At 61.6% G+C, this 54654-nt stretch carries 58 protein-coding genes, 4 tRNA genes and 1 pseudogene (2 of these 63 only partly in view); 32 read left to right on the top strand and 31 right to left on the bottom strand.

What is annotated here, in order from left to right:
* From rpoB to MTP16_RS02385, 13 genes are all read right to left on the bottom strand, one after another.
* Positions 1-1206: the 5' portion of a DNA-directed RNA polymerase subunit beta gene (gene rpoB / locus MTP16_RS02325; protein WP_380286996.1), read on the bottom strand. Its footprint begins 2640 nt before the window's first position; 1206 of the gene's 3846 nt are visible here — the first part of the coding sequence; its start codon is at positions 1204-1206; the stop codon falls past the left edge of the window.
* A gap of 291 nt (positions 1207-1497) precedes the next feature.
* Positions 1498-1878: a 50S ribosomal protein L7/L12 gene (rplL, locus tag MTP16_RS02330; RefSeq protein ID WP_243515626.1), complete on the bottom strand. Its 381-nt coding sequence runs from the start codon at positions 1876-1878 to the stop codon at positions 1498-1500.
* A 61-nt stretch (positions 1879-1939) separates the two neighbouring features.
* A complete protein-coding gene (gene rplJ, locus MTP16_RS02335) occupies positions 1940-2488 on the bottom strand; it encodes a 50S ribosomal protein L10 (RefSeq protein ID WP_243515630.1) in 549 nt (182 codons plus the stop codon).
* A 15-nt stretch (positions 2489-2503) separates the two neighbouring features.
* Positions 2504-3202, bottom strand: a complete 699-nt coding sequence (rplA, locus tag MTP16_RS02340; protein WP_046245264.1) for a 50S ribosomal protein L1 — start codon at positions 3200-3202, stop codon at positions 2504-2506.
* A gap of 19 nt (positions 3203-3221) precedes the next feature.
* Positions 3222-3665 (bottom strand): 50S ribosomal protein L11, encoded by a 444-nt coding sequence (gene rplK / locus MTP16_RS02345; RefSeq protein ID WP_198067444.1) that lies wholly within the window; start codon positions 3663-3665, stop codon positions 3222-3224.
* 159 nt (positions 3666-3824) lie between these two features.
* The gene (gene nusG / locus MTP16_RS02350; RefSeq protein ID WP_196286002.1) at positions 3825-4391 is read right to left on the bottom strand and encodes a transcription termination/antitermination protein NusG; all 567 of its coding nucleotides are present in this window, start codon (positions 4389-4391) and stop codon (positions 3825-3827) included.
* 12 nt (positions 4392-4403) lie between these two features.
* Positions 4404-4598 carry a preprotein translocase subunit SecE gene (gene secE, locus MTP16_RS02355; RefSeq protein WP_243515633.1) on the bottom strand — a complete coding sequence of 65 codons (195 nt, stop codon included), beginning with the start codon at positions 4596-4598 and terminating at the stop codon, positions 4404-4406.
* 62 nt (positions 4599-4660) lie between these two features.
* A tRNA-Trp gene (locus tag MTP16_RS02360) sits at positions 4661-4731 on the bottom strand.
* A gap of 149 nt (positions 4732-4880) precedes the next feature.
* On the bottom strand, positions 4881-6071 hold the full coding sequence (gene tuf, locus MTP16_RS02365; protein ID WP_196286000.1) for an elongation factor Tu: 1191 nt from the start codon (positions 6069-6071) through the stop codon (positions 4881-4883).
* A gap of 169 nt (positions 6072-6240) precedes the next feature.
* Positions 6241-6312, bottom strand: a tRNA-Thr gene (locus MTP16_RS02370).
* Positions 6313-6328: 16 nt separating this feature from the next.
* Positions 6329-6401, bottom strand: a tRNA-Gly gene (locus MTP16_RS02375).
* Positions 6402-6421: 20 nt separating this feature from the next.
* Positions 6422-6501: transfer RNA gene (locus MTP16_RS02380), tRNA-Tyr, on the bottom strand.
* 171 nt (positions 6502-6672) lie between these two features.
* Positions 6673-9261, bottom strand: a complete 2589-nt coding sequence (locus tag MTP16_RS02385; RefSeq protein WP_243515636.1) for a M1 family aminopeptidase — start codon at positions 9259-9261, stop codon at positions 6673-6675.
* Between the two features lie 97 nt (positions 9262-9358).
* On the opposite strand from MTP16_RS02385, the gene MTP16_RS02390 reads away from it, so the two are divergent.
* From MTP16_RS02390 to frr, 3 genes are all read left to right on the top strand, one after another.
* A complete protein-coding gene (locus tag MTP16_RS02390; protein WP_243515639.1) occupies positions 9359-9862 on the top strand; it encodes a biotin/lipoyl-containing protein in 504 nt (167 codons plus the stop codon).
* A 37-nt stretch (positions 9863-9899) separates the two neighbouring features.
* A complete protein-coding gene (pyrH, locus tag MTP16_RS02395; protein ID WP_243515644.1) occupies positions 9900-10694 on the top strand; it encodes a UMP kinase in 795 nt (264 codons plus the stop codon).
* Between the two features lie 97 nt (positions 10695-10791).
* Positions 10792-11355, top strand: coding sequence for a ribosome recycling factor (gene frr / locus MTP16_RS02400; RefSeq protein WP_243515646.1), 564 nt, complete (start codon positions 10792-10794; stop codon positions 11353-11355).
* An 88-nt stretch (positions 11356-11443) separates the two neighbouring features.
* On the opposite strand, the gene nadD is transcribed toward frr, so the two are convergent.
* The 6 genes from nadD to MTP16_RS02430 all read right to left on the bottom strand — a co-directional run bounded on the left by nadD (position 11444) and on the right by MTP16_RS02430 (position 15855).
* The gene (gene nadD / locus MTP16_RS02405) at positions 11444-12031 is read right to left on the bottom strand and encodes a nicotinate (nicotinamide) nucleotide adenylyltransferase (protein ID WP_243515648.1); all 588 of its coding nucleotides are present in this window, start codon (positions 12029-12031) and stop codon (positions 11444-11446) included.
* A complete protein-coding gene (gene gmk / locus MTP16_RS02410; protein WP_243515650.1) occupies positions 12028-12612 on the bottom strand; it encodes a guanylate kinase in 585 nt (194 codons plus the stop codon). Before gmk ends, nadD begins: the two co-directional genes overlap by 4 nt.
* A gap of 29 nt (positions 12613-12641) precedes the next feature.
* Entirely contained in the window at positions 12642-12941 is a 300-nt protein-coding gene (locus MTP16_RS02415) for a hypothetical protein (RefSeq protein WP_243515653.1), read from the bottom strand.
* Between the two features lie 77 nt (positions 12942-13018).
* Entirely contained in the window at positions 13019-13663 is a 645-nt protein-coding gene (locus MTP16_RS02420) for a sigma-70 family RNA polymerase sigma factor (RefSeq protein WP_243515655.1), read from the bottom strand.
* Positions 13664-13954: 291 nt separating this feature from the next.
* On the bottom strand, positions 13955-14524 hold the full coding sequence (locus MTP16_RS02425; RefSeq protein WP_243515658.1) for a glycosyltransferase family 9 protein: 570 nt from the start codon (positions 14522-14524) through the stop codon (positions 13955-13957).
* Positions 14525-15087: 563 nt separating this feature from the next.
* Positions 15088-15855 (bottom strand): glycosyltransferase family 2 protein, encoded by a 768-nt coding sequence (locus MTP16_RS02430; protein ID WP_243515660.1) that lies wholly within the window; start codon positions 15853-15855, stop codon positions 15088-15090.
* Between the two features lie 82 nt (positions 15856-15937).
* Here MTP16_RS02430 and MTP16_RS02435 point away from each other — a divergent pair, with 82 nt between their 5' ends.
* The 3 genes from MTP16_RS02435 to MTP16_RS02445 all read left to right on the top strand — a co-directional run bounded on the left by MTP16_RS02435 (position 15938) and on the right by MTP16_RS02445 (position 18101).
* Positions 15938-17137, top strand: a complete 1200-nt coding sequence (locus MTP16_RS02435; protein WP_243515661.1) for a hypothetical protein — start codon at positions 15938-15940, stop codon at positions 17135-17137.
* A gap of 104 nt (positions 17138-17241) precedes the next feature.
* Positions 17242-17472: a hypothetical protein gene (locus MTP16_RS02440; protein WP_196285988.1), complete on the top strand. Its 231-nt coding sequence runs from the start codon at positions 17242-17244 to the stop codon at positions 17470-17472.
* Between the two features lie 110 nt (positions 17473-17582).
* Entirely contained in the window at positions 17583-18101 is a 519-nt protein-coding gene (locus MTP16_RS02445; protein ID WP_243515663.1) for a GNAT family N-acetyltransferase, read from the top strand.
* Positions 18102-18193: 92 nt separating this feature from the next.
* Here MTP16_RS02445 and MTP16_RS02450 read toward each other — a convergent pair whose 3' ends face one another.
* From MTP16_RS02450 to MTP16_RS02460, 3 genes are all read right to left on the bottom strand, one after another.
* On the bottom strand, positions 18194-20290 hold the full coding sequence (locus MTP16_RS02450; RefSeq protein ID WP_243515666.1) for an IPT/TIG domain-containing protein: 2097 nt from the start codon (positions 20288-20290) through the stop codon (positions 18194-18196).
* 113 nt (positions 20291-20403) lie between these two features.
* On the bottom strand, positions 20404-21381 hold the full coding sequence (locus MTP16_RS02455; RefSeq protein WP_243515668.1) for a glycoside hydrolase family 43 protein: 978 nt from the start codon (positions 21379-21381) through the stop codon (positions 20404-20406).
* Positions 21382-21521: 140 nt separating this feature from the next.
* Positions 21522-21935, bottom strand: coding sequence for a hypothetical protein (locus MTP16_RS02460; protein ID WP_243515669.1), 414 nt, complete (start codon positions 21933-21935; stop codon positions 21522-21524).
* Positions 21936-22121: 186 nt separating this feature from the next.
* Between MTP16_RS02460 and MTP16_RS02465 the strand changes: the two genes are divergently transcribed.
* The 3 genes from MTP16_RS02465 (at position 22122) to MTP16_RS02475 (ending at position 24135) form a co-directional block, all read left to right on the top strand.
* The gene (locus MTP16_RS02465; RefSeq protein ID WP_243515670.1) at positions 22122-22925 is read left to right on the top strand and encodes a S1/P1 nuclease; all 804 of its coding nucleotides are present in this window, start codon (positions 22122-22124) and stop codon (positions 22923-22925) included.
* Between the two features lie 165 nt (positions 22926-23090).
* Positions 23091-23627, top strand: coding sequence for an inorganic diphosphatase (locus tag MTP16_RS02470; protein ID WP_243515671.1), 537 nt, complete (start codon positions 23091-23093; stop codon positions 23625-23627).
* 4 nt (positions 23628-23631) lie between these two features.
* Complete coding sequence (locus MTP16_RS02475; protein ID WP_243515672.1) at positions 23632-24135, top strand: DUF421 domain-containing protein; 504 nt, start codon at positions 23632-23634, stop codon at positions 24133-24135.
* 85 nt (positions 24136-24220) lie between these two features.
* On the opposite strand, the gene MTP16_RS02480 is transcribed toward MTP16_RS02475, so the two are convergent.
* On the bottom strand, positions 24221-24634 hold the full coding sequence (locus tag MTP16_RS02480; RefSeq protein WP_243515673.1) for a hypothetical protein: 414 nt from the start codon (positions 24632-24634) through the stop codon (positions 24221-24223).
* 349 nt (positions 24635-24983) lie between these two features.
* Between MTP16_RS02480 and MTP16_RS02485 the strand changes: the two genes are divergently transcribed.
* Complete coding sequence (locus MTP16_RS02485) at positions 24984-25364, top strand: glyoxalase superfamily protein (RefSeq protein ID WP_243515674.1); 381 nt, start codon at positions 24984-24986, stop codon at positions 25362-25364.
* A 72-nt stretch (positions 25365-25436) separates the two neighbouring features.
* Here MTP16_RS02485 and MTP16_RS02490 read toward each other — a convergent pair whose 3' ends face one another.
* On the bottom strand, positions 25437-27011 hold the full coding sequence (locus MTP16_RS02490; RefSeq protein WP_243515676.1) for a pectate lyase family protein: 1575 nt from the start codon (positions 27009-27011) through the stop codon (positions 25437-25439).
* A gap of 214 nt (positions 27012-27225) precedes the next feature.
* On the opposite strand from MTP16_RS02490, the gene MTP16_RS02495 reads away from it, so the two are divergent.
* The 4 genes from MTP16_RS02495 to MTP16_RS02510 all read left to right on the top strand — a co-directional run bounded on the left by MTP16_RS02495 (position 27226) and on the right by MTP16_RS02510 (position 32270).
* A complete protein-coding gene (locus MTP16_RS02495; RefSeq protein ID WP_243515677.1) occupies positions 27226-27702 on the top strand; it encodes a carboxypeptidase-like regulatory domain-containing protein in 477 nt (158 codons plus the stop codon).
* Between the two features lie 190 nt (positions 27703-27892).
* Positions 27893-29569 carry a glycoside hydrolase family 43 protein gene (locus MTP16_RS02500; RefSeq protein ID WP_243515679.1) on the top strand — a complete coding sequence of 559 codons (1677 nt, stop codon included), beginning with the start codon at positions 27893-27895 and terminating at the stop codon, positions 29567-29569.
* 63 nt (positions 29570-29632) lie between these two features.
* Positions 29633-31246, top strand: coding sequence for a sensor histidine kinase (locus MTP16_RS02505; protein ID WP_243515681.1), 1614 nt, complete (start codon positions 29633-29635; stop codon positions 31244-31246).
* A complete protein-coding gene (locus MTP16_RS02510) occupies positions 31224-32270 on the top strand; it encodes a response regulator (RefSeq protein ID WP_243515682.1) in 1047 nt (348 codons plus the stop codon). Before MTP16_RS02505 ends, MTP16_RS02510 begins: the two co-directional genes overlap by 23 nt.
* Positions 32271-32297: 27 nt before the next feature.
* On the opposite strand, the gene MTP16_RS02515 is transcribed toward MTP16_RS02510, so the two are convergent.
* Both MTP16_RS02515 and MTP16_RS02520 read right to left on the bottom strand, forming a co-directional pair.
* A complete protein-coding gene (locus MTP16_RS02515) occupies positions 32298-32687 on the bottom strand; it encodes a group III truncated hemoglobin (protein ID WP_243515684.1) in 390 nt (129 codons plus the stop codon).
* A gap of 26 nt (positions 32688-32713) precedes the next feature.
* Positions 32714-33208 carry a hypothetical protein gene (locus MTP16_RS02520; RefSeq protein ID WP_243515686.1) on the bottom strand — a complete coding sequence of 165 codons (495 nt, stop codon included), beginning with the start codon at positions 33206-33208 and terminating at the stop codon, positions 32714-32716.
* Positions 33209-33390: 182 nt separating this feature from the next.
* On the opposite strand from MTP16_RS02520, the gene MTP16_RS02525 reads away from it, so the two are divergent.
* From MTP16_RS02525 to hemF, 12 genes are all read left to right on the top strand, one after another.
* Positions 33391-35820, top strand: a complete 2430-nt coding sequence (locus MTP16_RS02525; RefSeq protein WP_243515688.1) for a heavy metal translocating P-type ATPase — start codon at positions 33391-33393, stop codon at positions 35818-35820.
* Between the two features lie 28 nt (positions 35821-35848).
* Positions 35849-36007: a cbb3-type cytochrome oxidase assembly protein CcoS gene (gene ccoS, locus MTP16_RS02530; protein ID WP_243515690.1), complete on the top strand. Its 159-nt coding sequence runs from the start codon at positions 35849-35851 to the stop codon at positions 36005-36007.
* A 57-nt stretch (positions 36008-36064) separates the two neighbouring features.
* Positions 36065-36574 (top strand): DUF2199 domain-containing protein, encoded by a 510-nt coding sequence (locus MTP16_RS02535; protein ID WP_243515692.1) that lies wholly within the window; start codon positions 36065-36067, stop codon positions 36572-36574.
* A 91-nt stretch (positions 36575-36665) separates the two neighbouring features.
* Positions 36666-38888 (top strand): cytochrome-c oxidase, cbb3-type subunit I, encoded by a 2223-nt coding sequence (gene ccoN, locus MTP16_RS02540; RefSeq protein ID WP_243515694.1) that lies wholly within the window; start codon positions 36666-36668, stop codon positions 38886-38888.
* A 93-nt stretch (positions 38889-38981) separates the two neighbouring features.
* Entirely contained in the window at positions 38982-39185 is a 204-nt protein-coding gene (locus MTP16_RS02545; RefSeq protein WP_243515695.1) for a cbb3-type cytochrome c oxidase subunit 3, read from the top strand.
* Complete coding sequence (locus MTP16_RS02550) at positions 39179-39499, top strand: hypothetical protein (RefSeq protein ID WP_243515697.1); 321 nt, start codon at positions 39179-39181, stop codon at positions 39497-39499. Before MTP16_RS02545 ends, MTP16_RS02550 begins: the two co-directional genes overlap by 7 nt.
* Positions 39496-40356 (top strand): cbb3-type cytochrome c oxidase N-terminal domain-containing protein, encoded by an 861-nt coding sequence (locus MTP16_RS02555; RefSeq protein WP_243515698.1) that lies wholly within the window; start codon positions 39496-39498, stop codon positions 40354-40356. The genes MTP16_RS02550 and MTP16_RS02555 overlap by 4 nt, the downstream gene beginning before the upstream one ends.
* A 237-nt stretch (positions 40357-40593) precedes the next feature.
* Positions 40594-42003 (top strand): cytochrome c oxidase accessory protein CcoG, encoded by a 1410-nt coding sequence (ccoG, locus tag MTP16_RS02560; RefSeq protein WP_243515700.1) that lies wholly within the window; start codon positions 40594-40596, stop codon positions 42001-42003.
* A 125-nt stretch (positions 42004-42128) separates the two neighbouring features.
* A complete protein-coding gene (locus tag MTP16_RS02565; protein ID WP_243515702.1) occupies positions 42129-42593 on the top strand; it encodes a FixH family protein in 465 nt (154 codons plus the stop codon).
* Positions 42594-42691: 98 nt separating this feature from the next.
* Positions 42692-43414, top strand: a complete 723-nt coding sequence (locus MTP16_RS02570; protein ID WP_243515704.1) for a sulfite exporter TauE/SafE family protein — start codon at positions 42692-42694, stop codon at positions 43412-43414.
* A 115-nt stretch (positions 43415-43529) separates the two neighbouring features.
* Positions 43530-44459 carry a universal stress protein gene (locus MTP16_RS02575; RefSeq protein ID WP_243515706.1) on the top strand — a complete coding sequence of 310 codons (930 nt, stop codon included), beginning with the start codon at positions 43530-43532 and terminating at the stop codon, positions 44457-44459.
* Between the two features lie 37 nt (positions 44460-44496).
* Complete coding sequence (hemF, locus tag MTP16_RS02580; RefSeq protein ID WP_243515708.1) at positions 44497-45426, top strand: oxygen-dependent coproporphyrinogen oxidase; 930 nt, start codon at positions 44497-44499, stop codon at positions 45424-45426.
* A 35-nt stretch (positions 45427-45461) separates the two neighbouring features.
* On the opposite strand, the gene MTP16_RS02585 is transcribed toward hemF, so the two are convergent.
* Positions 45462-45629, bottom strand: coding sequence for a hypothetical protein (locus MTP16_RS02585; protein ID WP_243515710.1), 168 nt, complete (start codon positions 45627-45629; stop codon positions 45462-45464).
* A gap of 298 nt (positions 45630-45927) precedes the next feature.
* Between MTP16_RS02585 and MTP16_RS02590 the strand changes: the two genes are divergently transcribed.
* The 4 genes from MTP16_RS02590 (at position 45928) to MTP16_RS02605 (ending at position 49093) form a co-directional block, all read left to right on the top strand.
* Positions 45928-46338, top strand: a complete 411-nt coding sequence (locus MTP16_RS02590) for a hypothetical protein (RefSeq protein ID WP_243515712.1) — start codon at positions 45928-45930, stop codon at positions 46336-46338.
* 57 nt (positions 46339-46395) lie between these two features.
* Entirely contained in the window at positions 46396-46968 is a 573-nt protein-coding gene (locus MTP16_RS02595; RefSeq protein ID WP_243515714.1) for a DUF389 domain-containing protein, read from the top strand.
* A gap of 36 nt (positions 46969-47004) precedes the next feature.
* Positions 47005-47739 (top strand): hypothetical protein, encoded by a 735-nt coding sequence (locus MTP16_RS02600; RefSeq protein WP_243515716.1) that lies wholly within the window; start codon positions 47005-47007, stop codon positions 47737-47739.
* An 85-nt stretch (positions 47740-47824) separates the two neighbouring features.
* Positions 47825-49093: a cation:proton antiporter gene (locus tag MTP16_RS02605; protein WP_243515718.1), complete on the top strand. Its 1269-nt coding sequence runs from the start codon at positions 47825-47827 to the stop codon at positions 49091-49093.
* Positions 49094-49327: 234 nt separating this feature from the next.
* Here the strand turns inward: MTP16_RS02605 and MTP16_RS26065 are convergent.
* The 4 genes and pseudogenes from MTP16_RS26065 to MTP16_RS02625 all read right to left on the bottom strand — a co-directional run.
* Positions 49328-49465, bottom strand: a pseudogene (locus MTP16_RS26065) (mechanosensitive ion channel family protein); the annotation flags it as partial.
* Positions 49466-49568: 103 nt separating this feature from the next.
* Positions 49569-50258, bottom strand: a complete 690-nt coding sequence (locus MTP16_RS02615; protein ID WP_243515722.1) for a mechanosensitive ion channel family protein — start codon at positions 50256-50258, stop codon at positions 49569-49571.
* A complete protein-coding gene (locus tag MTP16_RS02620) occupies positions 50259-50510 on the bottom strand; it encodes a mechanosensitive ion channel family protein (RefSeq protein ID WP_243515724.1) in 252 nt (83 codons plus the stop codon). It abuts the gene before it with no gap.
* A gap of 153 nt (positions 50511-50663) precedes the next feature.
* Entirely contained in the window at positions 50664-51338 is a 675-nt protein-coding gene (locus MTP16_RS02625) for a hypothetical protein (RefSeq protein ID WP_243515726.1), read from the bottom strand.
* A gap of 368 nt (positions 51339-51706) precedes the next feature.
* Between MTP16_RS02625 and MTP16_RS02630 the strand changes: the two genes are divergently transcribed.
* Both MTP16_RS02630 and MTP16_RS02635 read left to right on the top strand, forming a co-directional pair.
* Positions 51707-53113 (top strand): chloride channel protein, encoded by a 1407-nt coding sequence (locus tag MTP16_RS02630; RefSeq protein WP_243515728.1) that lies wholly within the window; start codon positions 51707-51709, stop codon positions 53111-53113.
* 85 nt (positions 53114-53198) lie between these two features.
* Positions 53199-54654, top strand: partial view of a glycoside hydrolase family 15 protein gene (locus tag MTP16_RS02635; protein ID WP_243515730.1) — the 5' portion only. It continues 329 nt past the right edge of the window; the window shows 1456 of its 1785 coding nt (coding positions 1-1456); it begins with the start codon at positions 53199-53201; its stop codon lies off the right edge, out of view.

Here is a 54654-nt window from a genome sequence, read left to right on the forward strand (position 1 = left end):
GTTGCTCAAGTGGTCAATGTCATCGACAATGGCCTTCGAGTTAATCAAGCCAATCAGGTATTTCACGATGAGAACAATGTCCTCATTGGTCAGCACCCGCGACTCCTGCGCCATGTCAATCTGCAGCTTCTTATTAATCCGGTAGCGGCCCACTTCCCCGAGGTCGTAGCGCTTATCCGAGAAGAACAGCTTCTGGATGATGTCACGAGCGGTTTCTTCGTCCGGAGCTTCCGTGTTACGGAGCTGGCGGTAAATCTGCTCAACGGCTTCTTTCTCCGAGTTGGAGTTATCCTTTTGCAGCGTGTTGTAAATAATTGCGAAGTCCGCAATGTTCACATTCTCACGGTGCAGGATTACCGACTTGGCGCCGGCCTCCAGAATCACGTCGATGTCAGCATCCTCAATCGTGGCATCGCGCTCCAGCAACACTTCGTTGCGGTCGATGGATACCACTTCGCCGGTGTCCTCGTCCACGAAGTCTTCCGTCCAGGTGCGCAGCACCCGGGCAGCCAGCTTGCGGCCCACCACTTTCTTGAGGTTTTTCTTGTCGGCCTTCACCTCTTCCGACAGTCCGAACAGGTCGAGAATGTCTTTATCGGTGCCGTAGCCGATGGCGCGAAGCAGCGTCGTCACCGGGAATTTCTTCTTCCGGTCGATGTACGCGTACATCACGTTGTTCACGTCCGTGGCGAATTCAATCCACGAGCCCTTAAACGGAATAATACGGGCCGAATAAAGCTTCGTGCCGTTGGTGTGCTTGCTCTGGGCGAAGAACACGCCCGGCGAACGGTGCAGCTGCGATACGATAACGCGCTCGGCACCGTTGATAACGAACGAGCCCTTCACGGTCATGTAAGGGATGTTCCCGAGGAACACCTCCTGCTCAATCGTCTCGAAGTCTTCGTTGTCCTTATCATTGCAAATCAAACGCAGCTTGGCTTTCAGCGGAACCGAATAAGTCAAGCCACGGTCGATGCACTCGTCAACCGAATATTTCGGCGGGTCGACGTGGTAATCGATAAAGTTGAGCACGAAGTTTTCGCGCGAATCCGAAATCGGAAAGTTCTCGGCGAACACTTTGAACAATCCTTCGTTAGAACGACGCTCAGCAGCGGTTTCCAACTGAAAGAATTCCTGGAACGAGCGCACTTGCACGTCCAGGAAGTCCGGGTACTCGATAACCTTCTTAATCTTGGCGAAATTGATTCGCTCGGCGGCCGTTTTCTTGAGGGCGGCCGTCTGTGCTTTCGGTGTAGCCAATGCGATGGGGATTATAAGATGGACACAGAAGCGTAAAGTGGGAAGCCGGGGTGGCGGCTCATCAGCGGCGCGATGCGCTCCCTAACCACCTGTGCAACAAGATGGTTAGCTGACATAGCAAAAGCGCGAACCGGGTAGCTCGCGCGGTTGACACGCTACAAACAGGAAAAGACCTGGCTAAGTTGCCAGGTCTAATCCTTATTCGAAGCGGGTCCGGAGATGCTTCAGGAGCAGAAATTACTTAACTTCTACTTCAGCACCGGCTTCCTCGAGTTGCTTCTTCAGCGACTCAGCCTCGTCTTTGGTTACGCCTTCTTTCAGGGGCTTGGGAGCACCGTCAACCAGTTCTTTGGCTTCTTTCAGGCCCAGACCGGTCAGGTCTTTCACCAGTTTCACCACAGCCAGTTTCTGGCCACCGGCAGCTTTCAGGATTACGTCGAAAGCAGTCTTTTCTTCGGGAGCCTCTTCAGCAGCGCCACCGCCACCACCAGCTACCATTACGGGAGCAGCAGCAGCCGGCTCGATGCCGTACTCGTCCTTCAGGATGCCTGCCAATTCGTTTACTTCTTTCACCGTCAGGTTTACAAGCTGCTCAGCGAATGCTTTCAAATCTGCCATTTCTGTAGATTGTTAAAAAATGTGTTGTTGAAAATTTAAAGAGGGGCGAAAAAGCTGCGGATTAAGCGGCCTCTTTTTCGCTGAGGGTTTTGAGGATGCCGGCCAGTTTGTTGCCGCCGCTCGACAGAGCAGAGATAACGTTCTTGGCGGGCGATTGGAGCAGGCCGATGAGTTCACCGAGCAGTTCCTGTTTGCCTTTGATGGTGGTCAGGCCTTCGAGCTGGTTGGCACCGATGTAGATGCTGGCATCTACGTAAGCGCCTTTCAGCACGGGCTTGGGCTCAACACCACGGCCGTAGTTTTGGGCTTTGTAGAAGTCGCGCAGCATCTTGGCAGGGGCCGAGCCGCTCTCCGTGGAGAACAGCACGCCCGACTGGCCTTTCAGTGCGGCATCCATTTCCGACGTGTCGTGGCCGAGGGTGTCCAGTGCTTTCCGGATGAAGGTGTTTTTGTACACCTTGTACTCCAGGCCGCGGGTGAACGCCAGGCGACGGAAGTCGTTGATTTTCGCTACCGACATTACCGAAGCATCGACAATGTAGAACGAGTTGTGCGATTGCATCTTTCCGCTCAACTCATCCACGAGGGCTTGTTTTTCTTCCCGGGTCATGTTTGGTTGGTTTAATTAGCTAGCGGAATTTACTTGGCTGTCCACCGGAACGGCGGGCGACATCGTGCTCGAGAGCGTGATACTCTTAATGTAGGTGCCTTTCGACGAAGAAGGCTTCAGGCGACCCAGCGTCTGAATTACCTCAAGAGCGTTTTCGGCCAGCATCTTCTCATCGAACGATACTTTACCAACCGAGCAGTGAATGATACCGGTTTTGTCAACTTTGAAGTCGATTTTACCAGCTTTCACTTCCTGTACAGCCTTGGCTACGTCGGTCGTTACGGTGCCCGACTTCGGGTTCGGCATCAGACCACGGGGACCGAGCACACGGCCCAGACGACCCACTTTGGCCATCACGGCCGGCATGGTGATGATTACGTCGATGTCGGTCCAGCCTTTCTCGATTTTCGAGATATAGTCGTCCAGACCCACGAAGTCGGCGCCGGCAGCAGTGGCTTCGGCCTCCTTGTCGGGAGTAACTAGGGCCAGAACGCGAACGGTTTTGCCGGTGCCGTGGGGCAGGGTGGCCACGCCACGAACCATCTGGTCCGCTTTGCGGGGGTCCACGCCGAGGCGTACGTCGATATCTACGGATGCGTCAAACTTGGTGTAGGTAATGTCCTTCACCACTTTGGCGGCTTCCACGAGGCTGCGCACTTGCGTCAGGTCGTGTTTGGCAAGAGCTTCCTTGCGCTTTTTGCTTACTTGTGCCATCTGTCTTTTCTCCGTTTAATTATTCAGCAAAAGGAGAATCGCCCTTGATGGTAATGCCCATGCTGCGAGCCGTGCCGGCCACCTGTTTCATGGCAGCTTCCACTTGGAAAGCGTTCAAGTCAGGCATTTTGGTTTCGGCAATGGTACGCACCTGGTCCCACGTCACGGAACCCACTTTGTTACGGTTCGGCTCTTTCGAGCCGCTCTGCAACTTGGCAGCTTCCATGAGCAGCACCGGAGCCGGTGCCGTCTTCACCACGAAGTCGAACGACTTGTCGGTGTACATGGTGATGAGTACAGGACAAACTTGGCCGGCTTTATCTTGGGTGCGAGCATTAAACTGCTTGCAAAACTCCATGATGTTCAAGCCTTTGCTACCAAGTGCAGGTCCTACCGGCGGCGAAGGGTTCGCGGCGCCTCCCTTTATCTGCAGACGCAGATAACCTCTGATTTCTTTGGCCATTGGATTGATTAGGCTGCGGCTCCTGCGTCGTAACTCGCGCTTGCCTCAGTATTTAAAACTCCTATTTGGAAGCCCCACCGACCCGGAGCGAATAATCGGTGTGGATATTTTTAATACACTAAAACGTCATGCTTCGCAGTGCTCGGCATGACGTTTCTGCTATGCTTCTTTTTCTACTTGCGTATAGCTCAGTTCTACCGGCTGCGAACGACCGAAAATCTTCACGACTACATTGAGCTTCTTGCGCTCTTCGAATACTTCGTCCACGTTGCCGGAGAAGCCGTTGAAGGGGCCATCCACCACTTTCACGAGTTCGCCCACTACGTAGGGCTTGTCGAGGGTAGCATCGGCTTGTTGCTCGGCCTCATCCACGATACCGAGGATGCGGTTCACTTCGGTGATGTGCAGCGGAACGGGCTTGTTGTTGGCCGCGTCCTTCTTGTCTTTGTCGCCGAGGAAACCAATTACGCCGGGCGTACTGGTGATGATGTGGTCGACCTCGCCGTGGCCCAGCTCGGCCTCAATGAGGATGTAGCCAGGATACAGGTTACGCTCGCGCACGCGCTTCTTGCCGTTGCGCATCTCAAACACCTTCTCTACCGGAATCAATACCTGGGGCACGTAGGTAGTCAGGTTGTGGCGCGCCAGCTCGGTTTCGAGGTAGTTCTTCGCTTTCTTCTCCTGGCCGCTCACCGAGCGCACCACGTACCATTTCAATTCGCTCATCTTCTTACCTGATTAGCGAAACGAGTTATAGAAAGCTTCCAACGACTCCTTGAAAGCCACGTCCATGAGACCTACCACTACGGCAAACACAATCGAGCCCACCAGCACGAGGCCGGCGCTTTTCTGCAGCTCGGTCGTGGAAGGCCACGTTACGTTGTAGCGCATTTCCTCGATGGTGGCGCGGAAATAATTGCTCAGTTTGTCCATTGTGATAAAGAACACAGCGTTGCCGCTGAAATAACATGGAGCGGACCAACCGGCCCAGATTGCACGAGTGGAGAGATTCGAACTCCCATCAAAGGTTTTGGAGACCTCTATTCTACCCTTGAACTACACTCGTGTAAAGACACTTCCCGCTAACGCATTTCGCTAAAGGGAGTGCAAAGGTAAGAGAAACAGTACACAAAACAAATACTTGCTTCTGTTTCAGTGTAAAAAAAGCCGCCCCCGAAGTTTCGAGAGCGGCTTTTTTACTGATTAAGCCGGAGCTTAGTCGAGAACTTCGGTTACCTGACCGGCACCTACCGTACGGCCACCCTCACGGATAGCGAAGCGGAGGCCTTTCTCCATTGCCACCTTGTTGATGAGCTCAACGGTGATGGTGATGTTGTCGCCGGGCATTACCATTTCAACGCCCTCGGGGAGGGTGATGATGCCGGTAACGTCGGTGGTACGCAGGTAGAACTGCGGACGGTAGTTGTTGAAGAACGGGGTGTGGCGGCCGCCTTCCTCTTTCGAGAGAACGTACACCTCAGCCTTGAACTTCTGGTGAGGAGTTACCGAGCCGGGCTTGCAGATAACCATGCCGCGACGGATGGCTTCTTTTTCAATACCGCGGAGCAGCAGACCTACGTTGTCACCAGCTTCGCCACGGTCGAGGATTTTGCGGAACATTTCCACACCCGTAACCGTCGACTTCAGGCCGGCAGCAGCGCCCATGCCGAGGATGTCAACCTGGTCGCCCGAGTTGATAACGCCGCGCTCGATACGACCGGTAGCCACGGTGCCGCGGCCGGTAATCGAGAACACGTCTTCAACTGGCATCAGGAAGGGCAGGTCGGTCAGACGAGCAGGAATCGGAATGAACGAGTCAACCGCGTCCATCAGCTCGTTGATTTTGGGAACCCAGTTGGCATCGCCGTTCAGGCCGCCGAGGGCCGAACCCTGGATAACCGGAATGTTGTCGCCGTCGAAGTCATAGAACGAGAGGAGTTCGCGGATTTCCATTTCCACCAGCTCGAGGAGCTCGGGGTCATCCACCATGTCCACTTTGTTCATGAACACCACCAGCTGGGGAACACCTACCTGACGGGCGAGCAGGATGTGCTCACGGGTCTGGGGCATCGGGCCGTCGGTAGCAGCTACCACGAGGATAGCGCCGTCCATCTGGGCAGCACCCGTTACCATGTTCTTCACGTAGTCGGCGTGACCGGGGCAGTCAACGTGGGCGTAGTGACGGTTTTTGGTGGAGTACTCTACGTGAGCGGTGTTGATGGTGATACCACGCTCTTTTTCTTCGGGAGCATTGTCAATCGAAGAGAAGTCACGCTTTTCGGCCAGGCCCTGGTTTGCCAGCACCATGGTGATAGCAGCGGTCAGGGTCGTTTTGCCGTGGTCAACGTGGCCGATGGTGCCGATGTTAACGTGCGGCTTGGACCGGTCGAAATTTTCTTTAGCCATTGTAAAGAGTAAAAAAAGAGGTGGTGAAGTGAATTTGAAGGTAAAAACCGGACCTACACGAAGAAAGCGAGACTCAGCCCCTACTGTAATAGAAAACTGTGCGTCGCTTGCCTGAGAGAACCGTGCCGGCGGCCGGAATAACTCCGACCGCTGGACTTGAATTAATCTGAGCCATTTATGGGATTTGAACCCATGACCTCTTCCTTACCAAGGAAGTGCTCTACCACTGAGCTAAAACGGCTTATTCTGAAAACGTGAGCGGGAGACGAGGTTCGAACCCGCGACCTGCAGCTTGGAAGGCTGCCGCTCTACCAACTGAGCTACTCCCGCAGATGGCATCATGTAAAAAGTGGGGGTAACAGGACTCGAACCTATGAACCCGAAGGAGGTGAGTTACAGTCACCCGCAATTGCCGCTATGCGATACCCCCATTTTTGGTGCTCCTCGGCCGATTGCCGAGAGGCGCTTTCCCTTTGATTCGCTGGCTGCCGAGGCAGTAGTGTTTCGTAAGGAGCTGCAAAATTAGAGGTTTTTCGACACAAGGCAAGTGCTGCAGCAAAAAAAGGTTGTTCTTTTTTTGCTGCTTTTGCGGAAGTCGCTTTTACATAAGGTTATAAAATGCTTTGAGTCGGTCATCAGTTTCCTTCTCGCGGATGTTTTGCAGCGTGGCTTTCATACCGGGCATGGAGGGAAGCAGCAAAGCGAGGCTCTTGTAGGCACCCAAGCGGATTTCGTAGCGCGGCGCATTGCGGGCGTAGTCTTCCAGGATTTTGATGCCGTTATCGCGCTCTACCGCGGGAATGTGGGTCATGAGCGTGCCGAAGGACTGGAAGTAGCTGTACAAGTCCATTTCGGTGACATCGGGCAGGCGGCGCAGGAACCAGGGGTACTGGTCGAGGCCGCCGTTGAGGGCATAGTAGTCGGCAATGGCGAGGATGAGCGGGCCGCTGCTGGTGTTCTCGATAGCAGCTACCTGCTGGCGGGTGTTGGGCTCGGGCTTTTTGGCCAGTACCTGGATGGCGGCGGCGGCAACCAGGGCAGAGCTGTCGGCGACGGCGGCGCCGTAGATGGGGCCGTAGTTGCCGTCGGGGAAGGTGGCGAGGGTGGCAATGGCCTGGGCGCGGACGCGGGAGTTGCGGTCGGAGGCGGCGAGGCGCTGGATGTCTTTGCGCATACCTTCGGGCTCGGGGCCGCGGTAGCGGCGGAGGTGGTCGAGGGCGAGGCGGCGCACTTGCCAGAACTTGTCGTTTAGGGCATTGCGGAGCATGCTACTCACGGCTAGGTCGGCGGTTTTGTTTTGCAGCAGTTCCATTACCTCGGATTTCTGCTGGTAGGTTTTGGCGTGGTAGAACTGGAAGACTAATTCATCCTGGCTGCGGTCTTCGTCGATTTGGGCCAGAAGCTGGTTTTCGCTGTCGAATTTGACCAGGACCGGCTTCTGGCCGGCGGGCAGCGTGAACGTCTGGTCGGCTTTGGTGACGGTGATGCGGTGCTCGGTGGGCTGGTTGCCGTTGGTCCAGACGGCCACGCTGACGGGCAGGCGGTAGACGGGCTGGAACAGCGTGTCTTGGGTTTGTTGCACGTGCAGACTTACCTGGCCATTGGCGTAGTTGTGCGAAATGCGCAGTTCCGGGTGGCCGCGCTGCATGAACCACTGGTTGAAAAACCAGGTAAGGTCCTCGCCGGTGGTTTCCTCGAAAGCGGTGCGCAGCTTCGATACTTCAACTGCTGACAGCTTATTTTGGGTGAGGTAGCGGTTCAAGGCCGTGAAGAAGGCGTCGTCGCCCACGTACTTGCGGAGCATGTGAAGCACGCGGCCGCCCTTGTCGTAGGAGTGGCGGTCGAACATATCCTCACGGTTGACATAGCGGTAGCGGATAAGAGGCTCGCGCTTGGCGGTGGCTTCTTCGAGGTAGTTGTTGAGCTTAATTTCCTGCACCAAGCTGGCCTCGTCGGGTCCGTATTTGTATTCGGCCCAGAGGTATTCGGAGTAGTCGGCGAAGGACTCGTTCAGGGGCAGGTTACTCCAGCTTTCGCAGGTCACGTAGTCGCCGAACCAGTGATGGAACAACTCGTGGGCGATGACCGATTCGGCGGTTTGGTAGTTGGCGTCGAGCAAGTCTCGCTTCGTGGCTTGGATGGTGCTGCCGTGGGTGGTGGCGGTGGTGTTTTCCATGGCGCCGCTCACGTAGTCACGCACGGCCACCTGGGCGTATTTCTCCCAGGGGTACTCCACGCCGAGCTTTTTAGAGAAGAAATCCAGCATTTCGGGCGTGTGGCCGAAGATGGCGCGGGCGGTGCCAGCGTACTGGGGCTCTACGTAGTAGTCGACGGGCTTGCCGTGCCAGGAGTCGTTCACCACGGCGAAGTCGCCCACCACCATCGTGGCGAGGTAGGGCGCATGGGGCTGGGTGAGCTTCCAGGTATCGGTGCGGGTGCCGTCGGCGTTGGCACGAGAGGAAGTCAGGGTGCCGTTGGAAAGCGTTTTGAACTGCTTTTCCACCGTCAGGCTGATTTCCTGCGTCATGCGCTGGTTGGGCTTGTCGATGGTGGGGAACCAGCAGGAGCTGGCTTCGGTCTCGCCTTGCGTCCAGATTTGACGCGGCTTGTTTTTCTCGGTGCCCAGCGGGTTGATGAAGTACAGGCCCTTGTCGGAAGTGATGGCGGCGGAGCCGCCTTGGGGCAGCTCGTTGGGCTTGGCCACGTACACAATGCGCAGCTGGTAGGGCGTAGTGCGTGGGTAGGGCTGGCCGAGGGCGATGACGAGCTTGCGGCGGTTGTAATTGTAGTTGAGGCTGCGGTTTTTCTTCTCTCCTACCAACTCAATCTTCTGGATATCGAAGCCTTTGGCATCGAGCACCACTTCCGACTGCGGGTAGAAATGCGAACGTAGCGTGAGCACGGCCGTGCCCAGCAGGTACTGCTTTTTGTAGTCGAAGCGCACGTCGAGCTTCGTGTCCAGTACATCGGTGAGGATGGTGGCGGCGGGCTGCAAGGGGGCCTCGGCGGGCAGCCAGGAGGGCACTACCAGGCCGGCCGGGGCGGGCGCGGGCGTAGCGGTGGGGGCCGCTTTCTTGTGCACCGGCGCCTTCGGTAGGGGCTTGCTGCTGCGCGGCTTAGTGACTTGGGCAGCAGCCACTAACTGCACCAATAATAGCAGACTGGTGAGGCCTGGAACCAGATACTTCATGCCAACAAGAACGGGCGAAAAACGCGTCAATTTCTGAATTAATTTGAGATTTGGGCTACCTTTAACCCCAGCTTTCCTCCCACCCTATTCACTGCAGATGCTTCAAATCAGCACCGGCCCCGGTCAACTCTGGGAAGTTGACTACCGCGCCGCCGACACTGTCACGCTCAACGGGGAGCCTTTTGCCTGGGATTTAGTCGATTTAGGCGAAGGCCGCTTCCACGTGCTCCACGAAGGTCGCTCCTACAAGGCCGAAGTTGTATCGGCTGACTTCGCCACGAAAAACATCGTACTCAAAATCAACGGCCAGCGCGTCGAGCTTAACGCCAAAGACCGGTTTGACCTGTTGCTCGAACGCCTTGGCATGAGCAACGCCACCGCCGCGAAAGTGAACGAGCTGAAAGCTCCCATGCCCGGGCTTATCGTTGACATTCGGGTTGCACCCGGCCAAGCCGTGCACAAGGGCGACCCGCTGCTAGTGCTCGAAGCCATGAAAATGGAGAATATCTTGAAAGCTCCGGCCGATGGCACCGTAGGTAGCATCAAGGTGAACCTGCGCGACAACGTGCAGAAGGGCCAAGTGCTGGTGCAGTTCTCGTAACTGTCTTTATCATTCCGACATTCTTATTCACTACGACTTGAAATACAACCGCATTCTTCTTAAGCTCAGCGGCGAAGCGCTGATGGGCCAGCAGCAGTACGGCATCGACGCCGAGCGGCTGATGCAGTACGCCTCCGAAATTAAGGCTGTGGCCGCCACTGGCGTGCAAGTGGCCGTGGTGATTGGCGGTGGCAACATCTACCGCGGTGTGGAGGCCGAAGCATTCGGCCTTGACCGCGTGCAGGGCGACTACATGGGCATGCTGGCCACGGTCATCAACTCCATGGCCCTGCAAAGCGCCCTTGAGAAGCTGGAGGTGAGCACGCGCCTGTTGTCGGGCCTCACCATTCAGCGGGTGTGCGAGCCCTACATCCGTCGGCGCGCGGTGCGACACCTGGAGAAGGGCCGCGTGGTGATTTTCGGGGCCGGCATTGGCTCGCCTTACTTCACCACTGACTCGGCCGCGTCGCTGCGAGCCATTGAGATTGAAGCCGACGTGGTGTTGAAAGGCACCCGCGTGGACGGCATCTACACCGCCGACCCGGAGAAGGACCCCACGGCTACGCGCTTCACCGAAATTACTTTTGATGACGTGCTCAGCAAGAAGCTGAATGTGATGGACATGACGGCGTTTACGCTGTGCAAGGAGAATAACCTGCCCATCATCGTATTCGACATGAACACGGCCGGCAACCTGGAGCGTCTGCTCAACGGCGAGCCCATGGGCACGCTGGTGCACGACGGCGGCAAGGGCGACGGCCGTAAGCACTCGCTCGACCCCATCAACAGCTTATTGCAGCCGCTGGTGGGCAAGCTGCCGGAACAAGCGTAAGAAATTTTGAATGTTGGGTTTTGAGGGTTGAGTTATTCTCTCGGCCCCGACTCAACATCATTCAACAGTCAACCCTCAAAATTCAACACTTCCAAAAATGGACGAAGAAATTCAGTTTTACCTTGATGAACTGGTAGAGTCGATGGGCAAGGCTTTGGCCCACGTGAACGTGGAAATGAGTCGCATCCGGGCCGGCAAGGCCTCCCCGGCCATGCTCGACGGCATTCGGGTGGACTATTATGGTACCCCGACGCCCATTGGTCAGATTGCGAACATCTCGACTCCTGACGCCCGCTCGCTGTTCATCAAGCCTTGGGAAAAGAACATGATTGCTGAGGTAACCAAGGCCATTCGCAACAGCGACCTAGGCTTGAGCCCGGTGTCGGATGCGGAAGGCGTGCGTCTCAACATCCCCGCCATGACTGAGGAGCGCCGCCGCGACCTCGTGAAACAAGCTAAAAACGAGGGCGAAGCCGGCAAGGTGCGCGTGCGTGGCATCCGCAAGGATGTGAACGAGGCGTTGCGCAAGCTGCTGAAGGAGGGCGCTTCGGAAGATGCGGTGAAGTCGGCGGAGGAGAAGGTGCAGAAAACGACCGATAGCTACATCGCGGAAGTTGAAAAGGTCCTCAGCAAAAAGGAATCGGAGATTATGACCATCTGATTTGGTCGTTTTTCGGATGCAAAAAAGCCCGGCGATTACTCGTCGGGCTTTTTTGGTGGGTATTGTTTCCCGTAGCGTTTGCAAGGGTTTACGCAGGGGGCGCAGTGCTGTCTTGCTTCAGCAATTCTGCTTCGACGGCGGCGGGCACCAAGTAGCGGATGCTACGGCCGGCACGCAGGCTTTCGCGGACGTAGGTCGCGGATATGTCAAGCAGAGGAGCAGATATAACCTGCACGCGCGGGAATGTGCTTAGGTCGGAAATTTCAGTGCCGGGACGCGGGTACACGTAGATGTCGACCTCGGCCAACAGGCGCGGCGCTTCCTGCCAGCGCGGCAGGCCGGGCAGGTTGTCGGAACCCATGAGGAGCACGAAATCGTGCGCGGGGTAGCGCTGACGTAAAGCGTCGAGGGTGGCAATGGTGTAGCTGGGACGCGGCAGGCCGAACTCGATGGGCTCGGCGCGCAGGCGCGGGTTGCCGGCAATGGCCAGTTCAACCAAGCGCAGACGCTCGGCTTCGGGCCGGAGGTCGGCGGCTTGCTTGAAGGGGTTGTGGGGCGTGACAACGAGCCAGACTTCGGCTAGGTCGGTGCGCGTGGCGAAGTGCTCGGCCAGGATGAGGTGGCCGATGTGTACGGGGTTGAACGAGCCGAAGAGCAGGCCGATGCGCCGGCTCATACCACGGCCGGCTCGGCGCTGATGAAGTCGCGCACGAGCTTCTCGGCGTGGGCGCTGGCTTCGTCGAGGTCGTCGTTGACAACGGTTACGTCGAACCGGTCTTCAAACGCCAACTCAAACTTGGCCTTGTACACCCGCGAAGAGATGCTGGATTGCGAATCGGTGGCGCGGGCTTGCAGGCGCTGTTCCAGGACTTCAATAGACGGCGGGCGGACGAAAATGGCCAGCGCACGGTCCTTGTAGAAGTCCTTGATGCTGAGGCCACCTTTCACGTCCACGTCGAGGATGGCGTGCTTGCCGCTGTCCCAGATGCGTTCGATTTCCGACTTGAGCGTGCCGTAGAAAGCACCCTCGTAGACTTCCTCCCATTCCACAAATTCGTCGTGACGAATCTTGTCCTGGAATTCATCAGCCGTGATGAAATAGTAGTCCTTGCCGTTCTCCTCGGCCCGGCCGCGACGGTCGCGGGTGCAGGCCGAAATGGAAAAGCTCAGCTCCGGCACCCGTTCCATGAGCCGGTGCACAATGGTGGTTTTGCCCGCGCCCGAAGGCGCCGAAAACACAATGATTTTGCCTTGCATCACGCAAAGCTAAGCCGCCGAACCCGGTATTAGGCCATTACGGCACCTACACGGGCCAAAATGGAGCTGTGGAGGGTGGCGGGCGTCGACGGGGAGGACACGCGCTGCTTCAGGAAAGAGATGAAGATGCGCTGCTTCTCGATGTCGTCGAAGCAAGGCGAGCAGTCGTTGGCGTGGTCGATGAGGTAATCCTCTTCTTCCATGGTCAGGGGCTGGCCTTCGATGAATTGGTCAAGTACAGTATTCACGCGTTCACAGTCGGGGCCGTTGTCGGGGGTAGCAGCAACGGGGGCCGACGTATTGGTTTTAGTAGTAGCAGCTGGGGTCATAATTGAAAATGCCGGGAAAGAAGTGAACGCCAATGGGATGCGACCTAGGTACCGACTAGATGCGCTTGTCGGGAGGGTTAATTATTTTCGGGGTCGGTTAGTTCCGTTTCGTCGTCAATAGCGTCATTGCCATATCCCATTGATTGGGCGTATTTCTCCAGCTTATCCTTGAGGAAATTGCGGGCCCGGTGCAGGCGCGAACGCACGGTACCAATCGGAATATCAAGCACTTTGGCCATTTCCTCGTAGGTAAATCCTTCCAGGTCGCAGAGAATGATGACGGTGCGAAAATCGACCGGCAAAGAATTTAGTGCGCTGGCCACTTCGTCGCCAATGAGGTCGCGGGCCGACTGCTGGCGCATGTCAGACGATGAGGCGCCTACTTCGCCCTCGGCCTCCACGTCGTCGGGGTTGTAATAGCCCTCAATCTCGCTGTAATCGACCTTGGCGGGCTGCTTGCTCTTCTTGCGGAAGTCGTTGATGAACGAATTCTTCAGGATGCGGAAAAGCCACGCCTTGGCGTTGGTGCCGGGCTCGAAGTACTCGAAAAAGCGGTACGCCTTGAGGTAGGTTTCCTGCACGAGGTCGTTGGCATCGTCCTCGTCGAGGGTGAGCCGGTAGGCAAAGTTGTAGAGCGGGTCGAGCACGGGCATGAGCTCGGCCTGGAAGCGGCGGTCTTTTTCCTCTTTGCTCAGTTTAACCCGTTCGGGAGAATCGCTCATACAGGTGGGCGGGGGAAATTGCAGGTTGAAACCTACGAAGGAATAGGGAATTAGGAAAAAAATCGGCAGAATTAACAACTCGTGAAAGCGGGTGGCCAGGTTGCTTTCTGCCGGCGCGAAGCTACCCAGCAAAGCGCGTTTCAAGGCATTAAAAACACCTAAAAACGCACTGCCGACGGGCCAGGCGCAGCCCGATGTACGCAGGGCAACGCCCGCTAGGTTGCGTAACGGCCGTTAACTAACAAACCAAGTAGTCGAATTGGCCGGAATATGTTTAGCAGAGCCCGGCTTTTATCCCACAGACAAGGGTTGCCAAGCCGCTACCTGCGCTGCCACGGCCGCCGCCTCAATGGCCCGGATGCAGGTGCAGGCGGCGGGCTGCTGGCGGCAGTCCTCGCAGTTAGGCTTGTCGAACACCATAAACTTGGCGTGCGGACCTAGCGGGGCCCAGCGGCCGGGGTGCATGGGCCGGATAGGCGGGTAAAGACCCAGCGCGTGGCGGCCCAGTGCGGCAGCCAGGTGCAGCGGGCCGGTGCTGCCGGCCACGAGGCCATCGGCGGCGGCGATGAAGGCCATGAACTGCGGCAGGCTGAGTTGGCCGGTGAGGTCGGCGGCGAGGAAGGCGGCATTTTGCTTGAGCCAATCAGCAAGCTCCTCCCCTTCTGCCGCCGTACCGGTGACAAAAACGCGGTGGCCGGCCTGGTGCAGCAGACGGGCGAGCTGGCCGAAATTATCGAGGCCCCACTCGCGGGCGCTGCCGCGGCTGCGTGGGTGCAGGATGACGTTGAGCTGACCAGGCTGGCGCTGCTGAAGCAGTAGTTGCCACTGCCCCGCCAGCGGCTCGGTGGCTTGCAGGCGCACCAATTTGGCTATTTCGGACAGTGGCGGGGGTACAGGCTGCCAATCCGGTTCTGCAATGGAAGAATTACCCCACGAAAAGATGCTCTGCTTGAAGTTCGATTTCCATTGACCTCGTTGTTCTTCTACATCTAAAGGCAGCACTAGCAGCATATTGAGTTGTGCTTCGTGGTAAGAAGAATTACGCCGGCTTAAGCTCACTAGCCGGTTACAAGTGAACCAATGAAACCAACGGTTGCGCGTACCAATGCTTCGCCACATGCCGGCTTTAGAAGCCAGCCTGGCAAGTTTGCGGTTAGGAAAAACGTGCAGAATAGCACTTGCATTCCACGCTTGAATAGAGGCTATCTGATAATCCTTGGAGTGCTGCTCTAACTCGTCGTAATTGATAAAATCATCGACCCACGGGCAGGCGGCGGCCACGGGCGCAGTATAGGTGCGACCAATGAGCACCACCCGGCAGCCTGGAAACAATTGTTTCAGCCGGCCACACACCGGTAGAGTCAATACTACGTCGCCGATGGCATCGGTGCGGGAGACGAGGAAGGTACGGAGCGTTACGGGGCTCATGCTTCGGCGCTTTCGGTGCGGGTTTTCAGCTTGGCAAATTTCAGGAACACGCCCCAGGCTGAGATGCCGGCGATGCACAGCCCAGCGAAGCCATCGAGCAAACCCAGCCGGAAAAAGTAGCCGTGCACAAATTTCCAGAGCGGCTTGAGCAGCAGGTGAAACAGACCCACGTTGGTTTTGCCGCGCAAGGCCAGCTCTTGGGCCGTGATGCTGGTGAACTTGTTGAGCTGGCTGACGTGCTGGGCAATGCTGTGGTAGCTGTAGTGCAGGGCGTGGCCAGCGAGCGGGCCGGTGGTCTGGCCGGCATCGGCCTCGAATTTCTCGTGCAGGAGCAGCCCAGTCCAGCGGCCCAGGCGGCGGTCGTAGAGGCGCAGCTTGCGGTCGGGGTACCAGCCGCCGTGGCGCACCCAGTGGCCGCAGTAGTTGGTGAGGCGGGCGAGGCTATAGGCGGCGTGCTGCCAGTTTTGCTTGGCCGCGCGGATGGACTGGCGCAGCTCCTCGGTCAGCACCTCGTCGGCGTCGAGCTGGAGGACATGGTCGAACCGGGCTTGGCTGGTGGCGTAGTTTTTCTGCTCCACGTAGCCGGCAAAGGCGTGCTGGATGACGCGGGCACCGTGCTGCCGGCAGAGGTCCACGGTGGCGTCGGTGGAGAAGGAATCGACCACCAGCACATCGTCGGCCACGTCGCCCAGCGCTTCTAGGCAACGGACGATGTTGGCTTCTTCGTTAAAAGTGATGATGACGACGGAAAGCGGGACGGGCATGGGCGGGCAAAGGTAAGCGGAGGCCGAATGCGGGGCGACGGCCATCTTTAACGACAGCAAGCGCTCTATCTCTTCAGATTTCATGGATTTTGACCCCAATGGCCATCACGTATACCGCATCGAGCGGGGCTGGCGCGTGTTTTTCTACGTTTTGGTGCCTCCGTTGCTCTTGTTGCTGGTTGGCATGCCGGTGTGGGAATGGCAACGGCATACGGGACGTCTGCTGGCTTGGCTGGCTTATTCAGCCATGCCGTTGGGCTTTGCAGCTTTCTTCCTCTACGGTCTAGCTGAAATCATCAAAAGCCGCACTGTAATTGCCAATGGCGTCATTACCCAAGCTGGCGCACTGAGCACAACCAGCCTGCAGCTCGTGGAAATCAGAGGCTTTCAGGTTGACAGAAACTACTTGCGATTTATTCCGACGGATAAGCGTAAGCGTCCAGTTAAAATCAGTTTGCTGACGGAGCATGTAGGTGAAATAATAGCGTGGGCCAACGACTATTATCCCAGCTTAAACCGTGAAAATAAAAAGACCGCCGCAGCATCTCCGGTGCAAGAAGCCCTTGTGCCAGCGCCTTTTGCCGAGCTGTCCGGCTCGGGTCGCAAACTGGCCGAAGCACAACAGACGGCCCGGCTGTTAAATTGGTGTAGCTGGCTGACCGTCCCTTGGCTTCTTTTCTACCCCGAACCTTACACGCTGGCTATTTCGGCAGGGTTGCTGCTACCCCTGGCGGCCATTGCCGCACAGTGGCTTTACCCGGGTATGTTGAGGGCCGATGAACCGGATGCCGCGCCCGCTCCGTCATTGGGTGTAAGCCTGTCAATTCCCAGTATTGGCTTGTTTGTCCGGATGCTGTTAGATGCGGAGCTGGTTAGCACTGCAACCATTCAGACGTGGGCATACCCGGCAGGAGGTGGCTTTGCCTTGCTCTTACTGGCCGGAGGTTGGAAGCAATTGTTTGGTAAAAACGGAAACGGCGGCCCGATTATCATCATTCTCATAGCGGCGGTGCTGTACGGCTACAGTGCCCCGGTGGCTTATAACGTGGCCTTCGATACCGGCCGGCCGGCTGACTACCGGCCTGTCCTGCTGCGGAAGTACATCAACGACGACGAACTACCCGGCTTCAGCGCGGTAGTGGAGCCGTGGGGGCCTTTCTCCGACTCAACCACGGTGCACGTGAGCAAGGCTTATTACCACCGGTTGCGGCCCGGCAACCGCTTGCGGGTGCGCCTCATGCCGGGCGCGTTGGGCATTCCGTGGTTTAAGGTGCAAGAGTAGGGACCGCACCGCTTGAATGGGTATACGCAGCCCCGTACTATGTTTTTCCGTATGGCAAGCCGCACTCCGTGCGTAACTTGCGCCCGCATTCGTTTTCCCCTACAATGAAAAAAACGCTCCTCCCCGGCCTGCTGGCCGCTGCCCTGCTGTCGTTCACGCTGCCGTCCTGCGGTCCTTCGGCCACGGAGGGTGACGACGATATCGCCACCGCCACGCTGCCGCCCCTGCCCGCCGCGCCCGACACCACCAAGGGTGCCAAGCAAGCCGAGCAGTTCCGCGAGCTGAACGCCGTGAACGCCACCGAAGACATCAAAAAAATGCAGCCCCAGATGTAATCTGGCTCTTGGCCGCTACGTAATGAGCAATGAATAATGCCGGCTTCGGCGTTTTTCATTGCTCATTTTTGTTGCCGGATATTTCCCTATTCCCCTTTGCCCCACATCCCTTGGCTACTGACACTTACACCATCCGCCGCGGCGTCGAAGCCGATTTGCCCCAGGTACTGGGCCTGATTCATGAGTTGGCGCTATACGAGCGCGCGCCGGAGGCCGTGACCAACACGCTGACGGCCATGCAGCGCGATGGCTTTGGCCCGGCGCCCATTTTCGGATTTTTCGTGCTTGAAAACGAGACGGCCGAGATTATCGGCCTCGCCCTGTTCTACACCGCTTATTCGACCTGGAAGGGCCGAATGCTTTACCTGGAAGACTTAGTGGTGACGGAAGCGGCGCGGCGCGGCGGCTTGGGCCGGCTGCTCTTCGATGCCGTGGTGGCCGAGGCCCGCGCTACCGGCGCCGTGCGCCTGAAGTGGCAGGTGCTGAACTGGAACGAGCCCGCCATTGCCTTCTACCAGAAGCTGGGCGCTACCATCGAGAGCGAGTGGTTTAATGGCAACCTCGACGAGGCGCAGCTTGCCAGCTACGCCGTAGCGCCAGCGGCTTCGGTGGCAGTGGCTGCTAAATAGGTCGGAGCCAAATTCTGAGGGCCTTCGAAACAAAAAGCCCGTTGTGCATCACAGCACGACGGGCTTTTCTACGTTTAATCCCAGCCAGAAAATCAGTACCGCATAAACTTGCGGTTGCCGGTTTTCCCTTGCGCATCTTGCCAGCGCAAGATGTAGAAACCCGGAATGAGACTGGCAATGCTGAAGGGCACCACGTTCAGGCCGGCAGAAAGGGTGACGGAGCTGGTGCTCAGACGGCGGCCCAGCCGGTCGTAGATGCGGAAGATGACCGTGCCATCGGCGGCGGTGGGGTATTGCAGGCGCAGCACATCGCCCGTCACCGGATTGGGGAAAATGGAAACCGCCACGCTGGCTCCTTCGGTGGTGACGAGGGCGGGCGCCGCGTTGTCGAGCGAGCCGTTGGGGCGCAGCAGGCGCAGGCGGTAGTAGTGTAGGCCGCCGGGCGTTTGCGCGTCCAGGTACTGGTACTGGGCCGCGGGCGGGCGGGTAGTCACGGTGGCCAGGCGCGTCCAGGCAGTGGTGTCGCCGCCGAGGCTGCGTTCCACCACGAAGCTGCTCAGGAAACATTCATCGCGGGTGGCCCAGGTGAGGGTGGTGCCCGTGCCGGCGGCGTACTGCGCCCCAAAACCGGTGAGTGGTGCCGGCAGCAGGGCCGGGCCGCCGCAGCCCAGTAGAAGGAAGCTACGCCCCCGCAGCACCTGGCGGCCACCGGCCACGTCGCTGTTGGCGTTGAGGGCCCGGGTGTTTTGGCCGCGGGCCACGGCGTAGTGCATCACGGCCCCGGGCAGGATGAGGTGGGTGAGCTGCTGGGCATGCCCCAACTCGTGCACGGCCACGGATTCAAAATCAATCTGTCCCAGCGAACCAATAGCCGGCGCGGGTCCAAACTGGAAGTTGGCCCCGTCATCAAACTGCATGTCGATTTCCTTCACCCAAAACACCACCTCGCCGCTGGGCGCGTAGCAGCCGCGGTAGTAGCTGGTGGTGCGGCCCAGCACCTGGGCCGGCAGTTCGTTGCCGGCGTCGAAGGCCACCACGTTCTGGCCGTCTTCGGCGATGACGTTGCTGGGGTTGGCGGCGGCCACGTCCCAGTTCATGCCCGTTTGGCAGCGCCAGGTGGCCAGGGCCCGCTGCCAGGCTGCCGCGGCGCCGGCCGCGAAACCAGGCCCAAACCGGAAGCTGATGCCGCCGGTGGCATTGAGCGCAATGTGGTTGGGGCGTTGCAGAATGGTGCCGTCGGTGTTTTCCACGTTGGTGAGGGCGTAGATGACGGTAACGGCGCTGGCGCTTTCCACCACCGACTGGTCTGAGGTGGTGACGCGGACGGTGCCTGAGCCGGCCGGGTGGCCGTTGCTGGCGGGCGAGCCGCCGTTGGCGGCCGACGGCACCCGCACTTCAATGCGGTTATTGGTCCAGCGGAGGTAGTCGGCATCGCGGGCCTTGACGCGGGTGCTGCCGCCGTCGTCGGCGTTACGAAAGTCGACGAAGCCCGTGCCCCGGCTGTTGCCAAACCCGTCGCCGGTGATGGTAAGCACCGCGCCGGTGCCGGCGGGCAGGGTTTGGGGCGAGAAGCTGCTGATGGTGGGGGCCATGTTGCGCCGGCTGGGCGTGGCCGCGGGCACTAGCGCCGTATTCGCTTGCAAGAGCTGGCGGGGCTGGCCGGTCAGGCTGCTTATGCCTTTGAAAAAAGACGCGTCCAGGGCCGCATAAGTGCGGAATGGCTCGGCGGCAGTACGCTCGGTTGGGTTGAATTCGATGAAGCCCTGCTGGCTGGCGTAGGGCGTGTAGGCATTGGCGCCGGCAGGCAGCCCCGGCCAAGGCGTATGGGTCAGGAAAAAGACGCCTTGCTGGCCGGGGGCCAGCTGCAGGGTGTTGGTGAGGACCTGCTGGTCGAGCCCGAGCCGGCCGCCTTCGGTGACGAGCACGAGGCCGGTGGTGTCGGTCACCTGGCCTTTCAGCAGCGAAAAGACGCGCAGCCGGTGCCGTGTGAACAGGCGCGTGTGGCCGGCGTTCCAGAAGCCTTGGGCATCGAGCACCTGGGCTTCGACCACCAGCGCCGCCTGCCGGGCGCGCCGGGCCGGGTCGACGGGCTGCATGAGGCAGTGCAGCTCCGGCGCGGGCGTCTGGGCGCGGACGCCTGAGCTTCCAACTGCCAGCAGCGTCAGCACACCTGCCGTCCGGCCACTCAAAACGCGAAGAAATGGTATCGAAAACGGCATAAGCAAAATAGAGTCAATGCAGCCCAAGATACGGAAAACCGGGTGCTGCCGGCTTCATGGCACCGTTTTCTGAGAAGCGCAGGCTACTGCCCTTGCGGCGCCGGCTGTGGCTGCCAGGAGGGCGCCCCCCCGGCCACCACGGGCCAGCCGTTGGCGTAAGTGAGGCGGTCGAGGATGAGCACGCGGCGGGCGTAGCCTTCCGAGTCGTCGATGGCGTCGAAGGTGGGCTGGCGCGGGTCGATGGCGTGGCAGGCCAGCCAGTCGTGGCCGGCGGCGTCGGTTACCACGCAGTTGTGGCCGGGCGCGCGCCAGTGGTCGTTGGCCGCCAGCAGGGCTGCGTGGGGGTTGCCGGTGGCTGCGGCGTAGGTTTCGAAGGGGCCGGTGGCGTGGCGGGCGCGGGCCACCAATACGGCGTAGTGGGCATGCGGCCCACAGCAATTATCGCCCGAGAAAAACAAGTAATACCAGCCCTCATGGTAATGCACCCAGGCGCCTTCCACGAGGCGGTGGTAGTCGTCGGGGTCGTCGGTGCCGCTGGGGAATATTACGGCCTGTGCCTCGCTACCGGGCGCGAAGCTGAGCCGGTCTTCGGCCAGCTCGCGCACCCAGATGGGCCCGAAGCCCGAGCCCCAGTACAAGAGCCGCTGCCCGGTGGCGGGGTCGTCGTAGGCCATGGGGTCGATGCAGGTGAAGCCGGGGCCCGGCAGCAGCGGCTGGCCGCAGTCGCGGAAGGGGCCGGCGGGCGCGTCGGCTACGGCTACGGCCAGGCTGAAGAAGTCGGCGCCATCGGGCCGGGTGGAGTAGTAGAGGTAGTAGTGGCCACCGTGCTCGCTCACGTGCGGGGCCCATATTTTCTGGCTTTGCTGGCCCCAGACAGGCTTTTCGGGCAGGCCCTCACCGAGGTATTCCCAGTTAACTAAATCCCGGGACCGGGCCACCTGCAGGTTGATAATGACGCCCGCGCGCTTGGTTTGAGTGCCGTAGGCGTAGTACCAGCCATCGGCAGCACGGATGAGGGTGGGGTCCGGAAAGTTGTCGTCGATGATGGGATTCTGGTACATGCGGGGTCTTAAGAGTACAAGACTGCTATCGATGACATCTTTTTGGCACAAGCGAGGCTTCGGCAGTACAAGAGCATCATGCAAACTTTAATCAACCTACATGCCCGGCTTGCTTTGCCGCTGCAAATTAGGCTACTAATTCACCCTTGCAACACCCGCACGGGCTGTTGCTGCAACCAGACGTAGGCCGACGCTACGTCGTCGAAGGTACCGATGTGCGGGCTTTCGACGGCTTGCACAATGGCTTCGGTGGTTTGTCGGGCCACCAGGCTGCGGGGCAGCACCCAGGCAATGCACTGCAGGCCGGCGTTGCGCATTTCTTCTATCCACCACGCGCCCCAGAGCGAGAGCTGCATGGTGGTGCGGCTGATGCTGGAGTTGTCGTTGAGGATTTTAGCGCAGGGGTAGGCCCGCAGGCTGTCGAGCATCAGCAGGCAGCAGGCCTGCGAGCTTTCCTGGTCGTGCTCACCCTTCCAGTCCACGTACAGCCACTGATTGGGAGCGTCGTAGCCGATGAAGATGGCGGGCGTGTCGATGATGACGTGCAACTGCATGAAAACCGGGACAGCAAATCGATGAAGCTTCAAAATTACGGGGCCGCGCCGCTCGGCGCGCAATCCATTGCACGGTTTCGCTTTCAAAAGCGGCGGTGCTCCGTGTTAGCTTTGTGGTTTGGCCCGGTGCGGCGCGCACGGTTTTGCGCCTTGACGGGCTTCTTTTTTTTCTTTTCTCTCTTCTTTATGCTCCGAAAACTTGTTGCCCTGCTGGTCCTTTTTTGCGCGCCCTACAGTCTGCTGGCCTGGGGCGTACTCGGCCACCGGGCCGTGGCGCGCATTGCCGAAAACCACCTCTCATCCACCGCCAAGCGCGAAGTGGCCCGCATTCTGGGGCGCGAAACCATGCCGCTGGTCAGCACCTGGGCCGATGAATTGCGCAACGACCCGCAGTTCAAGGAAACCGCGCCCTGGCACTACGTGAACGTGCCCGTGGGCCTCGATTACGCCGCCTTCACCGCCCAGCTCAAGGCCACCGTGCAGCCCGCCCCGGCCCTGCCCACCAACGCCTACGCCGCCCTGCTGCAAGTGCGCCAGGACCTGAAAGACCCCAAGAAAACCGCCGACGAAAAGCGCATTGCCCTCAAATTCCTGATTCACCTGGTGGGCGACGTGCATCAGCCCCTGCACCTGGGCCACCTCGAAGACAAGGGCGGCAACAGCATAATGGTGAGCTGGCGCGGGCGCGACACCAACCTGCACAGCATCTGGGACGGCGACCTGGTGGAATACTCCGGCTTCACCTTCACCGAGATGGCCGCTGCCTACGACCACGCCAGCTCCGCCCAAATCAAGGAGTGGCAGAAAAGCGACCCCACGGCCTGGCTGTTTGAGTCGTACCAGCTGTGCCCGCCGGCCTACGCGGCGGCCAGCACCAACCCCAAGTTTGACTGGCACTTCTACCCCACTTTCGGGCCCACCGTGGAAGACCAGATTCTCAAAGCCGGCATCCGGCTGGCGGGCATGCTAAACGAGGTGTTCGATAAGTAGAAAGCCCTGGCTCAAGGTTGGGTTTGAAGCCCCTTGCAATGCGCTGATGGCATGGCAAGGGGCTTTTTACTGCCCGCCTGCGCAAGCTGCACACTAGCAACATTGGCGTAACATCGTGCGTCCTAGCGGGCAGGCAATTGCCTTTCCATGCTTGCCGCCCTGCTTATGTCTCTTGCTTTGCATCAGTTGCCGGCCTACGTGCCCCACTCCCGCAGCCGCGTGCACGTGGTGGTGGAAACGCCCAAGGGCAGCCGCAACAAATTCGCCTTCGAGCCCGATTTGGGCGTTTTCAAGCTAAAGGGCGCGCTGCCCGAGGGCCACAGCTTTCCGTTCGATTTCGGCTTCGTGCCTTCCACCAAAGCCGCCGATGGCGACCCGCTCGACGTGCTGCTCATTTTGGTGGCGCCCGCGTTTGCTGGCTGCGTGGTGGAGGCCAGCCTCATCGGGGCCTTGGAGGTAGAGCAGCAGGAACCCGACGGCCAGGTGGTGCGCAACGACCGGCTACTGGCTGTGGCCGCCGACTCGCGCGAGCACCACAACCTGCGCGAAATCACGGACCTGCCACGCGAGCAGCTGCACGAAATCGAGCACTTTTTCATTTCCTACAACGCCGTGAAGGGCCAGGAACTGAAGGTTCTGCGGCGCGTGGGGGCCGCGGCGGCCCACGCGCTGCTGGCTGAGGCCGCCGCGGCCCTCCCCTAGCGCCATGGAAGAGCTGCTGGACACCCTGTTTGGCTCCGACGCCGACTCGCACACCATCACCGCCCTGCAAATGACGGTGCGGGCGGTGCTGGTCTTTTTTGCCGCGCTGGCGCTGCTGCGGCTTTCGGGCAAGCGCACGTTCGGTGGCAATACGGCTTTCGACATGGTGGTAAAAATCATGCTGGGGGCCGTGCTGAGCCGGGCCGTGGTGGCGGCCTCACCGTTTGGGGGCACGCTGCTGGCCGGACTGGTGCTGGTGGGCCTGCACCGGCTGCTGGCCTGGGCCTCGTTCCGCAGCGAGGCCGTGAGCCGCCTCGTGAAGGGCGACGCCGTGCTGCTGGCCGAGCACGGCCAGCCCCGCCCCGAAACCCTGGCCCAGCACAACCTCACCCAAAACGACCTGCTCGAAGGCATCCGCGACAGCGGCAAGGTGGCCGCGTTGGCCGACACCGAAGCGGTGCGCCTGGAGCGCAACGGCAGCATCAGCGTGGTGAAGAAGCACGGCTAGCCGGCCTGAACGAGTACCCCGAAGCTCCGCCTCGCTCGCGTTAAAATCGTTCGGCTGAACCGAAGCAGGGCTTCGGGGTACTCGTTCAGGCGGGTAGCTCGGGCGCGCCCTGCCGCTGCAGCCAGACAAACGCCGAGGCCAGGTCGTCGAACGTGCACACGATGGGGGCCTCGATTTCGAGCACCACGCCTTCGGTGGTTTGCCGCGAGTTGAGCTGCCGGGGCATCACCCAGGCCAGGTAGCGCAGGCCGGCGGCGTGCATGTGGGCCACCCACTCCAGGCTGCGGGCCGAGAGTTGCATGGTGGTACGGGTGATGTTGGAGTTGTCGTTCAGAATTTTGGCGCAGGGAAACCCCTGCAGGGTTTCCAGCATCAGCCCACAGGCCGCCCACGAGGAATCGGCGTCGTGCTCGCCCTTCCAGTCCACGTAGAGCCACTGGTTGTCCTCGTCGTAGCCAACGGAAATGCCAGGGGTATCAACGATGGGACGCAGCTGCATGCAAGGGGGTAGAAGCTCGGCCAGGCGCGCCTGGTAGTTGGGGTTGCTGAAGTTATCAAAATTACGCTGCCGCTTTCTATCCAGTGAACCGGTTGCGGGCCCCCTTCCACCCCGAATGCAACACGGACCCAAAATTCTAAAATCGCAAAGTGTTGGTTTTCGTGCTGTTTCCGGCTGCCTGCCTTCAGCGCAGGAAAGGGCGCAGCTAAACATTGCCTCTGGCTATTATCAGTGGCTCTTTGCAAGTTATTTAATGCTGTCTTTGCTGAAAGCCCGCCAAATTTATTTACCTTTCCCTGAAATTAACAGCACTATACCTAGAGTATTCCTGCCCACAACGGTTCTATTTATGCTCCTGCCTGCTTATATGGTGACTCCGGTTTTCAGCATTTCCGACTACGCGAAAGCCATTGCGTTCTACATCGGCTGGTTGGGTTTTCGCATCGACTGGGAGGAAGTGCGCAACAAGCAGCCGGTGTACGTGCAGGTGTCGCGCGGCGAGGTCATCCTTCACCTCAACGCCTTGCCCGACAACGTGCCCGCCGGCGCCAAGGCCCGGGCCGAGATGCAGGGGCTCCTCGCTTTCCACCACCAGCTCGCAAGAAAAAACCAGGACGTCCGCCCCGCCCTCGTGCCGGCCTACTGGAACAGCCAGGTGCTGGAGATGGAAGTCGTCGACCCATTCGGCAACCGCATCGTGTTCTGCGAATTCGCCGCGCTGCCGGCGTAAACACGTATGCAAGAGGCCCTCATGCAGTGCGCTGCATGAGGGCCTCTTAGGCTTTGCACCTGTGAAACACGCCTATTTCTTCACGGCCTTAGGCACGGCGGGCTTCGCAGCCGGCACCCATTTCTTCGCTGCCTTAGGTGCGGCGGGCGCAACGGGCGCAGCAGCAGCAAGCGCCGGCACCAGGCTGTTGAGGTAGTTTTCGAGGTTGGTGTAGCCGTTCGGGGCGCGCAGGGCGCGGTCGGCAGCGTTCTGGGGGTTGAGGCCGTAGGCTTTTTCCCAAGTGTCGGGCATGCCGTCGTGGTCGGCATCGGCCGGGGCGGGAGCCGACTTCAGCGCGGGCCAGGCACGCTGGCTCAGACTGTAGGGCGTGCCGTGGGGGTAGTGGCCCTGCACATCGATGAGGGTGCCGGTGCCGGTGCGCACCTCCCGCACAATGCGCTGGTCCAGGGTGTCGCGCACGGGGCGGGTGGCACCGGCGCCACGTAGCACGGCTTCATAGGCCGCTTTGGCCGGTTGCAGCGTGAAGGGGCCCAGGGCAAACGGCGTGGTCACTTTCGACTGCACGGTGTCGGCCGCGGTGCCACCGTTCATCACCACGCCGCTCCAGTTGTGGGCCGTCACCGCGGGGGCGCCGTCCACGTAGTTGCCGGCCAGGTAGAACTTGCCGTAGGGAAGGCGGCCTTTTTCCTTTTCGATTTTATAAGGGTTCAGCAGCTGGGCGCGGGTTTTGAGGCTGGTGCTGGGGCCGGGCTTGTAGTAGTTGCCCACGATATTGTAGTTGCCGCCCTCGCCGGCGTACACGTTGTTGGTGCCCCAGTCGTAGATGACGTTGTTGCGGAAATCGCAGTTTTCGAAGCCGGCCGGGTGGGTGTAGCGGCTGCCGTTGAAGCGCGGCGTGCGGTTGTTGCAGTGGGCAAACAGGTTGTGGTGGAACGAGGCGTGCTGCCCGCCCCAGATGCCGCCGAAACCGTGCCGCTCAAAGTCCTTGTCGCCGGTTTCGTAGTGGTAGGAGTAGTTCAGCGGCTCGGCAATGAGGTTCCACTGCAGGGTGGTGCTGTCGCCCTCGTACACCGAAAACGCCTCGTCGGTGCTCCAGCTCATCGAGCAATGGTCGACCACGAGGTGGTTGTTGCGGGTGCCGCCAAAGGCATCGTCGCCGCCCCCGCCGTTCACGAAGCCCTTGTTCTGGTTTTTATCGCCCATCCGAAAGCGGATGAAGCGCACGATGACGTTGTTGGCCTTCACCGATACCGGGTAGTCGGCCAGACAGATGCCCTCGCCGGGCGCCGTTTGGCCGGCGAGGGTGGTGTTGGCCTTGCTAATGGTGAGCGGCGAGGCCAGGTGAATGGTGCCCGACACCCGAAACACGATGGTGCGGGCCGGGGCCTTGTCGGCGCTCAGTTGCAGGGCGTGGCGCAGGCTGCCGGGCTTGCCGTCATCGAGCAGGTTGGTCACTTCGAGCACCGTGGTGGGCACGGCCGCCGTGCCCCGCCCGCCGGTGGTGAAACGCCCCGCGCCCTCGGCCCCGGGGAAGGCCAGCAGGCCCTGCGCCCAGGCCGGCCCAGCAGCCAGCAGGCCTACACTTATGGCGCCTGCGACACATCGAATTGATACTCCTGAAAAATAATCTTTGAAAAAGAATAGCATGTAATCGATTTTAAGTTGCAACTTAGAGGTTCGGTTCTGAAATTACCGTGAACATGGCCCGGGTCAGCGCACAGAAACCGCGCCAGCCTAACGCCATCGATTGCGTGACTTCCGAGCCTGTCAGGCAACTTCTCGTATGAAGTTGCGTGTTAGAAGATTACCCCGCCCGTGCCTTCATGGGCCATTCTCGGACCTCGTCCTTCATCTGTTCGCTATGCGCTTTACTTTCCTCTTTTTCGCCCTAGCAACCATTTGTGGCACCCATTCGGCGGTGGCTCAGCAAGCCGATTCGCGGACGCCGGCGGCGGGCAACAGCCAGGAGCGCATTGCCCTTTCGGCCCGGCCCGAGCGCGCGGCCCCGGCCCGCCCGCGTCTGGCTTGCGCGCCGCTCATGGGCACCGTATACGACCCCAACGGCAAGCCGCTGGTGGGCGCCACGCTGCTCATCAAAGGCACCCACGACATCTACGTGACGGATTCGGAAGGCCGCTTCCAGCTCACGGACCCCGTGTACGAGGGCCAGATTCTGGACGTGCAGGCTGCGGGCTACTCTCTCATCGAAGTGCCGCTCGACGACTGCACCCTGCCGCGCCTGGTGCTGGCGCCCATGCCTACGGCCAAGTTCAAGCAGCGCGGCAAGAAGGAGGGCCAGGTTATTCGCCTCAACCACCGCAGCACCAACCTGCGTTAAGCATTCGAAGAAAAACCGAAGACGCGCCGGGCGCCAGCGGCTGGAGTAACCCGAAAATTTCGGTTGCCCCAGCCGCTGGCGCCCGGCGCCGCATTTGCGGCGTGCGCCAAAAAGAAACCGCCTGGCCGGCAGACCAGCGCAGCGGATTGTTGGTGCGCAATGCCGGGTTGCGTGCGACCTTCGCGCGGCAATGAAAACACACCTTTCTCGCTTTTCCCGGCCGTTTGCCCGCTTGCTGCGACTGGCGGGTCTGCTCGTTTTTACCGGCCTGCCGGGCCTCGCCCTCGCCCAAACGCCCAACGCTGCGCTCTCCAAAGTGTGGGTGCCCGACCTGGGCAACGGCCGCTACCAGAACCCGGTGCTCAACGCCGACTACTCCGACCCCGACGTGGTGCGAGTTGGCAGCGACTTCTACCTGACTTCCTCCAGCTTCAACGCCGTGCCGGGCCTGCAGATTCTGCACTCCAAGGATTTGGTGAACTGGACCATTCTCGGGAGTGTGTTCAAGGAACAGCCACCCCTGGCGCGCTACCGCGAGCCTCAGCACGGCAACGGCGTGTGGGCACCGGCCATTCGTTACCACAACCAGGAGTTCTACATCTACTACCCCGACCCGGACCTGGGCATTTTCGTCACGAAAGCGAAGAACCCGGCCGGGCCGTGGTCGGCGCCGGTGTGCGTGAAAGAAGCCAAAGGCTGGATTGACCCCTGCCCGCTGTGGGATGCGGATGGCAAGGCCTACTTGGTGCACGGATTTGCGGGCTCGCGGGCGGGCATCAAAACCATTCTGGCGGTGAGCCCGATGAGTGCCGACGGTCAGCGCCTGCTCGGCGACGACGTGCTGGTGTTCGACGGGCACGCCGGGCACCCTACGCTGGAAGGACCGAAGTTTTACAAGCGCAACGGATACTACTACATCTTCGCGCCGGCCGGGGGCGTGCCCACGGGCTGGCAGCTGGTGCTGCGCTCCCGCAGCGTGTATGGGCCTTATGAGGAGAAGATTGTGATGGACCAGGGCAAAACGCCCATCAACGGCCCGCACCAGGGCGCCTGGGTAGACACCGACACGGGCGAGGACTGGTTTCTGCACTTTCAGGACCGGGGCGCCTACGGGCGCGTGGTGCACCTGCAGCCCATGGTGTGGAAAAACGACTGGCCCGTCATCGGCGAAGACCCCGACGGCGATGGCAAAGGTCAGCCGGTGCTCTCCTACCGCAAGCCGCGCATCAAAAGCCCCGCCCAGCCGCTGGCCACGCCGCCCACGTCCGACGAGTTTGGCCGCGTGACCCTGGGCCGGCAGTGGCAGTGGCACGCTAACCCGCAGGACTACTGGGCCTACCTGAACCCCGCGGCCGGCGTCCTGCGCCTGTATTCGGTGCCGCTGCCCGAGGGCTATAAGAACCTCTGGCAGGTGCCCAACCTGCTCATGCAAAAGCTACCGGCCGAGGTATTCACCGTGACCACCAAGCTCACATTCAGCCCGCGGGTGGACGGCGAGAAAGTGGCGCTGCTGCTGATGGGGCTCGATTATGCCTACCTTGCGCTCAGCAACCAGGGCGGCAAGCTGCAGCTCATCCAGAGCGTGTGCAAGGACGCCGACAAGGGCACGGCCGAAACCAGCACGCCCGCCGTGGAGGTGCCCGCGGGCCGCGCCGGCCAGCCCATCTACCTGCGCGTGGCCGTGAAAGCCGGCGCCAAATGCCAGTTCAGCTACAGCTTCGACAACCAGACCTTTCAGCCACTGGGGGCCGAGTTTCAGGCCCGCGAGGGCAAATGGATTGGCGCCAAAGTGGGCTTATTCTGCTCTCGCACGGCTAAATTCAACGATTCTGGCAACGCGGACGTGGATTGGTTTCATATAGATTAAATTTTATATTCTACCAACAGTCCATTCGTCTGCTGTAACCTCGCCCCGTTCATTTTCCTGCAAATGCCCGTCGACTTATATCACAATCCGCTCACGGAAATCCTGTTTGAGCAGGCCAAAGACTTTGTGGGGCTGTATGACGTGGAGGACCGGTGGTTTAAGCGGGTGAACGAGGCGGGCTACCGCCTGCTGGGCTACCCCTCGGCCCAGGCCCTCTACGACGACCCGCGCCGCACCCTGCGCGGCCAGCGCATGAGCCCGGAAGAATGGGCCGAGCTAAGCGACCGGGTGCTGCGCGATGGCCACTACACGTTCGAAACCGAGCTGCGGCGGCAGTCGGGCGACCAGTTTTGGGCTTCAATTGAGCTGACCAACCTAGCGGTGGAAGGCCGCCGCTACTTCGTCATCCGCCTCACCGACACCGACCGCCTGCACACGGCCGAGCGCCGCTTGGCCATGAGCCTGGGCCGTTTCGAGGCCGTGGTGAGCCACGCCACCATCGGCATCATCATGTGCAACCGGGCCGGCCGCATCGTGCTGGCCAACGGCAAGGCCCACGCCCTGTTTGGCTACGACGACCAAACCTTGCTGAGCCACGGCATTGAGGACCTGGTGCCCACCGCCGTGAGCGGCTACCACGAGCGGCTGCGCACGTCCTTCAACGCCCGCCCCGAGGTGCGCAGCATGGGCCACAACCGCGACCTGATGGCCCGCCGCCGCGACGGCACGGAGTTTCCGGTGGAAGTGAGCCTGAGCTATTTCCACCTCGAAGAAGAGCTGTTCGTGGTGTCGTACGTCATCGACATCACCTTCAAGAAAGAGGCCGAGCGCGAGTTGCTGGCCCACCACCAGCGCGTGGCCGCCCTCAACGCCGAGCTGGAGCAGAAGGTGGCCGACCGCACCCAGGCCCTGGAAAATACCCTGGCCCAGCTGGAGCTGCGCAGCCAGGAGCTGAGCCAGGCCCTGGCCGCCGAGCAGGAGCTGGGCGAACTGAAGTCGCGCTTCGTGAGCATGGCCTCGCACGAGTTTCGCACCCCGCTCACGGGCGTGCTCACCTCGGCTGCCCTCATTGAGAAGTACACCACCACTGAGCAGCAGGACAAGCGCCAGCGCCACCTAGCGCGCATCCGCACCTCGGTGAAGCACCTGACCGACATTCTGGAGGAATTTCTGTCGGTGGGCAAGATTGAGGAAGGCCGGCTGGAGGCCCACCCCACGCGGGTAGAGTTGCCCGTGCTGCTGCACGAAGCCCTGGCCGACACCGAAGGCCTGCGCAAGCCCGGCCAGCACCTGCGCGAGGAGTTCGGCGGGCCGCTCGAACCGCTGTGGACCGACGCCTCGCTGCTGCGCAAGGTGCTGGTGAACCTGCTCAGCAACGCGTTTAAGTACTCGCCCGAGCAAGTGCCCGTGACGGTGCGCGCCGCCACCGACAGCGGCTGGCTCACGCTCAGTGTGCAGGACCAGGGCCTGGGCATTGCCCGCGAAGACCAGGAGCATTTGTTTGAGCGTTTTTTTCGGGCGCGCAACGCGGCCAACCTGCCCGGCACCGGCCTGGGCTTGTACATTGTGGCCCGCTACCTGGACCTACTGGGCGGCACCGTTCGGCTCGACAGCGAGCTGGGCCGGGGCACCACCGTCACCCTTACCCTTCCCTATGAAGACGATACTGCTCGTTGAAGACAGCGACCTGATTCGCGAAAACACGGCCGAGATTCTGGAGCTGGCCGGCTACGCGGTGATTACGGCCGAGAACGGTAAAATTGGCGTGGAGAAAGCCCTTATCACCAAGCCCGACCTGGTGGTGTGCGACATCATGATGCCCGTGCTGGATGGCTACGGCGTGCTGCACATCTTCAGCCAGAACCCGCAGCTGGCCGGCGTGCCCTTCATCTTCCTCACCGCCAAAACCGAGCGCGCTGACCTGCGCCGCGGCATGGAACTCGGCGCCGACGACTACCTCACCAAGCCCTTCGAGGAAACCGAGCTGCTTAGCGCCATCCATAGCCGGTTGGCGCGCTTCGGCCAGCTCCGGCCCGAATATGACTTGCAGGCCCCCGGCGGCCTGGGCCAGTTTCTGGACGATGCCAGCGCCGTGGGCCACCTCTCCGGCCTCACCGCCGACCGCAAGCCCCACGCCCTGCGCAAAAAGCAGGAGCTGTACGCCGAGGGCGACGAGGCCACGCGCCTGTACTTCGTGCAAAGCGGGCGGGTGAAAACCGTGCGCCGCACGTCTGGCGGCAAGGAGTTGATTACGGGCGTGTACGGCCCGGGCGAGTTCCTGGGCTACCTGCCGCTGCTGGAGCAGCGCCCGCACGCCGACTCGGCCGTGGTGCTCGATGATGCGGTGCTGCTCTACATTCCGCAGGAAGACTTTACCCAGCTGCTGCACCGCCACCCGGCCGTGGGTCAGCAGTTTGTGCGCCTGCTGGCCGGCCGCGTAAACGAGCGTGAGCAGCAGCTCCTGGGCATGGCCTACGACTCGCTGCGCCGCCGCGTGGCCACCACCTTGCTGCGCCTGCACGAGCAAGCGCCCGACGCGGCCATTCAGCTCTCGCGCGACGACCTAGCCGCCGTGGTGGGCATCGCGCCCGAGTCCCTGATTCGGACGCTGAGCGAGTTCAAGCACGACGGGCTGATTGAGCAGACGGCCCACGGCATCCGGGTGGTGCAGCCTGATAAATTGCGGCAGCCCAACTGGTAGCAAAAGCGACGAGAGAAACCTGGGCCGCTACAGCACCGTGAGGGAATTGCGCCCGCGCAGCCGTGCTTCAAACACCTGGGCAATGGCACGGCCGCGCAGCTTGGCCTCTTCGGCGGTGGGGCCGGCAAACAAGTCGTCGACGGTGGCGCAGAACAAGGCCACCCAGCGCTGAAAGTGCGTGGCATCGATGGGCAGCGGCACGTGCTTGGGGAAGGGGCGGCCGTGGTAGCGGCTGGTGCCCAGCAGCAGGCCGCTCCAGAAATCGTACATGTTGGGCAGGTGGTGGGACCAGTCTACCTGCGCGAAACCGTTGAAAATGGAGTCGAGCAGGGGGTCTTCGTTGACGCGGGCGTAGAACGTATCAACGAGCAGGCGCACGTCGGCTTCGGTGGTGATATCGGGGCGGGGAGTTGTCATAACAAGGTTTTGAAAAGCGGCGGGCATTAAGCCAACTGGCGCGGGGGAACCGCTGAAACGGTTGCTGCCTGCGGTGCCCGCGTGCCCCATTGGTAGGCCCAGCTGCCGGCCAGCAGCAAGGTAATGAGCTTCACTACTTCGAGGCCGATGTAGGTTTTGTGCAGGTTGCTGGGCAGGGGCGGGTGGCCGGCCAGCAGCGCGGTGGCACGCAGGTCGAGGGCCGGCAGCAGCCACAGGGTTTGGAGCAGAAGCACAACGCTGAGCAGCGCGAGGGCCGTCCAGATATTGGCGGGGGCCCAGCGCACGGTGGCGCTGAGCAGGGCGGCGGCGCACAGGGCCAGTTCCAGCTTATTGAGGGCCGCAAAGACGATGCGGCCAATGCCCAGCCCCAGTGGCACGGTGATGTGCGGCGCGGTGAACTTCAGCGGGGCTTCGAGGAAGGAAATGCCCGCCACCAGGCCCGCCCACACAAACAGCGACAGCACCAGCAGCAAAGAACCAGCAGGACGGACAGGAGACATACAATAGCAAAAAATGAAAAGCCCGACTACTGCGCTGGCCTTTCAACGACGAAAAGATGCTACAAAATTGAACCCGCGTCGGTGCCCCGGGCCTGAAAAGAATCAGCCAATGGCCTGACGTTCGTCAGCCTGACCGCGCGTCGGGGGCCGGAGCTTTGGGGTAGCATTATCCTTGCTTGCCCGTGCCCAATGTCGCCCCCGCTCCTGCCGAAACCCGCACCCACACCGCCTGCGCCCACTGCGGCGACGCCTGCCCCGACGAGCCCATCCGGCTAGCCCAAGAGCCGGCGCTAAGTTTCTGCTGCCAGGGCTGCCGGGCGGTGTACGAGCTGCTGGCGGCCCGCAACCTGTGCACCTACTACCGCCTCGATGAGCGCCCTGGCCAGAAGGTGAAGCCCGTGGAGCTGCCCGGCCGCTTCGACTACCTGGACCTGGAATCGATGCAAAGCCAGCTGCTGGAGTTTCGCTCGCCCACGCTCGCGCGCCTCACCTTCAGCATCCCGCAGATGCACTGCGCCTCCTGCATCTGGCTACTCGAAAACCTGTTTAAGCTCAATGCCGGCATCACCGCGTCGCGGGTCAATTTCCTGCGCAAAGAGCTTACGGTGAGCTACCAGCCGGACGTCACTTCGCTCAAAGAAGTGGTGACGCTGCTGGCTTCCATTGGCTACGAGCCGCAGATTACGCTGGCCGAGCTGGGCGCCCAGCCCCACCACGCCAACCGCACGCTCTATTACCAGCTGGGCGTGGCGGCCTTCGCCTTCGGCAACGTGATGCTGCTGGCGCTGCCCGAGTATTTTTCCTTCACGGCGCAGCTGCAGGCCGCGTTCGGGCAGTTTTTTGGCTGGCTGAGTTTGCTGCTGGCTTTGCCCGTGCTGCTGGTGAGCGCGCGCGGCTTCTACCGCTCGGCCTGGCAGGGACTGCGGCAGCGCTACATCAACCTCGATTTTCCCATCAGCCTGGGCCTCACGGCCCTGTTCGTGACCAGCGTTTTTGAAATAACGACGCACCGCGGGCCCGGCTATTTCGATTCCTTCACGGGGCTGGTGTTTTTCATGCTCATGGGCAAATGGGTGCAGCAGCGCAGCTACGACGCCCTGCGCTTCGACCGCGACTTCACCTCCTACTTCCCCGTGGCCGCCACCCGCCTCACGCCCAGCGGCGAGGAGGCCGTGCCGGTGCGGGAGCTGCGCGCGGGCCAGCGCATTCGGGTGCGGCACCAGGAAATCATTCCGGCCGATGTGGTGCTGTTGCGCGGCCAGGGCCTGATTGACTACAGCTTTGTATCGGGCGAAAGTGAGCCCGTGGCCAAAGTGCCCGGCGACACGCTGTATGCCGGCGGCCGCCAGGTGGGCGAGGCCGTGGAGCTGGAAGTCGTGCGCGAGGTGTCGCAGGGCTACCTCACCCAGCTCTGGAACAACCCCGCCTTCCAGAAAGCCGATACGGCCACGCTGGAAACCTACGCCAACAAAGTAGGCCGCTACTTCGTGGCCCTCACGCTGCTGCTGGCGCTGGGCGCGGCGGCCTACTGGTACCCCAGCAGCCCGGCCATGGCCTTGCGGGCCTGCACCTCGGTGCTGGTGATTGCCTGCCCTTGCGCGCTGTCGCTGGCCACGCCGTTTGCGCTGGGCGCCGCGCTGCGGGTGCTGGGCCGCCACAAGCTCTACCTGAAAAACAGCGCCGTGGTCGAAACCCTGGGCCGCGCCGATACCCTAGTCTTCGACAAAACCGGCACGCTCACCGATGTGAAACGCTCGGCTGTGGAATACGAAGGACCGGCGCTCAGCCTGGCACAGCAACAGGCCGTGGCCGCCGTGGTGCGCCAGTCTACCCACCCGCTCAGCCAGCGCCTGGCCGCCGAGCTGCCGGCCGTGTCGCTGGATGTGAATGACTTTATCGAAGTGCCCGGCGCGGGCGTGCGCGGCACTGTGAGCGGCGTGGGTGCGCGCGTGGGCTCAGCCTCGTTTGTAGGTCAGGCCGCCCCTTCCGCCGAGGCCGATGTGCGCCAGTCCCGCGTCTACATCAGCTTCGGCGGTGGCCTGAGCGGCTGCTTCACCTTTCGCAACGTGTACCGCGAGGGCTTGCGCGAGGTGCTGACTGAGTTGAGCAAAACCTACCGCCTGACCGTACTCTCGGGCGACAACGAAACCGAGCGTGCCCGCCTGCGCGAGCTGTTTGGCCCGCAGGCCGAGCTGCACTTCCACCAAACCCCGCAGCAGAAGCTCGACTACGTGGCCCAACTCCGGCAGCAGGGCCGCCGCGTGGTGATGGTGGGCGACGGCCTGAACGACGCCGGCGCCCTGCAGCAAGCCGACGCCGGCCTGGCCCTCACCGACACGCTCACCAACTTCTCCCCTGCCTGCGATGGCATCCTCGAAGCCGGCAGCTTTGGCCGGCTGCCCACCGTGCTGGGCTTCGCACAGGACTGCCTGCACATCGTGCTGGCCACATTCGTGCTGTCGTTTTGCTACAACGGCATCGGCCTGGGGCTGGCGGTGCAGGGCCGGTTCACGCCTATTATTTCGGCCATTCTCATGCCCATCAGCTCGCTCAGCGTGATGGTGTTTGCCACGCTGCTGGTGAAGCTGGCCGCCTGGCGGCGCGGGCTGTAACTATTGCCTCACTACACCAATCCCCACCATGTCAATCATATTCCTCCTCATCGGCATCAGCTTGTGCGTGGCACTGGCGTTTTTGGGTGCCTTTCTGTGGGCCGTGCGCTCGGGGCAGTACGAAGACGATTACACACCCTCGGTACGGATGCTGTTTGAAGACGAGGCCGTGCCTGATGAGAAGTAGCTAAAGCGGCCTGCGGTATCTTGACGGCATTTTCAAGCTTAATTGCAGCCAAGCAGCATGGAAGGATTTACGTGCTCGAAATGCGGAGAATTTCATGCGGAGTTTCCGATGTGCTTCGGAGCAGAGTTTCCGGATTACTATTTCAGCATACCGGTTGAGGAGAGAGAAACCCGAATTGAGCTGACGGAAAGTCTGTGCATTGTTGATGACGCCCATTTTTTCATTCGCGGCCGAATCGAAATACCGGTAATTGATTCCAGCGAAGTGTTTTGCTGGAACGTGTGGACGACGCTGAGCGAAGCAAACTTCTGGCGCACCAATGAAGTGTGGCACGACCCTGAACGGGTGAACGAGCCGGCCTATTTTGGCTGGCTGCAAACCAGCCTCCCGGGTTACCCCGATACGCTGAACCTGAAAACGCTGGTCCACACACAGCCAGTGGGCAGCATCCCGCGCATTGAAGTAACAGACGAAGGCCACCCGTTGAGCGCTGACCAGCTGAGCGGCATCACCTGGCAGCGTGTGATTGAACTGGTGGAAATAGCCCTGCACGGTACGGCCGCCTGACAACAATCAGGCCCCCGTCTGATTTCGCTCAGTTAGCCCGAAAAGGCCTTGCCGGACCTTTGGAGCAGTAAAAACAATACTTCTCCGACCCATGCAGGCCGAATCATTTGCTCCGACTGTTTTACCCGCCGCGCCGCCTGTTCCCACCTCCCCCGGCCGGGCCGTCGACACCTTTTTCTACGATAACAAGATTGTCCGTGACTTCGGGATTGCCACCGTGGTGTGGGGCATCATCGGCATGATGGTGGGGGTGCTGGCCGCCTTCCAGCTGGCCCGGCCCGAGCTCAACATGGGCACGGCCGTCACCACCTTCGGCCGCATCCGCCCGCTGCACACCAACGCCGTGATTTTCGCCTTTGTCGGCAACGGCATTTTCACGGGCGTGTATTATTCGCTGCAGCGCTTGTGCAAGGCCCGCATGTTCTCCAACGCCCTCAGCAAGATTCACTTCTGGGGTTGGCAGCTGATTATTCTCTCAGCTGTAGCTACGTTGCCACTGGGCTTCACCACCAGCAAGGAATACGCGGAGTTGGAATGGCCCATCGACATCGCCATCACGCTGGTGTGGGTGGTGTTTGGCTGGAACATGTTCGGCACCATTGCCCGGCGGCGCGAGCGGCACCTGTATGTGGGCATCTGGTTCTACATCGCCACCTTCCTGACCGTGGCCGTGCTGCACATCGTCAACTCCATGGAGCTGCCGGTGGGCTGGTTGAAAAGCTACTCGCTGTATGCCGGCGTGCAGGATGCCCTGGTGCAGTGGTGGTACGGCCACAACGCGGTGGCCTTCTTCCTCACCACGCCCTACCTGGGCCTGATGTACTACTTCCTGCCCAAGGCGGCCGAGCGGCCGGTGTACTCCTACCGCCTGAGCATCATCCACTTCTGGTCGCTGATTTTCATTTACATCTGGGCCGGGCCGCACCACTTGCTCTACACCGCCCTGCCCGACTGGGCCCAAAGCCTGGGCGTAGCTTTCTCGGTGATGCTGATTGCGCCGAGCTGGGGCGGCATGATTAACGGCCTGCTCACCCTGCGCGGCGCCTGGGACAAGGTGCGCGAGGAGCCCGTGCTCAAGTTCATGGTGGTGGCCATTACGGCCTACGGCATGGCCACTTTCGAGGGCCCGATGCTCTCGCTGAAAAACGTAAACGCCATTGCGCACTTTACCGACTGGATTGTAGCGCACGTGCACGTGGGCGCCCTGGGCTGGAACGGCTTCCTCACCTTCGCCATGCTCTACTGGCTGTGGCCCCGCCTCTACCGCACTCCGCTGTATTCGAAGAAACTCGCCACCACGCACTTCTGGCTGGGTACGCTGGGCATCGTGTTCTACGCCATCCCGATGTACTGGGCCGGCTTCACGCAGGGCCTGATGTGGAAGCAGTTCAACGCCGAGGGCATGCTGCAATACCCCAACTTCCTGGAGACCGTGCTGCAGTTGGTGCCCATGTATTACCTGCGCGGCATCGGCGGGGTGCTCTACCTCAGCGGCGTGTTTCTTCTGCTATACAACCTCATCAAAACCGCCCAGGCCGGCTCGCTGCTGGCCAATGAGAAAGCCCAGGCGCCAGCCCTGCTGCCCGCCTCTTTGGTGGAAGAGCACCAGGGCGGCCACTGGCACCGCTGGATTGAGCGGCGGCCCTTCCAGCTGGCCGTGGGCGCCACGGTGGCCATTCTCATCGGCGGCGCGGTAGAAATGATTCCGACCTTCCTGGTGAAGTCGAACGTGCCCACCATTGCCTCCGTGAAGCCCTACCGGCCGCTCGAATTGCAGGGCCGCGACCTCTACATCCGCGAAGGCTGCTCGAACTGCCACACCCAGATGGTGCGCCCCTTCCGCTCCGAAACCGAGCGCTACGGCGAGTACAGCAAAGCCGGCGAGTATGTGTACGACCGGCCCTTCCTGTGGGGCAGCAAGCGCACCGGACCCGATTTGCAGCGCGTGGGCGCCAAATACCCGCACTCCTGGCACTACAACCACATGATGGACCCCACCAGCATGTCGCCCGGCTCCATCATGCCGCCCTACCCCTGGCTGTTCGAGGACAAAATCGACTACAACATGCTGCCGGCCAAGATTAAGGCCCTTCGCCACCTGGGTACCCCCTACCCCGCCAGCTTCGAAAACGAGGCCGTGGCTGATGCTCAAAAGCAAGCCCAGGGCATCGTGGCCGATTTGAAAAAGGAGGAAATCGAAGTAATGCCCGACAAGGAAATCGTGGCCCTCATTGCCTACCTCCAGCGCCTGGGCACCGACATCAAGGTGAAGCCCGAGCAGGCCACGGCCAGCGCCACAGCCGCCGCGCAGTAGCGTGGACTCTGCGAGTCCGCGCCCTCCCGAACTAACCATCTGGAACGCCCCGGCGCGGACTCGCAGAGTCCACGCTACAACTACCCAACCACCATGGATAAAAACGTCCTGCAATCCATCGCCGGGGTCGGCATCTACCCCGTGATTTCGCTGGTCATTTTCGGCCTCTTCTTCCTCGGGCTGCTGGTCTACGTGCTGCTGAGCAGCCGCCAGCACCTGCACGCCATGAGCCAGATGCCGCTCCTCGACGACGAACCAACCCTCCAATCCAACCTCAACCACGACGTGTTATGCTAACCCTCCGCACTTTCTCGCTGACTACCCTGGGCCTGCTCACCGGCTTTGTCGCCGCCGCCCAAACCACCGCCGCCAATGCGGGCCCCACGCCCACCACCGTACTGAGCTGGGTGGTGTGGTGGCTGGCCGGCGTGGTGCTGCTGATGGCCATCATGACGGGCGCTTCGGTGACTTCTGCCGCCCAGCGCCGCTACGAGGAACAGCAAGCCCCGGCAGAGGTAACCCAGCCCGCCGCTGTGCCCGCGGCTCCGGTCGTTGCCGCTGCGCCTCAAGCCGCTCCCGTTGCCACCCGCGAAGAAGTAGCTTACGCATGAGCCGCCCCCACCAAGCGCTATTAGGGGCCGCCCTCCTGTTGCTGACGGCTGGCCCCGCCCTGGCCCAATCGGCTGGCCCGGCCCCGGACCCGCAACGCGCCATGCTCTGGTTTGTGCTGAGCACCTTGGTGCTGGTTTCGATGGTTTTCTTGGTGCTCTTTGTGGCGCTAGTGAGCTGGATGCGGCCCTACCTGCGCCAGCTCTACAACCAGCCTGCGGTGCACGACAGCTGGAGCGGCCGGGTGCTGGGCCTGCTGGTAGGCGACACCCGCCTGGTGAACGGCGAGGTGCGCGACGACCTGCTCGACCACAACTACGACGGCATCCACGAGTTCGACAACGACCTGCCGCCGTGGTGGAAGTACGGCTTCTACCTCACCGTCGTCTTCGCCATCGGTTACGTGACCTACTACCACGTCCTCAAGACCGGCCAGTTGCAAGGCGCCGAATACGCCGCCGAGATGCAGCAGGCTGCCATCGTGGTAGCCAGCATCCCCGACGACCCCAACCAGCTCACCACCTACACGGCGCTGAGCGCCCCGGCCGAGCTGAGCAGCGGCAAGAGCCTCTTCGCCACCAACTGCGCCCCCTGCCACGGCGCCAACGCCGAAGGCAAAGTGGGCCCCAACCTAACCGACGAGTACTGGCTGCACGGCGGCGAGGTGAACCACGTCTACAAAACCATTAAATACGGCGTCAACGGCAAGGGCATGGTTGCCTGGAAAGGCAAGCTCTCCAGCAAGCAGATTCTACAGGTAACGTCTTACGTGCTGAGCCTGCAAGGCTCGAAACCGGCCAACGCCAAGCCGCCGCAAGGCGAGAAAGAGGCATCGGCCAAGACCGTGGCCAAGCAGTAGCTGACGGCGCGGCTGGTGGAACCTCACCCCCGGCCCCTCTCCATAGGGAGAGGGGAGCCTGACGATTGCAGCGCTGACTTTTAACCAACTAGTCAAGCACTTATTAACCAAAACCAACTACTCACGCGCGGACTAAAAGTCCGCGCTACATCCCGCGCCGCCGTGGCTCCCCTCTGCTGGGGAGAGGGGCCGGGGGTGAGGTTCCCCTCCCGCGCCGTCTCTCATTTCCTACTCCCCATGTCCGCCACCCAATTCAAGCCCAACGACTCGTACCGCGACTCCATCGCCACGATAGACGCGGCCGGGGCACGGGTGTGGCTCTACCCCAAGCAGCCCAGCGGCCGCCTCTACCGCTACCGCAAGCTGCTCAGCTACGGGTTTCTGGCGCTGCTGTTTGCCGGGCCGTGGCTGCGCATCAACGACCTGCCGGTGCTGCTGCTCAACCTGCCAGCGCGGAAGTTCATCATCTTCGGGCAGATTTTCTGGCCCCAGGATTTCTTCATTCTGCTGCTGGGCTCGCTCACGTTCCTGGTGTTCATCATTGTGTTCACGGTGGTGTACGGGCGGGTGTTTTGCGGCTGGGTGTGCCCGCAGACCATTTTCCTGGAGATGGTTTTCCGCCGCATCGAATACTGGATGGAAGGCGACGCGCCCCAACATAAAGCCCTCGACCGCCGCGCGCTGGACTGGGACAAGCTCTGGCGCAAAACCACCAAGCACGTGCTGTTCCTGGCCATTTCCTTTCTCATCGCCAACACGTTTCTGGCCTACGTCATCGGCACCGATGAGCTGCTGAAGCTGGTGACCGACGCGCCCTCGGCCCACTTGGGCGGGCTGGCTTCGATGATGCTTTTCACCGGCATTTTCTACGCCGTGTTTGCCCGGTTTCGGGAGCAGGTGTGCACCATTGTGTGCCCCTACGGCCGCCTGCAGGGCGTGTTGGTAGACAAAGACAGCCTAGTGGTAGCCTACGACTACCAGCGCGGCGAGCCCCGCGAGAAGCTGCGCAAAAACCAGCTGCGCACCGCCGGCGACTGCATAGCCTGCAACCAATGCGTGCAGGTGTGCCCCACGGGCATCGACATCCGCAACGGCGCCACCCAGCTCGAATGCACCAACTGCACCGCCTGCATCGACGCCTGCAACAACATCATGGCCCTCCTCAACAAGCCCGAGGGCCTGATTCGGCACGCCACAGAGAATGACATTTCCAATGGCACCAAGTTCCGTCTCACCCGCCGCGCGAAGGCTCTTTCCGGGGTGCTGGCGGTGCTGCTGCTCGTGCTCACGGGCCTGCTGGTGTCGCGGGCCAACGTGGCGGCCACGGTGCTACGTACGCCGGGCCAGCTCTTCCAGAAAACCAGCCACGGCACCATCACCAACCTCTACAACATCTCGGTCATTAACAAAACCAACCGCCCCTATCCGCTCACGCTGCGCGTGCTGGAGCCCGCCCAGGGCCGCATCTCGCTGGTGGGCAGCAACGGCCTCAAGCTGCCAGCGCAAGGCATTGCCGAGGGCGTATTCTTCGCCGAATTGCCCCGCACGGCCCTGCACCGCACCAACCAGCCCATCCGCATCGGCCTGTTCAGCGGCAACAAGCTCATTGCCGAAACCAGCACCAAGTTTCTCGGGCCGGCTCAGTAATTCCCGGTCCGACGCCGAAGGCGTCCGACCGGTCGCCACCCGCTCCGCCTGCCCTACATCGGCCCACAACGACCGGTCGGACGCCTCCGGCGTCGGACCGGGAATGCTGACCAAATCCCCATCTCATGGCTACCACCGCCCCCAATACCCGCACCACCTTCTGGCCCTACGCCATTATCGCCGTGTTCGTCCTGTTCGCGGGCTACATCGGCTTCATGGTGCAGCAGGCCATGCGCACCACCGTCGACCTCGTCAGCCCCGACTACTACAAGCAGGAACTGGCCTACACGCAGCGCATGGAATCAGTGGCCCGCACGGCTGCCCTGCCCGCCCCCGTGGAGCTAACCCACGATGCCGCCGCGCAGCACCTCACGCTGCAGCTGCCGCCCGCGCTGACTGGCCAGGCCGTGCAGGGCCAGATTCACTTCTTCCGCCCCTCCGACCAAAAGCTCGATTTCAGCCTGCCGCTGCAAAGTGCCGCGCAGGTATTCAGCACCCGCAAGATGGCGCCCGGCTACTGGCGCGTGCGCCTCGATTTCTCGGCCGGCAGCCAGGTCTATTTCATCGAAAAAGAACTTACCATTCGGTGAGGTGTGAAATGGTGAGCTGGAGAGATTGATTTTTCATCTGCGCCGGCTCAACCTATTGAACGTCAAAATCACCATTTCACACCTCACCATTTCACCTCATGCTCTGGGCAGGCTTTCTGTTTGGCTTACTGGGCAGCTTCCACTGCGTGGGCATGTGCGGCGCCATTGCGCTGGCCCTGCCGGGGCAGCAGGGCACTGCGCCGCGCCGCTTCCTGGGCGGGCGCCTGCTCTACAACCTGGGGCGCGTGAGCACCTACGCCGCCCTGGGCGCCGGGGCCGGGCTGGTGGGCGCGAGCCTGCGCCTGGCCGGCGTGCAGCAAAGCCTGTCCATTGCCTCGGGCGTGCTGATTCTGCTGCTGGTAGCAGTGCCCGAGCGCCACACCGGCCGGCTAGCGGCCGCGCTGGGCCTGGCCCGGCCGCTGACCTGGGTAAAAACCACCCTGGCCGGCCTGTTTCAGCGCAATTCGCTGCCCGCGCTGTATGCCACGGGCCTGCTCAACGGCCTGCTACCCTGCGGCCTGGTGTACCTGGCGCTGGCTGGGGCCCTGAGCGCGCCGGGCGTGGCGGGCGCGGCGGCCTATATGGCCTGCTTCGGCCTGGGCACGCTGCCGCTGATGCTGGGCTTGGCCCTGAGCGGGCAACTGGTGCCGCTGCTTTGGCGCGGACGCCTGCGCCGGGTGGTGCCCTACGCGGCCTCGCTGCTAGCCGTGCTATTCATCGTGCGCGGGCTGGGGCTGGGCATCCCCTACCTGAGCCCGCAACTGAATGCTGCCACTGAAACAGCGAAGGCCCAGCCGCTCACCGTGCACTATTGCCATTAAGAGAAGTGAGATACGAGACATGAGAAGTGAGAAAAGCCTCAGACGCCAACGCTCACCCTGCCCCACATCTCGCTTCTTACTTCTCATATCTCATTTCTCAATACTCCCTTCCATAATGAAAACCCTGCTCGTTGCCCTCGACCACACTGCTGCCGCCGAACACACCCTTGCCTACGCCAACAAGCTGGCCGTGCGCTGGCCGGCCGAGATTGTGGTGCTCTACTGCCACCACAAGCCGGCCGCGGGCCAGCCGGTGGAAACGCTGGGCAACCAGGAGCAACGCCTGCGCAGCCTGGTGGAGCGCCTGCGCTACCAGCAGCTCACCCGGCAGGATGGCCGCCGCATTCAGTACCACTATCGCGTACTGGCCGGCTGCCTGCACGACCACATCCGCGAGGAAGCCCTGCGCTGCGCCGCCGACCTCGTGCTCATGGGCCTCGAGCACATCGACTGCAACCGGCAGCAAGCGCCCGGCAACCACGCTGCCGCTATTGCCAAACTGGTGAGCTGCCCCCTGCTGGTGGTGCCGGCGGGCCGCCGCTCCCTGCCCAAACGCATGGTGTTTTCGGCCGATTTCCGCACGCTGGGGCTGCACATTCTGCCCCGGCTGGCGGGGTTGGAAGGCGCTTTTCCGGGCCCGCTCGACCTGGTGCAATTCTACGCCCCCGCCGACCGGCCCCAGCGCCGCCAGCTGAAGCAGGCGCTGAGCAAGGCCTCGGCGCACCTCGCCTGGCCCTTCAGCGCCACGCATTTGCTGGAAGACGATGCGCCACTGGAAGGCATCAGCGACTTCTGCGCCCACCTGCAGGCGCAGCTGCTCGTTATCGCGCCGGGCAGCCAGGAAGAACTGCTGCGCTTTTTCGATGCCTGCTACGCCACCACGCAGGCCTACCACACCCGCATTCCGATGCTGGTGCTGCCCTCGGCCGCCGAGCGGCAGCCGCAGGTGGCCTGCTGCGACCGCTGCGCCGCCCGCCTGGCCCAGGAAGCAGCCCCGGCCACCCTGCCCGCGCGTGCCGACTATTACGCCGTGCGCTGGGCTTAACCCTTTCATTGTCTCTCATTCTCATCCCGCCTGCCTCATGACTTCCTCCGTTTTCATTCCGATTGCTCCACCTCGCATAATAGTGGAAAACTGGATGCGCCATTTTCAGGACTGGCTGTGCCACCGCCTGGAAGCCGCCGACGGCGGCGCCTCCTTCAGCCGCGACGATTGGGCCCACGAGGGCGGCGGGGGCGGCTGCACGCGCGTCATTCAGCAGGGCAACGTGTTGGAAAAAGGCGGCGTGGCCTTTTCGGCCGTGTGGGGCGAGATGAGCGAGCGGGCCGCCCAGCAGCTGCTCATGCCCGACCGCCGCTACTTCGCCACCGGCGTGAGCGTGGTGCATCACCCGCGCAGCCCCATGGTGCCCATTTCGCACATGAACGTGCGGTATTTTGAGGCCGGCAACGGCGAGGCGTGGTTTGGCGGTGGGCTCGACCTGACCCCGATTTACGTGGATGCTAAGCAGGCCCGCCGCTTCCACGAGCAGATTGCGGAGGTATGCGACCGCCACGACACCAGCTACTATCCGCGCTTCAAGCAGTGGGCCGACGAATACTTCTATCTGCCCCACCGCCGCGAAACGCGCGGCGTGGGCGGCATTTTCTTCGACCGCCTGACGGTGGGCCGCGACGGGCTGTTTGAGGAATTATTCGCCTTCGTGCAAGACGTGGGCGAGGTATACGGCCGCGCCTACAGCGCCATTATGCGTCAAAATGCGGCCCTGCCCTACGCCGAGCCGGAGTTGCAGTGGCAGCGCGTGCGCCGCGGCCGCTACGCCGAGTTCAACCTGGCCATCGACCGCGGCACCCGCTTCGGCCTCGAAACCGGCGGCCGCACCGAGTCCATCCTCATGAGCCTACCGCCCCAGGCCGAGTGGCACTACAACCTGACGCCGGAGCCGGACTCGCGCGAGGCCACTACCCAGCAATGGCTGCGGCCGGGCGTAGACTGGTTGAACGTGGGCTAAACGGCCACGGACCCGACCAAAACCACCGAAGCTGGTCAGGCCCAGGCCACGGCCAGCAGCGAGGGCATTGGCAGATTCACCGGCGGCTGCGGCGGCTGCTTAACCGGTGCTGTGGTGAGCGTGGTGCACCAGCCGGCCCGGACGGACGCCGTGACGGTGGATGCGCAAAAGACAAGCTGCAGGAAATCGGCGGTGGTAAGCATGATGGTGGGAAATGAGATGAACGACAAACATTCTATTTCATCACCGAATATTACCTGACGAAAATCAGCCAGACGCCTGATTTTCGTCAGGCTTTGTAGTTTCGTGGCCATTGAAGGCGCCGTTTGCTACCCGCGCAGCGCTTCGGCTCGATGGTGATTACAACGACCATCCGGCTGTGGCCTCCATCCTTTGCACTAGAATTACCGTTACAGTACCGGCCGAATAGCTTTTTGGATTCTGCTACTTACCCGTTCCCGACCAGCTTCATTGACTGGCAGCGGCGGAACTCCCCATTTAATGCTAGAAGACACGAAGCACTACTTTTCCAACGCCGTCGGCTCGGTGCTGTACGTGCCCGGCTCCTTCGTGTATCTGCACTGGACCGGCGAGCCGCTGCACGGCCCCGAGCTGCGCGCCCTCTACATTCACGCCCGCAACCTGTTGCTGCGCTACAAATTGCGCCGCATCCTGGCCGACCACCGCGCCATGCCCACGGCCTTTGCCCCCACCGAGCGCGAGTGGCTGCTCACCGACTGGTTCCCGAGCACCGCGGAGGAAATACCGCGCGTGCGCTACGCCGCCCTGCCCAGCCCCGACCCGCAACGCCGCCTGCACACCGACGAGGTAGTGCAGGCCCTGAGCCGCCACGCCGAAGTAGCTCTTTTCGAGGATATTTCCCAGGCCACGGCGTGGCTGGAAGCGGCGTAAGCTGCCTACCGAGGCAGGCGGCTTCGCGTGCCTGTTGTTTTGCCTTCCCTCATTTGCATGGATTTACCCCTTATTCGCTGGCTGCGCGCCCGCTTCGACCTGAACCACGACATGGTCGAACCGGCTGAAATTGTGGCCGATGTTGAGGCCGGCATTGCGTTTAAGGGGACCAACCTGTGGGTGCTGTTCTTTGCCATTCTGGTGGCGTCGGTTGGGCTGAACGTGAACTCCACGGCCGTCATCATCGGGGCCATGCTCATTTCACCGCTGATGGGGCCTATTGTGGGCGTGGGCTTTGGGGCGGCCACTTCCGACGTAGCCCTGGTGCGGCGGGGCCTGAAAAACCTGGCCATTGCGGCCGGGCTCAGCGTGCTGGTGTCGGCGCTGTACTTCCGCCTCACCCCGCTCACCGATGCGGGGTCTGAGCTGCTGGCCCGCACCCAGCCCACCACCTGGGACGTGGCCATTGCCTTGTTTGGCGGGGCGGCCGGGGCCATCGGCTTCACCCGGCGCGAGGTGGGCAATGTGATGCCGGGCGTGTCCATTGCCACGGCCCTGATGCCGCCGCTGTGCACCGCCGGCTACGGGCTGGCCACGGCCCATTGGTCGTTTATGGCGGGCGCTTTCTAACTGTTCTGCATCAACGCGGCATTCATCAGCCTGGCCATGTTTCTGGTGGCGCGCATTCTGCCGCTGCCGCACCACGCCTTTGCCAACCCCCGGCACGCCCGACGGGCCAAAATACTGTTCTGGGCCGTGGCCTTGGTCATGGCCGTGCCCAGCGTGTGGCTGGCGGCCCGCATCGTGCGCCGCACCACTTTCGAGCACAACGCCCAGCGCTTTGTCGATGAAGAGCTGAACCCGCCAGGCGCCTACGTTGTGACCCGGCGCATTGAGCCCGAAAAGCGCACCATCAACGTGCTGCTCACGGGGCGCGTGCTCACGGCCGGGCAGCTGCGCACCGTGCGCGCCCGGCTGGCCGACTATAACCTGGGCCGGGCCCGGCTCATCGTGCGCCAGGGCCTGGCCCAGCTCGATTCGGCCGATGCCCGCGCCCTGCGCAGCAGCCTGCTGGAGGACCTGCGCAGCCGCAACGAGCAAACGCTGGCCGGCTACGACACCCGCCTGGCCCAGCTGCAAGAGCTGCTAAAGCAACAGGCCGGCCCCGGCCTGCCCGCACCCGATGCGCTGCTGCGCGAGGTGCAGGCCGAGCACCCCACCGTGCGCCAGCTGGGCCTGAGCCGCCTTGTGCGCCCCGCCGCCGACTCGCTGCGGGCCGATACCACCGTGGTGGTGGCCGTGCGCACCACGCGCCCCTTGCCCGCCGCCGAAGCCCAGCGCCTCAGCCAGTGGCTGCAGGTGCGCGCGGGCCACCAGCCGGTGCGCCTGCTGCTCGAGTAGCCGCCTCACGTGCCCAGGCCTCCCGCAGGCCCCACCCTGGCCACGCATCAACGTACTACAGAGTCGAACGCGCCCTTGCTTGCTCATGGAACTATACAATACCCTGGCTCTGCTGATTGTGGTGGCCGCCATCTTTGGCTACCTCAACCACCGTTTTTTGAAGCTGCCAAATACCATCGGGCTCATGGTGCTGGCGCTGGTGTCGTCGCTGGCGGCCATCGGGCTGGGCAAGCTGGGCGTGGACTGGGTGCTGACGGCCAGCCGGCTGGTGCGGGGCTTCGACTTCCATACCGCCCTCATGCAGGTGATGCTCAGCTTCCTGCTTTTCGCCGGCTCGCTGCACGTGGACGTTCGCGCGCTGGGGCGCGAAGGCGTGGCCGTGGGCGCGATGGCCACGGTGGGCACGCTGCTCTCGACGGCGCTGGTGGGCACGGCGTTCTACTACCTGCTGCCGCTGTTTGGGCTGCCCACTGCCTTCATCCATTGCCTGCTGTTCGGGGCCCTCATCTCCCCCACCGACCCCATTGCCGTGCTGGGCATCCTCAAGGAAGCCCGCATCGATAAGCGGCTGGAAATCCGCATCGTGGGCGAGTCGCTGTTCAACGACGGCATTGCCGTGGTGGTGTTTGTGAGCCTGCTGCAGATTGCCCAGTTTGGCAAGGCGCAGGCCACGCCGGCCGCCATCGGGCACCTGTTTCTGGTGGAGGCGGTGGGCGGCGTGGTGCTGGGCGCGGTGCTGGGCTACGGCGGCTTCCGGGCCCTGCGCAGCATCGACAACTACCAGGTGGAGGTGATGATTACGCTGGCCCTGGTAATGGGCGGCACGGCGCTGGCCGCCACCCTGCACACCTCGGGGCCGCTGGCCATGGTGGTGGCCGGCCTGATTGTGGGCAATCAGGGCCGCGAGCTGGGCATGTCGGACGAGACGCGCGAGTACCTCGACAAGTTCTGGGAGCTGCTGGACGAGATTCTGAACGCGGTGCTCTTCGTGCTCATCGGCCTCGAAATGCTTATTCTCGACATCAGCCGCACCACATTGGTAATCGGCCTGGTGGCCATCGTGGTGGTGCTGGTGGCCCGCTGGTCGTCGGTGGGCCTGCCGCTGGTGCTGCTCAGGCGCTTCTACCCCTTCGACCGCCAAACGCTGCGCGTGCTCACCTGGGGCGGGCTGCGGGGCGGCATCTCGGTGGCCCTGGCCCTGTCCTTGCCCGATTCCATGCCCCGCGACCTGATAGTGGGCGTCACCTACGTAGTGGTCATTTTCAGCATCATCGGGCAGGGCCTCACCATCGGGCCGCTGGTGAAACGGCTGGGCCTGAGCACCGGCCCGGCCGACGACCACGCGCCCCATTAACCTACCCCGACCGTGAACCGACTGCGCGCCCTGTGGCAAAACCTGAACGCCAGCCTGTGGTTTGTGCCCACGCTGATGGTGGCCGGCGGGCCAGCCTTCGCGCTGCTGGCGGCGGTTGCCGTCGGTGGCTTCGGTCTGGTCGTGAAGCAGAATTTGCTGGGTCGGAAACGGCAGGTCGATGCCGTTTTCGGAGAGCTTGTTTTTGATGGCTTCCAGCACCCGGTCCTGGGCGTCGAGCACGTCGGCCTGCCGCGGCGGGTCTACCCACCAGCGGGCCCGGATATTGACCGAGCTGCCGGCCAGGTCCATCACCAGCGCCTCGGGCGCGGGGTCCTGTAGCACGCCTTCTACTTCGCCAATGGCTTCCAACATCAGCTTGCGGGCCAAACACGATGTTGGGCAGGGCCAGCATCAGGTCGCGGCCAATTTTGGTTGAGCTTTTGCCAGGCGAGAGAGAAGTCCATAGTGCTTTAGCCTACGCGCCCACCCACGAAATTGGCGAAAAATCAGCCCTGACCGTCCGGTGGCGCGGCGCCGGGCACGGCCGCAGCCCCGCGCAGCTGCGCCAGCAGCGCCGCCGACACGTCGAGCGTGCGAATGGGAACGGGATGACGATGCCGGCCCCGTCGAAGGCACGCTTGAGGCGCATCAGGGCCTCGCTTTTGGCCCCCACGTAGTCGGCCTGCCGGACGTACGGAATCCAGAAGCGCAGGGTGAAGTTGATGGCGCTGTCGCCGAAGCCGGTGAACATCACCTCCACCCGCCGGTCGGGCAGCAGGTTGGGGACGCCCTGCATGGCGGCCAGAGCCACGGCGCGCACCTGCTCCAGGTCCGAGTCGTAAGCCACGCCGCAGGGCAAATCGACGCGGCGGCGGGTGGTGACGCTGTAGTTGATGACGGCGCTTTCGAACACCTTGCGGTTGGGCACGCGCACCAGCTCGCCGGTCACCTGCCGCAGGTCGAGGGTGCGCAGGTTGATGCTTTCGATGGTGCCGAAATATTTGTCGGTTTCAATGACGTCGCCCACCATGAAGGGCCGCTGCACGGCGATGATGATGCCGCTGATGAAGTTGGCCGCAATGTCCTGAAACACAAATCCCAGCGCCAGCCCGATGATGCCGACACCAGCCAGCAGCGAGGTCACCGTCTTATCGAGGCTGAGCACCTACAGCGTGAAAAACATGCCCACGAGCAGCACGCCCACGTAGCACACCGTCACGACCAGGTTGTTGAGCGTGCCGCTGCCCGACACCCGCCCCAGCAGGTTGGTCACCAGCCGCCGCACCAGCCGCGCCGCGAAAAACGTGGCCACGAGAATCAGCAGGGCAATCAGCAGGTTGGGCAGCAGAATAAACTGCTGCACCCAGCCGGTGAGCTTCCGGGAAAGAAGGTCGAAGGCGTGGTGAAATTCCAGCATGCAAAAGGGGAAGCGGGCCAGTAGCACAATTAAGTACTGTGCCGACTGGGTTTTGATAACCCGCTCCCAAATCTGGCGGCCCGCAGTGGCTGGAGCAACAGGAAAGCCTCTGCGGGTGCAGAGGCTTTTTGTATGAAAATAGGTTAAGGCAGCTTATTGTGTCAGTAGTTTGCCTATTTCAAAAATCTCCGCATATCTTGATGACAGTCCAAATACCAAAATACTCTTTTCGTCAATGGTCGCACTGATATTGAAAAGCATTTCTTTATAAGTTGTGCCTGGCAAGTTCTTTAGTCCTCTATCCACATTAAACTTTTGCAAATGGGTCATGTAAAACGCTGGAACTCTGTCGACGATAATAGTGCTATCGAGCTTGACTCCATTATAAAAAACTGTCATATGCAAATTTGGAGAAAGTGTGATGTTAGAAGTTGTATCGTGGCGGTGTCCAATATAGATTTCAAATTCTCTAGGAATTACATCTTCCCATGCTCCTGTTATTTGCCCATTAATTTGTAAGAGCCTACTTTTTTTGTTCAGCTCAATCTTACTAGGTATAATCTTTAAGCCATTCATTTCTGGCTCTGTTGAAGTATAAATAACAGAATCTGTTTCAGGAATTATAAGTTGACTTTTAAGTTTGTTTTTTGTGTAATTTCTAAAACAGGGCACCCCACTAAAAACATTTCCAAGCCAACCAAATTCAAAACGGCCTTCATCAACTTTATATTTTATTATTTCACTGTATTTAATTGCCTCATATTTGCTTTGTGCGAAAGCTTGGACAGAGAAGATGTAGCTTAAAAAAACAAGAATTAGTTTTGGCATATTGTAAAGATGCAGGTTGTTTAGGATTTACATAATTGCTACCAAAATAGTATACCCGCTATTAGTATGAGAAAATACCGCTACTCCTTCCCCTCCACCCGAAACTTCGGAGCCACGTAATCCTTGGGCAAGGTAATCAGCGGGAATGGTGGCCTGGTTGCCGGCGCGGTAGTGGGGCGACATGATTTCGACCCCGGCCGCGTTGAACTGGTCCGGGATGGGCAGACCCATCGGCACGGTTCCGGCGTAGGGAGGAGTTCAACAAGGTAGCCGCTTTTCACTCAATCCCCACGTAAGAGGGCCGACTTTGCAGAAAAGCACGGCTTCGCAGCCGGGGCCCTGGCGCCCATTCACCCGAAACTCCCTGAATGCCTGATTCCGTTTCCCGCTACGCCCGCATCCTCGCCTGGCTCGACCAGCGCATCATCCGCCCCTTCTACACCGACCGGGTGCGGCGGCTGATTCTGCAAAGCTTTCCGTTCTGGATTGCCTCCATCCTGACCGGCATGGTGGCGGTGGGCTACGAAAAAGTATTTGGCTGGGCCGAGCAGATGAGTTTTGCCTGGCTGGCGCACACGCCGTGGCTGGCCTTCGTGCTCACGCCGCTGGCGTTTGGGGCGTCGTGGCTGCTGGTGCGGCAGTGGGCCCCGGCGGCGCGGGGCAGCGGCATCCCGCAGGTGATGGCCGGCATCGAGCTCTCGAACGCCAGCCAGCACCGCCGCACGGCGTACCTGCTGAGCTTGCGGGTGGCCGTGGTGAAGGTGCTGAGCAGCGTGGTGCTGCTGCTGGGCGGCGGCGTCATTGGCCGCGAAGGGCCGACCATCCAGATTTCGGCCGCCATTTTCCGAGCCATCAACAAGCTGCAGCCGGCCGGTTGGCCCCAGCTCTCGCGGCAGATTGCCCTGGTGACGGGCGGCGCGGCGGGCCTGGCTGCGGCCTTCAACACGCCGCTGGGCGGCATCGTGTTTGTGGTGGAGGAGCTCACGCAGATGCACATGGCCCGGTTTCGGATGGCGGTGTTCACGGCGGTTATCATTGCGGGCCTCACGGCGCAGACGTTTCTGGGGCCTTACCTGTACCTGGGCTTTCCCAAAATTGTGCCGGCGGTGGGGCGCGTTCAAATACTCGTGCTGGTGGTGGCGGTGGTGTGCGGGCTGGCCGGGGCAGTATTCGCCAAAACCCTGCTCTGGCTGGGGCGCTACCGGCAGCGCTTCACTACGCTGGCGGCGCAGGCGGGCTGGGTGCTGGGTTGCGGGCTGCTGCTGGGCGGCTTAGCCTACTTAGTGGGCCAGGAAGGCGTGGGCACGGGCAAGCCCATCATCAACCGGCTACTGTTCCAGAACAATGGCGAGACGCCGTGGTACCTGTTTCCGGTGCGCTTTGCGGGCATGGCGCTCAGCTACAGCAGCGGCGGGGCAGGTGGCGTTTTCGCTACCTCGCTCAGCGCCGGGGCCATTCTGGGCGATGGCATCTGCCAAGTGTTCGACGTGGCCGTGGCCGTGGCCGACCGCAACCTGCTCATTCTGGTGAGCATGGTGAGTTTCCTGACCGGGGTGGTGCGCTCGCCGTTCACGGCCGCCATTCTGGTGCTCGAAATGACGGACCGGCACTCGGCCATCTTCCAGCTGCTCATCAGCGGCCTGCTGGCCCAGGGCGTGGCCTCGCTTGTCGACCCGCACTCGCTCTACGAGCACCTCAAAGCCGGTTTCATTCGGGAAACAAGCCAGGTGGACCGGCGGGAGGACCGGCGGGAGGAGTTGAGCGTTAATTCTTAACTCTTCCCGCCCGGTAACCTCAACCCAAAAAACGGGGTACACCGGGCAGCCGGCCCGGTGGGCCGCTGCTCCTTTCCCCGACCTGATGACGAAACATACCTATGACATGGGCCTGGTGGGCAACTGCGCCTTTCTTGCCCTCATCAACACCGACACCTCGGTGGCCTGGCTCTGCTGGCCGCGCTTCGATAGCAGCTTTGTGTTTGGCAGCCTGCTCGATACGCAGAAGGGCGGCGAGTTCAGCATACAGCCGGCTCACGGCGCCGCGCTCCAGTCGAAGCAGTACTACCAGGAAAACACCAACGTGCTGCGCACCGAAATCACGACGGCCGACGGGCGCTACCGCGTCACGGACTTCGCGCCGCGCTTCGAGCAGTACGACCGGTACTACAAGCCCCTCATGTTCATTCGGAAGCTGGAGCCGCTGGCCGGCGCGCCCCGCGTGCGCGTGGTGTGCAACCCCGTGGGCGAGTACGGCAGCAAGCAGCTCACGCGCCGCCGCAGCTCCAACCACATTGCGTATTTGGGGCTGGAAGAGGAAATCCGCCTCACCACCAACATCGCCCTCACCTACGTGCTCGACGGCGAAGACTTCGCCCTGAACGAAACCAAGTACCTCGTGCTCACCTACGGCGCGCCGCTGGAGGCCCCGCTGGAAACCACGGCGGAGCGGTTTCTGAGCGCCACCGGCGACTACTGGCGCAAGTGGGTGAAGAACATGAGCATCGGCAACTTCCACCAGGACCAGGTGATTCGCTCGGCGTTGGCCCTGAAAATGCACCAGTACGAAGACACCGGCGCCATCATCGCGGCCACCACCACCAGCCTGCCCGAGGCGCCCGGCAGCACCCGCAACTGGGACTACCGCTACTGCTGGATGCGCGACACCTACTACATCCTCACGGCCTTCAACAACATCGGGCATTTTGAGGAGATGGAGCGGTATTTCCACTACATCGCCAACCTTTCGGGCAAGGTGCAGGGCAAGTACCAGCCGCTGTACGGCATCAGCGGAACCACGGCGCTGGTGGAGCAGGAGCTGGATTTGGCCGGCTACCTCGGCAACCAGCCCGTGCGCATCGGCAACGACGCCTACACGCACGTGCAGAACGACGTGTATGGCCAGGTGCTGGTGGCCCTGCTGCCGCTCTACGTGGACCAGCGCTTCGTGAACCGCGAACGGGCCAACCCCGAAGCCCTCATGTACGAGGCCCTGCGGCTGATTGAAACCACCATGGACGTGCCCGATGCCGGCCTCTGGGAGTTCCGCAACCTGGCGCAGTACCACTGCTACACCTACCTATTCCACTGGGCTGGCAGCCACGCCGCCCGCCAAACGGCACGTGCGCTGGGCAATAAGGAAATGGAAGCCCTCGCCACCAAGCTCAACGAGGAAGCGGCCCGCCGCATTGAGCAGTGCTACAGCGAGGAGCTGGGCGCCTACACCAACGCCATCGGCTCGCCCCACCTCGACGCCAGTACGCTGCAGCTTATCCTCATGGGCTACCTCGACCCGGCCTCTGACCGCGCCCGGCGCCACC

The sequence above is a fragment of the Hymenobacter monticola genome, from assembly GCF_022811645.1.
GTDB classification, from domain to species: domain Bacteria; phylum Bacteroidota; class Bacteroidia; order Cytophagales; family Hymenobacteraceae; genus Hymenobacter; species Hymenobacter monticola.

Bases quoted from the DNA above. Each gene is read 5' to 3' on its own strand.
- MTP16_RS02570 (WP_243515704.1), top strand. From the start codon at position 42,692: ATGCTCTGGGCAGGCTTTCTGTTTGGCTTACTGGGCAGCTTCCACTGC.
- MTP16_RS02550 (WP_243515697.1), top strand. From the start codon at position 39,179: ATGCTAACCCTCCGCACTTTCTCGCTGACTACCCTGGGCCTGCTCACC.
- MTP16_RS02600 (WP_243515716.1), top strand. From the start codon at position 47,005: ATGTTTCTGGTGGCGCGCATTCTGCCGCTGCCGCACCACGCCTTTGCC.
- ccoS (WP_243515690.1), top strand. From the start codon at position 35,849: ATGTCAATCATATTCCTCCTCATCGGCATCAGCTTGTGCGTGGCACTG.
- rplJ (WP_243515630.1), bottom strand. From the start codon at position 2,488: ATGACCCGGGAAGAAAAACAAGCCCTCGTGGATGAGTTGAGCGGAAAG.
- MTP16_RS02575 (WP_243515706.1), top strand. From the start codon at position 43,530: ATGAAAACCCTGCTCGTTGCCCTCGACCACACTGCTGCCGCCGAACAC.
- MTP16_RS02515 (WP_243515684.1), bottom strand. From the start codon at position 32,687: ATGACAACTCCCCGCCCCGATATCACCACCGAAGCCGACGTGCGCCTG.
- MTP16_RS02465 (WP_243515670.1), top strand. From the start codon at position 22,122: ATGCTCCGAAAACTTGTTGCCCTGCTGGTCCTTTTTTGCGCGCCCTAC.
- MTP16_RS02510 (WP_243515682.1), top strand. From the start codon at position 31,224: ATGAAGACGATACTGCTCGTTGAAGACAGCGACCTGATTCGCGAAAAC.
- MTP16_RS02455 (WP_243515668.1), bottom strand. From the start codon at position 21,381: ATGTACCAGAATCCCATCATCGACGACAACTTTCCGGACCCCACCCTC.
- MTP16_RS02440 (WP_196285988.1), top strand. From the start codon at position 17,242: ATGAAAAAAACGCTCCTCCCCGGCCTGCTGGCCGCTGCCCTGCTGTCG.
- MTP16_RS02505 (WP_243515681.1), top strand. From the start codon at position 29,633: ATGCCCGTCGACTTATATCACAATCCGCTCACGGAAATCCTGTTTGAG.
- tuf (WP_196286000.1), bottom strand. From the start codon at position 6,071: ATGGCTAAAGAAAATTTCGACCGGTCCAAGCCGCACGTTAACATCGGC.
- MTP16_RS02565 (WP_243515702.1), top strand. From the start codon at position 42,129: ATGGCTACCACCGCCCCCAATACCCGCACCACCTTCTGGCCCTACGCC.
- MTP16_RS02480 (WP_243515673.1), bottom strand. From the start codon at position 24,634: ATGCAGCTGCGTCCCATCGTTGATACCCCTGGCATTTCCGTTGGCTAC.
- MTP16_RS02605 (WP_243515718.1), top strand. From the start codon at position 47,825: ATGGAACTATACAATACCCTGGCTCTGCTGATTGTGGTGGCCGCCATC.
- MTP16_RS02555 (WP_243515698.1), top strand. From the start codon at position 39,496: ATGAGCCGCCCCCACCAAGCGCTATTAGGGGCCGCCCTCCTGTTGCTG.
- MTP16_RS02475 (WP_243515672.1), top strand. From the start codon at position 23,632: ATGGAAGAGCTGCTGGACACCCTGTTTGGCTCCGACGCCGACTCGCAC.
- MTP16_RS02595 (WP_243515714.1), top strand. From the start codon at position 46,396: ATGGATTTACCCCTTATTCGCTGGCTGCGCGCCCGCTTCGACCTGAAC.
- MTP16_RS02545 (WP_243515695.1), top strand. From the start codon at position 38,982: ATGGATAAAAACGTCCTGCAATCCATCGCCGGGGTCGGCATCTACCCC.
- MTP16_RS02420 (WP_243515655.1), bottom strand. From the start codon at position 13,663: ATGAGCGATTCTCCCGAACGGGTTAAACTGAGCAAAGAGGAAAAAGAC.
- ccoN (WP_243515694.1), top strand. From the start codon at position 36,666: ATGCAGGCCGAATCATTTGCTCCGACTGTTTTACCCGCCGCGCCGCCT.
- frr (WP_243515646.1), top strand. From the start codon at position 10,792: ATGGACGAAGAAATTCAGTTTTACCTTGATGAACTGGTAGAGTCGATG.
- rplK (WP_198067444.1), bottom strand. From the start codon at position 3,665: ATGGCCAAAGAAATCAGAGGTTATCTGCGTCTGCAGATAAAGGGAGGC.
- MTP16_RS02625 (WP_243515726.1), bottom strand. From the start codon at position 51,338: ATGCCAAAACTAATTCTTGTTTTTTTAAGCTACATCTTCTCTGTCCAA.
- MTP16_RS02500 (WP_243515679.1), top strand. From the start codon at position 27,893: ATGAAAACACACCTTTCTCGCTTTTCCCGGCCGTTTGCCCGCTTGCTG.
- MTP16_RS02520 (WP_243515686.1), bottom strand. From the start codon at position 33,208: ATGTCTCCTGTCCGTCCTGCTGGTTCTTTGCTGCTGGTGCTGTCGCTG.
- gmk (WP_243515650.1), bottom strand. From the start codon at position 12,612: ATGCAAGGCAAAATCATTGTGTTTTCGGCGCCTTCGGGCGCGGGCAAA.
- MTP16_RS02620 (WP_243515724.1), bottom strand. From the start codon at position 50,510: ATGCTGGAATTTCACCACGCCTTCGACCTTCTTTCCCGGAAGCTCACC.
- MTP16_RS02470 (WP_243515671.1), top strand. From the start codon at position 23,091: ATGTCTCTTGCTTTGCATCAGTTGCCGGCCTACGTGCCCCACTCCCGC.
- MTP16_RS02430 (WP_243515660.1), bottom strand. From the start codon at position 15,855: ATGCCCGTCCCGCTTTCCGTCGTCATCATCACTTTTAACGAAGAAGCC.
- MTP16_RS02590 (WP_243515712.1), top strand. From the start codon at position 45,928: ATGCTAGAAGACACGAAGCACTACTTTTCCAACGCCGTCGGCTCGGTG.
- nusG (WP_196286002.1), bottom strand. From the start codon at position 4,391: ATGAGCGAATTGAAATGGTACGTGGTGCGCTCGGTGAGCGGCCAGGAG.
- nadD (WP_243515648.1), bottom strand. From the start codon at position 12,031: ATGAGCCGGCGCATCGGCCTGCTCTTCGGCTCGTTCAACCCCGTACAC.
- MTP16_RS02495 (WP_243515677.1), top strand. From the start codon at position 27,226: ATGCGCTTTACTTTCCTCTTTTTCGCCCTAGCAACCATTTGTGGCACC.
- MTP16_RS02585 (WP_243515710.1), bottom strand. From the start codon at position 45,629: ATGCTTACCACCGCCGATTTCCTGCAGCTTGTCTTTTGCGCATCCACC.
- rplL (WP_243515626.1), bottom strand. From the start codon at position 1,878: ATGGCAGATTTGAAAGCATTCGCTGAGCAGCTTGTAAACCTGACGGTG.
- ccoG (WP_243515700.1), top strand. From the start codon at position 40,594: ATGTCCGCCACCCAATTCAAGCCCAACGACTCGTACCGCGACTCCATC.
- hemF (WP_243515708.1), top strand. From the start codon at position 44,497: ATGACTTCCTCCGTTTTCATTCCGATTGCTCCACCTCGCATAATAGTG.
- secE (WP_243515633.1), bottom strand. From the start codon at position 4,598: ATGGACAAACTGAGCAATTATTTCCGCGCCACCATCGAGGAAATGCGC.
- MTP16_RS02485 (WP_243515674.1), top strand. From the start codon at position 24,984: ATGCTCCTGCCTGCTTATATGGTGACTCCGGTTTTCAGCATTTCCGAC.
- MTP16_RS02630 (WP_243515728.1), top strand. From the start codon at position 51,707: ATGCCTGATTCCGTTTCCCGCTACGCCCGCATCCTCGCCTGGCTCGAC.
- MTP16_RS02535 (WP_243515692.1), top strand. From the start codon at position 36,065: ATGGAAGGATTTACGTGCTCGAAATGCGGAGAATTTCATGCGGAGTTT.
- MTP16_RS02490 (WP_243515676.1), bottom strand. From the start codon at position 27,011: ATGCTATTCTTTTTCAAAGATTATTTTTCAGGAGTATCAATTCGATGT.
- rplA (WP_046245264.1), bottom strand. From the start codon at position 3,202: ATGGCACAAGTAAGCAAAAAGCGCAAGGAAGCTCTTGCCAAACACGAC.
- MTP16_RS02415 (WP_243515653.1), bottom strand. From the start codon at position 12,941: ATGACCCCAGCTGCTACTACTAAAACCAATACGTCGGCCCCCGTTGCT.
- MTP16_RS02390 (WP_243515639.1), top strand. From the start codon at position 9,359: ATGCTTCAAATCAGCACCGGCCCCGGTCAACTCTGGGAAGTTGACTAC.
- MTP16_RS02460 (WP_243515669.1), bottom strand. From the start codon at position 21,935: ATGCAGTTGCACGTCATCATCGACACGCCCGCCATCTTCATCGGCTAC.
- MTP16_RS02385 (WP_243515636.1), bottom strand. From the start codon at position 9,261: ATGAAGTATCTGGTTCCAGGCCTCACCAGTCTGCTATTATTGGTGCAG.
- MTP16_RS02435 (WP_243515661.1), top strand. From the start codon at position 15,938: ATGGATTTTGACCCCAATGGCCATCACGTATACCGCATCGAGCGGGGC.